Origin of the sequence: Microbacterium sp. Leaf320 (assembly GCF_001423485.1) — a bacterium.
Lineage (GTDB): Bacteria > Actinomycetota > Actinomycetes > Actinomycetales > Microbacteriaceae > Microbacterium.
Genome location: NZ_LMOD01000004.1, coordinates 221,567 through 277,745, shown reverse-complemented (window position 1 = coordinate 277,745; position 56,179 = coordinate 221,567). Strand labels below are relative to the sequence as shown.

Annotated in this window: 56 protein-coding genes (2 of these 56 cut by a window edge); 28 read left to right on the top strand and 28 right to left on the bottom strand. The window is 68.6% G+C overall.

Translation table 11 applies throughout. The annotated features are described in order from the left end of the window. Positions 1–778 carry the 5' portion of a siderophore ABC transporter substrate-binding protein gene (locus ASF63_RS14920; RefSeq protein ID WP_056515725.1) on the bottom strand. 215 nt of this gene lie to the left of the window's left edge, so only the first 778 of its 993 coding nucleotides appear in the window; its start codon is at positions 776–778; the stop codon falls past the left edge of the window. Positions 779–881: 103 nt separating this feature from the next. Between ASF63_RS14920 and ASF63_RS14915 the strand changes: the two genes are divergently transcribed. The 3 genes from ASF63_RS14915 (at position 882) to ASF63_RS14905 (ending at position 2,453) form a co-directional block, all read left to right on the top strand. Beyond that, the gene (locus ASF63_RS14915; RefSeq protein ID WP_056515723.1) at positions 882–1,649 is read left to right on the top strand and encodes a siderophore-interacting protein; all 768 of its coding nucleotides are present in this window, start codon (positions 882–884) and stop codon (positions 1,647–1,649) included. Positions 1,650–1,690: 41 nt separating this feature from the next. Continuing rightward, positions 1,691–2,095: a VOC family protein gene (locus ASF63_RS14910; protein ID WP_056515720.1), complete on the top strand. Its 405-nt coding sequence runs from the start codon at positions 1,691–1,693 to the stop codon at positions 2,093–2,095. A 136-nt stretch (positions 2,096–2,231) separates the two neighbouring features. Next, positions 2,232–2,453, top strand: coding sequence for a hypothetical protein (locus ASF63_RS14905; protein ID WP_056516305.1), 222 nt, complete (start codon positions 2,232–2,234; stop codon positions 2,451–2,453). A gap of 59 nt (positions 2,454–2,512) precedes the next feature. Here the strand turns inward: ASF63_RS14905 and ASF63_RS14900 are convergent, their stop codons facing one another. Both ASF63_RS14900 and ASF63_RS14895 read right to left on the bottom strand, forming a co-directional pair. Then, positions 2,513–3,967 (bottom strand): MFS transporter, encoded by a 1,455-nt coding sequence (locus tag ASF63_RS14900; RefSeq protein ID WP_056515717.1) that lies wholly within the window; start codon positions 3,965–3,967, stop codon positions 2,513–2,515. Between the two features lie 58 nt (positions 3,968–4,025). After that, a complete protein-coding gene (locus tag ASF63_RS14895) occupies positions 4,026–5,369 on the bottom strand; it encodes a M20/M25/M40 family metallo-hydrolase (protein WP_056515715.1) in 1,344 nt (447 codons plus the stop codon). A 140-nt stretch (positions 5,370–5,509) separates the two neighbouring features. On the opposite strand from ASF63_RS14895, the gene ASF63_RS14890 reads away from it, so the two are divergent. From ASF63_RS14890 to ASF63_RS14875, 4 genes are all read left to right on the top strand, one after another. Further along, positions 5,510–6,520, top strand: coding sequence for an FUSC family protein (locus tag ASF63_RS14890; protein ID WP_056515712.1), 1,011 nt, complete (start codon positions 5,510–5,512; stop codon positions 6,518–6,520). A 38-nt stretch (positions 6,521–6,558) separates the two neighbouring features. Then, entirely contained in the window at positions 6,559–6,957 is a 399-nt protein-coding gene (locus ASF63_RS14885) for a DUF1801 domain-containing protein (protein WP_056515710.1), read from the top strand. A gap of 63 nt (positions 6,958–7,020) precedes the next feature. Beyond that, positions 7,021–7,287, top strand: coding sequence for a thioredoxin family protein (locus ASF63_RS14880; RefSeq protein ID WP_157534388.1), 267 nt, complete (start codon positions 7,021–7,023; stop codon positions 7,285–7,287). Between the two features lie 81 nt (positions 7,288–7,368). After that, on the top strand, positions 7,369–7,797 hold the full coding sequence (locus ASF63_RS14875) for a VOC family protein (RefSeq protein ID WP_056515705.1): 429 nt from the start codon (positions 7,369–7,371) through the stop codon (positions 7,795–7,797). 161 nt (positions 7,798–7,958) lie between these two features. Here the strand turns inward: ASF63_RS14875 and thrC are convergent, their stop codons facing one another. Both thrC and ASF63_RS14865 read right to left on the bottom strand, forming a co-directional pair. Continuing rightward, positions 7,959–9,362, bottom strand: coding sequence for a threonine synthase (thrC, locus tag ASF63_RS14870; RefSeq protein WP_056516302.1), 1,404 nt, complete (start codon positions 9,360–9,362; stop codon positions 7,959–7,961). 87 nt (positions 9,363–9,449) lie between these two features. After that, a complete protein-coding gene (locus ASF63_RS14865; protein ID WP_056515701.1) occupies positions 9,450–9,944 on the bottom strand; it encodes a methylated-DNA--[protein]-cysteine S-methyltransferase in 495 nt (164 codons plus the stop codon). Positions 9,945–10,071: 127 nt separating this feature from the next. Here ASF63_RS14865 and ASF63_RS14860 point away from each other — a divergent pair, with 127 nt between their 5' ends. From ASF63_RS14860 to treZ, 4 genes are read left to right on the top strand one after another with little or no spacing between them, the layout of a single operon-like run. Continuing rightward, positions 10,072–10,356, top strand: coding sequence for a hypothetical protein (locus ASF63_RS14860; RefSeq protein WP_056515698.1), 285 nt, complete (start codon positions 10,072–10,074; stop codon positions 10,354–10,356). Continuing rightward, positions 10,353–12,563, top strand: a complete 2,211-nt coding sequence (glgX, locus tag ASF63_RS14855; protein WP_056515695.1) for a glycogen debranching protein GlgX — start codon at positions 10,353–10,355, stop codon at positions 12,561–12,563. Before ASF63_RS14860 ends, glgX begins: the two co-directional genes overlap by 4 nt. After that, positions 12,560–14,908: a malto-oligosyltrehalose synthase gene (gene treY / locus ASF63_RS14850; RefSeq protein WP_056515694.1), complete on the top strand. Its 2,349-nt coding sequence runs from the start codon at positions 12,560–12,562 to the stop codon at positions 14,906–14,908. Before glgX ends, treY begins: the two co-directional genes overlap by 4 nt. Then, on the top strand, positions 14,905–16,662 hold the full coding sequence (gene treZ, locus ASF63_RS14845) for a malto-oligosyltrehalose trehalohydrolase (RefSeq protein ID WP_056515691.1): 1,758 nt from the start codon (positions 14,905–14,907) through the stop codon (positions 16,660–16,662). Before treY ends, treZ begins: the two co-directional genes overlap by 4 nt. Positions 16,663–16,668: 6 nt before the next feature. On the opposite strand, the gene ASF63_RS14840 is transcribed toward treZ, so the two are convergent. Continuing rightward, entirely contained in the window at positions 16,669–17,151 is a 483-nt protein-coding gene (locus tag ASF63_RS14840) for a GNAT family N-acetyltransferase (RefSeq protein ID WP_056515688.1), read from the bottom strand. Positions 17,152–17,277: 126 nt separating this feature from the next. Here ASF63_RS14840 and ASF63_RS14835 point away from each other — a divergent pair, with 126 nt between their 5' ends. Both ASF63_RS14835 and ASF63_RS14830 read left to right on the top strand, forming a co-directional pair. After that, complete coding sequence (locus ASF63_RS14835) at positions 17,278–17,610, top strand: ArsR/SmtB family transcription factor (RefSeq protein ID WP_200934033.1); 333 nt, start codon at positions 17,278–17,280, stop codon at positions 17,608–17,610. Further along, a complete protein-coding gene (locus ASF63_RS14830) occupies positions 17,610–18,290 on the top strand; it encodes a cation transporter (RefSeq protein ID WP_056515681.1) in 681 nt (226 codons plus the stop codon). The genes ASF63_RS14835 and ASF63_RS14830 overlap by 1 nt, the downstream gene beginning before the upstream one ends. A 217-nt stretch (positions 18,291–18,507) precedes the next feature. On the opposite strand, the gene ASF63_RS14825 is transcribed toward ASF63_RS14830, so the two are convergent. Then, positions 18,508–19,110 (bottom strand): response regulator transcription factor, encoded by a 603-nt coding sequence (locus ASF63_RS14825; RefSeq protein WP_056309526.1) that lies wholly within the window; start codon positions 19,108–19,110, stop codon positions 18,508–18,510. Further along, complete coding sequence (locus ASF63_RS14820) at positions 19,107–20,330, bottom strand: sensor histidine kinase (RefSeq protein WP_056515677.1); 1,224 nt, start codon at positions 20,328–20,330, stop codon at positions 19,107–19,109. Before ASF63_RS14820 ends, ASF63_RS14825 begins: the two co-directional genes overlap by 4 nt. A 154-nt stretch (positions 20,331–20,484) precedes the next feature. Here ASF63_RS14820 and ASF63_RS14815 point away from each other — a divergent pair, with 154 nt between their 5' ends. Continuing rightward, positions 20,485–21,024 (top strand): hypothetical protein, encoded by a 540-nt coding sequence (locus ASF63_RS14815; protein ID WP_056515674.1) that lies wholly within the window; start codon positions 20,485–20,487, stop codon positions 21,022–21,024. 97 nt (positions 21,025–21,121) lie between these two features. On the opposite strand, the gene ASF63_RS14810 is transcribed toward ASF63_RS14815, so the two are convergent. From ASF63_RS14810 to ASF63_RS14795, 4 genes are all read right to left on the bottom strand, one after another. Continuing rightward, entirely contained in the window at positions 21,122–22,717 is a 1,596-nt protein-coding gene (locus ASF63_RS14810; RefSeq protein WP_157534387.1) for an Ig-like domain-containing protein, read from the bottom strand. A gap of 146 nt (positions 22,718–22,863) precedes the next feature. Then, positions 22,864–23,682 (bottom strand): carbohydrate ABC transporter permease, encoded by an 819-nt coding sequence (locus ASF63_RS14805; protein ID WP_056515668.1) that lies wholly within the window; start codon positions 23,680–23,682, stop codon positions 22,864–22,866. Further along, complete coding sequence (locus ASF63_RS14800) at positions 23,675–24,601, bottom strand: carbohydrate ABC transporter permease (protein WP_235560809.1); 927 nt, start codon at positions 24,599–24,601, stop codon at positions 23,675–23,677. The genes ASF63_RS14805 and ASF63_RS14800 overlap by 8 nt, the downstream gene beginning before the upstream one ends. Next, on the bottom strand, positions 24,594–25,934 hold the full coding sequence (locus tag ASF63_RS14795; protein WP_056515665.1) for an ABC transporter substrate-binding protein: 1,341 nt from the start codon (positions 25,932–25,934) through the stop codon (positions 24,594–24,596). Before ASF63_RS14795 ends, ASF63_RS14800 begins: the two co-directional genes overlap by 8 nt. A gap of 181 nt (positions 25,935–26,115) precedes the next feature. On the opposite strand from ASF63_RS14795, the gene ASF63_RS14790 reads away from it, so the two are divergent. The 4 genes from ASF63_RS14790 (at position 26,116) to ASF63_RS14775 (ending at position 30,900) form a co-directional block, all read left to right on the top strand. Next, positions 26,116–27,612, top strand: coding sequence for an LLM class flavin-dependent oxidoreductase (locus ASF63_RS14790; protein ID WP_157534386.1), 1,497 nt, complete (start codon positions 26,116–26,118; stop codon positions 27,610–27,612). After that, positions 27,609–28,835 (top strand): acyl-CoA dehydrogenase family protein, encoded by a 1,227-nt coding sequence (locus tag ASF63_RS14785; RefSeq protein WP_056515662.1) that lies wholly within the window; start codon positions 27,609–27,611, stop codon positions 28,833–28,835. The genes ASF63_RS14790 and ASF63_RS14785 overlap by 4 nt, the downstream gene beginning before the upstream one ends. Then, on the top strand, positions 28,835–30,058 hold the full coding sequence (locus ASF63_RS14780; RefSeq protein WP_056515658.1) for an acyl-CoA dehydrogenase family protein: 1,224 nt from the start codon (positions 28,835–28,837) through the stop codon (positions 30,056–30,058). Before ASF63_RS14785 ends, ASF63_RS14780 begins: the two co-directional genes overlap by 1 nt. Before the next feature lie 152 nt (positions 30,059–30,210). Beyond that, positions 30,211–30,900 carry a GntR family transcriptional regulator gene (locus tag ASF63_RS14775; protein WP_235560808.1) on the top strand — a complete coding sequence of 230 codons (690 nt, stop codon included), beginning with the start codon at positions 30,211–30,213 and terminating at the stop codon, positions 30,898–30,900. Positions 30,901–31,013: 113 nt separating this feature from the next. Here the strand turns inward: ASF63_RS14775 and ASF63_RS14770 are convergent, their stop codons facing one another. Further along, positions 31,014–32,150 carry a zinc-binding alcohol dehydrogenase family protein gene (locus tag ASF63_RS14770; protein ID WP_056516294.1) on the bottom strand — a complete coding sequence of 379 codons (1,137 nt, stop codon included), beginning with the start codon at positions 32,148–32,150 and terminating at the stop codon, positions 31,014–31,016. A gap of 78 nt (positions 32,151–32,228) precedes the next feature. Here ASF63_RS14770 and ASF63_RS14765 point away from each other — a divergent pair, with 78 nt between their 5' ends. The 4 genes from ASF63_RS14765 to hrpB all read left to right on the top strand — a co-directional run bounded on the left by ASF63_RS14765 (position 32,229) and on the right by hrpB (position 37,908). After that, entirely contained in the window at positions 32,229–32,792 is a 564-nt protein-coding gene (locus ASF63_RS14765) for a TetR/AcrR family transcriptional regulator (protein ID WP_056515653.1), read from the top strand. 205 nt (positions 32,793–32,997) lie between these two features. Next, positions 32,998–33,426, top strand: a complete 429-nt coding sequence (locus ASF63_RS14760; RefSeq protein ID WP_056515650.1) for a MarR family winged helix-turn-helix transcriptional regulator — start codon at positions 32,998–33,000, stop codon at positions 33,424–33,426. A 125-nt stretch (positions 33,427–33,551) separates the two neighbouring features. Next, positions 33,552–35,156 carry an SPFH domain-containing protein gene (locus ASF63_RS14755; protein ID WP_056515648.1) on the top strand — a complete coding sequence of 535 codons (1,605 nt, stop codon included), beginning with the start codon at positions 33,552–33,554 and terminating at the stop codon, positions 35,154–35,156. A gap of 190 nt (positions 35,157–35,346) precedes the next feature. After that, positions 35,347–37,908 carry an ATP-dependent helicase HrpB gene (gene hrpB / locus ASF63_RS14750; protein ID WP_056515645.1) on the top strand — a complete coding sequence of 854 codons (2,562 nt, stop codon included), beginning with the start codon at positions 35,347–35,349 and terminating at the stop codon, positions 37,906–37,908. On the opposite strand, the gene ASF63_RS14745 is transcribed toward hrpB, so the two are convergent. Both ASF63_RS14745 and ASF63_RS14740 read right to left on the bottom strand, forming a co-directional pair. Further along, the gene (locus tag ASF63_RS14745) at positions 37,905–38,657 is read right to left on the bottom strand and encodes an AAA family ATPase (protein WP_056515640.1); all 753 of its coding nucleotides are present in this window, start codon (positions 38,655–38,657) and stop codon (positions 37,905–37,907) included. The genes hrpB and ASF63_RS14745 overlap by 4 nt on opposite strands. 59 nt (positions 38,658–38,716) lie before the next feature. Beyond that, the gene (locus ASF63_RS14740; RefSeq protein ID WP_056516293.1) at positions 38,717–40,213 is read right to left on the bottom strand and encodes an L-serine ammonia-lyase, iron-sulfur-dependent, subunit alpha; all 1,497 of its coding nucleotides are present in this window, start codon (positions 40,211–40,213) and stop codon (positions 38,717–38,719) included. A gap of 117 nt (positions 40,214–40,330) precedes the next feature. Here ASF63_RS14740 and ASF63_RS14735 point away from each other — a divergent pair, with 117 nt between their 5' ends. After that, positions 40,331–40,648, top strand: coding sequence for a hypothetical protein (locus tag ASF63_RS14735; RefSeq protein ID WP_056515637.1), 318 nt, complete (start codon positions 40,331–40,333; stop codon positions 40,646–40,648). A 73-nt stretch (positions 40,649–40,721) separates the two neighbouring features. Here the strand turns inward: ASF63_RS14735 and ASF63_RS14730 are convergent, their stop codons facing one another. After that, positions 40,722–42,452: an L-aspartate oxidase gene (locus ASF63_RS14730; RefSeq protein WP_056515634.1), complete on the bottom strand. Its 1,731-nt coding sequence runs from the start codon at positions 42,450–42,452 to the stop codon at positions 40,722–40,724. Between the two features lie 71 nt (positions 42,453–42,523). On the opposite strand from ASF63_RS14730, the gene ASF63_RS14725 reads away from it, so the two are divergent. Next, entirely contained in the window at positions 42,524–43,456 is a 933-nt protein-coding gene (locus ASF63_RS14725; protein WP_056515631.1) for a LysR family transcriptional regulator, read from the top strand. A gap of 7 nt (positions 43,457–43,463) precedes the next feature. Here the strand turns inward: ASF63_RS14725 and ASF63_RS14720 are convergent, their stop codons facing one another. Continuing rightward, positions 43,464–44,312, bottom strand: coding sequence for a family 43 glycosylhydrolase (locus ASF63_RS14720; protein WP_235560806.1), 849 nt, complete (start codon positions 44,310–44,312; stop codon positions 43,464–43,466). Between ASF63_RS14720 and ASF63_RS19485 the strand changes: the two genes are divergently transcribed. The 4 genes from ASF63_RS19485 to ASF63_RS14700 all read left to right on the top strand — a co-directional run bounded on the left by ASF63_RS19485 (position 44,296) and on the right by ASF63_RS14700 (position 46,393). Beyond that, positions 44,296–44,571, top strand: a complete 276-nt coding sequence (locus ASF63_RS19485) for a substrate-binding domain-containing protein (protein WP_056515625.1) — start codon at positions 44,296–44,298, stop codon at positions 44,569–44,571. The two genes, ASF63_RS14720 and ASF63_RS19485, sit on opposite strands and share 17 nt — an antisense overlap. A gap of 278 nt (positions 44,572–44,849) precedes the next feature. Then, positions 44,850–45,155 (top strand): hypothetical protein, encoded by a 306-nt coding sequence (locus ASF63_RS14710; RefSeq protein WP_056515620.1) that lies wholly within the window; start codon positions 44,850–44,852, stop codon positions 45,153–45,155. After that, positions 45,155–45,412: a hypothetical protein gene (locus tag ASF63_RS14705; RefSeq protein WP_056515617.1), complete on the top strand. Its 258-nt coding sequence runs from the start codon at positions 45,155–45,157 to the stop codon at positions 45,410–45,412. The genes ASF63_RS14710 and ASF63_RS14705 overlap by 1 nt, the downstream gene beginning before the upstream one ends. 117 nt (positions 45,413–45,529) lie before the next feature. Beyond that, the gene (locus ASF63_RS14700) at positions 45,530–46,393 is read left to right on the top strand and encodes a tyrosine-type recombinase/integrase (protein ID WP_056515614.1); all 864 of its coding nucleotides are present in this window, start codon (positions 45,530–45,532) and stop codon (positions 46,391–46,393) included. Between the two features lie 146 nt (positions 46,394–46,539). On the opposite strand, the gene ASF63_RS14695 is transcribed toward ASF63_RS14700, so the two are convergent. The 11 genes in view from ASF63_RS14695 to ASF63_RS14645 are tightly spaced (at most 15 nt apart) and all read right to left on the bottom strand, a layout consistent with a single transcriptional unit that may run on beyond the window. Continuing rightward, the gene (locus ASF63_RS14695) at positions 46,540–46,764 is read right to left on the bottom strand and encodes a hypothetical protein (RefSeq protein WP_056515611.1); all 225 of its coding nucleotides are present in this window, start codon (positions 46,762–46,764) and stop codon (positions 46,540–46,542) included. A gap of 15 nt (positions 46,765–46,779) precedes the next feature. Continuing rightward, entirely contained in the window at positions 46,780–46,992 is a 213-nt protein-coding gene (locus ASF63_RS14690; RefSeq protein WP_056515608.1) for a hypothetical protein, read from the bottom strand. Continuing rightward, positions 46,989–47,747 (bottom strand): M23 family metallopeptidase, encoded by a 759-nt coding sequence (locus ASF63_RS14685; protein ID WP_056515606.1) that lies wholly within the window; start codon positions 47,745–47,747, stop codon positions 46,989–46,991. Before ASF63_RS14685 ends, ASF63_RS14690 begins: the two co-directional genes overlap by 4 nt. Before the next feature lie 11 nt (positions 47,748–47,758). Next, positions 47,759–50,635: a hypothetical protein gene (locus ASF63_RS19235; protein ID WP_056515604.1), complete on the bottom strand. Its 2,877-nt coding sequence runs from the start codon at positions 50,633–50,635 to the stop codon at positions 47,759–47,761. Then, on the bottom strand, positions 50,632–50,991 hold the full coding sequence (locus ASF63_RS14675) for a hypothetical protein (RefSeq protein ID WP_056515601.1): 360 nt from the start codon (positions 50,989–50,991) through the stop codon (positions 50,632–50,634). The genes ASF63_RS19235 and ASF63_RS14675 overlap by 4 nt, the downstream gene beginning before the upstream one ends. Further along, entirely contained in the window at positions 50,988–52,661 is a 1,674-nt protein-coding gene (locus ASF63_RS14670) for a hypothetical protein (protein WP_056515597.1), read from the bottom strand. The genes ASF63_RS14675 and ASF63_RS14670 overlap by 4 nt, the downstream gene beginning before the upstream one ends. A gap of 5 nt (positions 52,662–52,666) precedes the next feature. After that, entirely contained in the window at positions 52,667–53,170 is a 504-nt protein-coding gene (locus ASF63_RS14665; RefSeq protein ID WP_056515594.1) for a hypothetical protein, read from the bottom strand. 3 nt (positions 53,171–53,173) lie between these two features. Continuing rightward, positions 53,174–53,551, bottom strand: coding sequence for a hypothetical protein (locus tag ASF63_RS14660; protein WP_056515590.1), 378 nt, complete (start codon positions 53,549–53,551; stop codon positions 53,174–53,176). Positions 53,552–53,556: 5 nt separating this feature from the next. Then, positions 53,557–54,012 carry a hypothetical protein gene (locus tag ASF63_RS14655; protein WP_056515586.1) on the bottom strand — a complete coding sequence of 152 codons (456 nt, stop codon included), beginning with the start codon at positions 54,010–54,012 and terminating at the stop codon, positions 53,557–53,559. Next, a complete protein-coding gene (locus ASF63_RS14650; RefSeq protein ID WP_056515583.1) occupies positions 54,002–54,427 on the bottom strand; it encodes a hypothetical protein in 426 nt (141 codons plus the stop codon). Before ASF63_RS14650 ends, ASF63_RS14655 begins: the two co-directional genes overlap by 11 nt. Positions 54,428–54,429: 2 nt before the next feature. Continuing rightward, positions 54,430–56,179, bottom strand: partial view of a hypothetical protein gene (locus ASF63_RS14645; protein ID WP_056515579.1) — the 3' portion only. The gene runs 134 nt beyond the window's last position; 1,750 of the gene's 1,884 nt are visible here — the last part of the coding sequence; its start codon lies off the right edge, out of view; it ends in the stop codon at positions 54,430–54,432.

Below are 56,179 nucleotides of genomic sequence, written 5' to 3'. Positions count from 1 at the left end.
CGAGCATCCAGTCGGGTTTCGACGAGGCGATCGCCTCGACAGAGATGTCGTCGCCCTGGTGGTCGTCGCTGGCGTCGTCGACCTCGAGTGCCGGCGTGAGGCCGAGGATGTCGTAGATCGGGCCGAGCGAACGGCCGACGGTCGGTGCGAGGTATCCGATCTCACCGCCCGAGGTGTTCACGGCCATGACGGTGTCGGAGTCGTCGTAGGCGGCCTTGGCGCGCTCGACCGCGGCGTCGAAGTCGTCGACGAGTGCCTGCGCCTCGTCCTCCTTGTCGAAGATCTCGCCGAGCACCGTGACCTGCCGCTTGAGCTCCTCGTCGAAGGGCTCGCCCTCGCGGGGTTCCAGGTCGATGATCGTGGCATCGGGAACGAGCTCGGCGATCGCCTCGTTGTGCTGAGTGAAGCGCTGACCGCTGATGATCAGATCGGGCTCGACGGCGACGATGGCCTCGAGGTCGGGTTCGCTGTGCAGGCCGATGTCGACGATCGCGTCGTCCTCGAGGTACGACACCGTGTCGGGCATGAGCGAGACCGCGCCGGCGGAGAGCTCGACCCCCCAGTCGGACAGCGTCTGGAAGGTGCGGTTGTCGAGTGCGACCACCGACGTCGGCGGAGTCGCGATCTCATGCGTGCCCGTGTTGTCCTCGATAGCGACGGATGCGGCCGCCGCCTCGGCCTCCTCCGGTTCTGATTCGCCGCCGGAGGCGCACCCTGCGAGGGCGAGGAGTCCGACGAGACCGATGCTCGTGGCGGTGAGGATTCTGGGCATGGACATGGAGAGACTCCTGTTCTGCGGTGTGGAAACGCGCACGAGTGGCGCAGGATGATCGGCTTAGGCTTACCTAACTCCGACCTGAAAGATAGGTTAGCCTTACTTTATGAGCGATACGAAATCCGCCTTCTCGATCGAGCGTCGCGGCCTCGACCTGCGGTTCCGCACGGCGACTTTGAGCGCCAGGGAATGGCTCGCCCCCGACTTCGTCCGTGTACGCCTGACCGGCGGCGATCTCGAGGGATTCGACTCCCCGGGATCGGATGATCACATGCGCCTGTTCTTCCCCACGGGCCCTGTGACCTCGGTCGAGGAGATGCGGTCGGCGCCGAGTCGCGAGTACACGCCCCTCGCCTGGGGGTCGGACTGGCTCGACGTCGAGTTCGCGGTGCACGGCGACGCCGGCGTCGCGGCGCTCTGGGCCGCCACCGCTCCTCTAGGGTCATCGATCGGCGTCGGCGGGCCGCGCGGATCGGCGGTGCTCACAGGCGCTCCCGGGTCCTGGCTCCTGGTCGGAGATGAGACCGCGATCCCCGCGATCCGGCGCTTCGCGGCGCTCATGCCCGCAGATGTCTCCGCACGGATCGTGCTCGAGACGGTATCGGCCGGTCGCGAGATCGACATCGACGCGCCCGTCGACGTCGAGTGGCTGCATCGGGCCGATGCGCCCTCAGGCTCCGCTCTCATCGCTTTCCTCGACGGACTGATGGCAGAGGATTCGATCGGCGACGACCCGTTCGTGTTCATCGCCGCGGAGCAGTCGATCGTCAAGCCCGGGCGTGCACTGCTCGACCGGTGGGGCGTCGACCCCACGAGCGCCGTGGTGAAGGGCTACTGGAAGCGCGGCGAAGCCGAGTATCACGCACCGCACTGACTCCTCGGAGGCGCCGGAGGCCGGCCTGCGAGACTGGGCACATGGCACTTGTCGATCACCTGGGCATCACCGTCCGCGACCTCGAGCAGGGGCGGGCGCAGTTCGACCCGATACTGACGGCGCTCGGGTACGAGTTCGGGAGCGAAGCCGAGGACGGGATCTCCTGGCATCACGGCGACGAGACCGAGATCATCATCTTCGCCCCACGCGGCGAGGACACCGGCCCGCACGTGCACGGACGCGCCGGATGGCAGCATCTCGCGTTCGCGGTCGACTCCCGCGGCGACGTCGACCGCCTGCACGCGGTCGCCGTCGCCGCAGGATGGACCGTGGTGCGCGAACCCAAGATCTACGAACGGTTCAGCGAGCACTACTACGCCTCGTTCGTCGAGGACGCGAGTGGCGTGCGCGTCGAGTTCATGCACAACCCGCCTCGCGCCTCCTGATGGTTCCCCTGCCGAATGCCTTCTGCACAAAAAGGCGCATACCGCGATTTCTCCCCGCGCCATGGGATGACGGTATACAGCGACGTCGATCTCGATGCGTCGTCTGGAACGATGCGAGGATGACACGGTGCACCTCATGAACGACGCTCAGATCTGGACGATGATCGACTCGTTCACTGCGCTCATGCTCAGCATGATGACCGTCGTCTCGACGCTCTTCATCCGCGTCGTCCGTGCCGAGATCGGTGGACTCCGCGGGGAGATCGGCGGACTCCGCGGGGAGATGAACGCTCAGATCGGCGGACTCCGCAACGAGATGAACGCCCGCTTCGACACCGTGAACACCCGCATCGACTGACTCGACCGCGACATGCAGGCCGTCGTCAAGCGCTCCTTCGGCCTCGACCGAGACTGACGTCAGACCACGGGGGCGGTGACTGCATCGGCATTCGCCCGGTCGGTGAACGCCTCTTTCGGGACGAACACGAGGATCGCGGCCGCCACGAGCGCGGTGACACCGCAGACGACCCAGACGGTGATGTAGCCGGCGAAGGATCCGGCGGTGCCCTCGACCGCGCCGCTCACGCCGTTCAGCAGTGCGATGCCGAAGATGCACGATGCGATCGCCCCGCCCACGGTCTTGACCGAGTTCGTCAGTCCCGTCGCGACACCCGTCTGCGTGGCCGGAGCCGCCGACGCCGCGGCTGCCGGAAGCGCAGCGACGAGCGCCCCGGACCCGAGTCCGACGACGACCATGTTCGTCACGACCTGCAGGTACGAATCATGGAACGGAAGGAACAGCAGGAATCCGACGCCGACGAGCAGCGATGCCCCCATCAGCGTGACGCGCGGGGTGAGGAGTCGGGCGATCACCGGGAACAACAGGGCACCGGCGATCATCGCGATCAGATACAGGCCGATGATCAAGGAGGTCGCGAAGCCGGTGGTTCCGAGTCCGTAGCCGTACACGCCGGGGTCGGTGCGAGCGAAGGTCGACAGCGGCGCCTGGGCACCCAAGACGCTCACACCGAAAAGTCCGGCTGTCAGGAACACCGGGCCGAGCGCCGGGGAGCGGAACATGCGCACATCGATGAGCGGGTCGTCGCAGCGGAGCTCCCAGAGCACGAACGGGATCACGAGCAGGATCCCGACTACCACGACTGCCCACGACCACGGGTTGACCAGCCCGCCCTCGAGACGCAGCAGGCTGAGTCCGCCGGTGAAGCAGATGAGCGCCATCGAGATCAGCACGACGCCGACCGTGTCGAACACGCCGCCGGTCGGGTCGGGAGACTCCTTCACCCCGAACAGGATCACGAAGAAGCAGACGACGATGAGCACGGCGGGGATGAGGAGCACGACCGTCAGCGGCAACGCATCGATGAGTGCGCCGCCGACGAGCGCACCGATGATCGCGCCGCCCTCGAGCGCAGCCACCAGAAGCCCCGCGGCCTTCGCCGTGATCGACGAGCGCCCCTCCATGCGACGGGAGCGCGACCAGATCAGGGCGATCTCGAGCGGCAGCCACACGACGTAGAAACCCATCAGCGTCCAGCCGATGAGGAAGACCGGGAAGGAGTCGGTGAACGGCAGGACGAGCGCCGCCGCGGCCGTCAGCGCGGTCGAGATCAACAGCATCCGCTTGTGGCCGACCATGTCGCCGAGCTTCGCGAATGCCGGCACGACGAGCGCCGAGAGCATGAGCTGCGTGCCCTCGAGCCAGTTGACATCCGCGTCGTGGATGCCGAGGTGCCGCGCGATGTCGGTGAGCATGGGCGTGTAGTAGCCCTGCAGGACACCGCTGGTGAATTCGACGAAGGCCAGGAAGCCCACGACGGTGGCGAGGGTTCCCAGAGTCCGACTGCGCGTCATCGCGGCTCCTCGAGAAGAAGGCTGATCCGAGCGTTCAGGCGCCCGGAGGAGGGTGAGATCACACTAGCCGCTCGATGAGAGCGCGATGGAACCGCTCCCCCCGCTCGAGGGCTGCGATCTCGACGTTCTCGTCCACGCCATGGATCGACGCCCGCTGCGCGTTCGACATGTCGAGCGGTGCGAAGCGGTAGACGGCGGGCGCGAACCGGTGGAAATGACGCGAATCCGTCGCCGCCATCATCACGTAAGGCACGGCCGGAACGCCCGGATGAGACACCGAGAGAGCGTCGGCCAGCAGTGCGAACTGGGCGTTGTCGGTCGCGGACTCGGGCGAGGGCTCGCTCGCCTCCTCGACCTTCACCACCACCAGCGGATCGCGGATGCGCCGACGCACCCGGAGCACGGCCTGCTGCGTCGTCTCGCCCAGCGCGATCCGCAGGTTCACGGTCGCGGAGGCCTTCGAGGGCAGGACGTTCGCGGCCGTTCCACCCGACTGCATCGTGGGCGCCACCGTCGTGCGCACGAGGGCGGCCGGCTCACCGCCGAGCGCCGCGAAGAGCTGGCCTGTGAGCAACGGCGCGGATCCGAGCAGACGGAGAAGATGCCGAGCTGGCCCCGGCGTCTGGGCGCCGAGCTGTGTCAGCATCCGTCCGATGGCCTTCGAGGGCCGAGGGCGGAACGTGGTGGGGCCGAGGCGGTCGACGGCCCGCGCCACTCGACGCACGGCGGTGAGCGCCGGGGGCGCCGAGGCGTGGCCTCCTTCGCCGCGCGCCGACAGGGTGAGCGTCATGACTCCCTTCTCCCCCACGCCGATCATGGCCGCGCGTCCGGGCACGAACGGCAGTGGAGCGTCGACCACCGCGCCTCCCTCATCGACGACCAGCCACGGGACGATGCCGCGCTCGCGGAGCACACGTGCGATCTCCTCCGCCGCCCGACCGTAGGTCTCCTCGTTTCCGCCGAACGAGAGGTAGACGTCGCGGGCGGGAACGAAACCGTCGGCGAGCAGGTTCTCCACGGCTTCGAGCACGACGATCAGCGGACCCTTGTCGTCGAGGGCTCCGCGTCCGTAGACGATGCCGTCGGCGATGACACCGGCGAACGGCGGATGCGTCCAGGCATCGCTCTCATCGACCGGCACCACGTCGTAGTGCGCCATCAGTACGACCGGCTCCTCGGAGAAATGTCCAGTGCCCGCCCAGTGGAAGAGCAGTCCGAAGTCGGTGTGCCGCTCGAGCGTCAGCCTCTCGTGGACGCGCGGGTAGAGGTCGGCGATCAGCGTGACGAAGTCCTCGAACGGCCCGGACCCGCGCTCCTCGAGCTCGGCCGAGACTGTCGGCAACTGGATCATCTGCGCGAGGCGTTCGGCGATACCTGGGCGAGGTGCGGTCACGTCGGCCATCGTATAGCCGGGCCTCCCTGTCTCCGTCTGCACTCCGGTCGCACTTCGTGCGGTCCGGAGCCCGGTCGCGCAGCACGAACTGCGACCGGAGCGAGTTCGCCGTGTCCGGCGGAACGCTCGGGACGCGAGACAATTGACGGATGAGTCTGTTCGCCCTGACCCCCAAGCGCGGTCCGCGCTGGCACCTGGCGACGCAGGCGGCTCTCGGAATCGCCGTCCCGATCGCCGTCATGACCCTTCTGGGCGAACCGTCGCTCGGCTACATCGCGGCATCCGGAGCCTTCACCGTCCTGTTCGCCGGCACCGCGCCGGTCATCGACCGGGCGAGGATCCTGCCCTTCGTCGCCGCGGGTCTGATCGTCAGCGCAGCCCTCGGTGTGATCGTCTCGGCGAACGCCTGGCTCGTGAGCATCGGCGTCGTCGTCGTCGCGATCGTCAGCGCGGCTCTGTCTTTCGGATTCCGCCTCGGTCCTCCAGGGCCCCTGTTCTTCGTGCTGGTCTTCGGGCTCTCCGCCCACGTCATCGCCAGTTCGCCGATCGCACCGCTCGTCTACATCGCAGCGCTCGCGGCCGGTTGCCTGTTCTCCTATCTGGTCGCGATGGCTCCCCTGCTCCTCCCCCGGTCGCGCGCGATCACGACGCGACCCCTGCGAGAGCTGCTGCCCGGGCCGGCCTTCACGCCCGATTCGCGCATGCTCCTCGTGCGGGTCGCCATCGTCGCCGTGATCGGAGTGCTGCTGGGCCTGGTGATCGATCCGACGCGCACGTACTGGATCGTCGGTTCCGCCGTCGCCGTGATCGGTGTCGCGGCAGCGCGTCGTGCCGCCGTGCAGCGCGGACTTCACCGCATGCTCGGCACCGTCGTCGGCGCCGGCGTCTACGCACTGCTCGCGCTGCTGCATCCGTCCGGCCTCTGGCTGGCGCTGCTGCTGGGCGCGCTGCAGTTCACGATCGAGCTCGTCGTGGTGCGTCACTACGCCCTGGCGCTCGTCTTCATCACTCCGCTGGTCCTTCTGCTGACCGGCGCAGCGACCGGGGACATCGGATCGATGGACGTCGCCTTCGAGCGCATCGTGGACACCGTCGTCGGGGCGGCCCTCGGCGCCGCATCCGGGCTGCTCCACCCGCGGGCCGCCGCGAAGACCGACTGACTCTCGACGCCGGTCTGCGCGCAGGCCATACTCGCACCATGAGCCGCGCACCCGAGATCGACGAGTACCACCGCAGCCTCACTCCGGAGGACCGCGAGATCTGCGACCTTCTCGTCACCGAGATCGAGCGCGGACTCCCCGAAGCTGCGGGCAAGGTGTGGCACGCGCATCCGGTCTGGTTCCTCGACGGCAATCCGATCGTCGGCTACCACCGTCTGAAGGATGCCGTGCGCCTGATGTTCTGGAGCGGCCAGTCGTTCGCGGGCGGCGGCCTCACCGCGTCCGGGACGTTCCAGGCGGCCGAGGCGAGGTATCTCGATGCCGCCGATGTGGACACCACTGCCCTCGCCGGCTGGCTCGCCGAATCGCGCCTGATCCAGTGGGACTACGAGCACATCCGCACGAATCGCGGCTTGGTGAAGCGCACCGATTTCTGAACAGGCACGGGGAACATCCCGAGCACTCCGCCGGTTGCACCCGGAGGAGTGAAAGGGAGCCCGATGGAACTGACGCTCGTCACATCCGCTTTCTGCGGAGCCTGCTCGCGCACCCGCTCGGTTCTGACCGATGCCGCACGATTCCTGCCCGATGCCACGATCACCGAGATCGATGTCGCGCGCGAGCCTGACGCCGCCGAAGCGCTCGACATCCGCTTCACGCCGACAGTGATCATCCGCGACGAGTCGGGCACCGAGGTGTTCCGCGCCGAAGGCGTGCCGACCGTGCCCCAGGTGCTGACAGCCGCAGTGAAGGCGCTTCCGTCCTGAGCCTCCGGGCACGCTCTTGCGAATGTCGGACCCCCGGCGAAGAATGAGCGTGCAGCGAGGTCGACGTCGACTCCGCATCACATGACTGGGGGCAGCACCGTGGCGAATCTCAACCCGTATCTCTCGTTCCGCACCGAGGCGCGGCAGGCGATGGAGTTCTATCAGAGCGTGCTCGGCGGTGACCTCGACATCAACGTCTTCGGCGAGTTCCCCGACATGGTCCAGAACCCCGAGCAGAAGGACCTCGTGATGCACGCGCAGCTCACGACGTCCGACGGGCTCGTGCTCATGGCGTCCGACACACCGGACGGCATCCCGTTCGAGCCACCGCAGGGCTTCTCGGTGTCGCTCAGCGGCAACACGCAGGAGCGCACTCAGGCCGTCTGGGACGCGCTGGCCGACGGCGCGGCCATCACGATGCCGCTCGACACCCCTCCGTGGGGTGGCACGTTCGGGATGCTCGTCGACCGCTTCGGCGTGCCGTGGATGCTGCACGGCGACCCGGAATGACCCTGCACCTCAGAGTCGTCCGACCCGCTGCCGACCGGATCCCGACCCGGTGACGGCGAGGCCCCTCCTGCCGTGATCGGCAGGAGGGGCCTCGGCGGTCGCTGTTCGGGTCTCGGATCAGCGCGGTTCGGGTCTCGGATCAGCGCGGTTCGGGTCTCGGATCAGCGCAGCGCCTTGGCCTCGATGAAGGCGCGGAGCTCGTGCTCGTCGTCGGCCATCTCGGTCGTGCGCTGCGGGGCATCGAGCATCGTGCGCAGCTCGGACGAGTACTCGAGCTCCACGCCGATCGCCTCACGGATCGTCTCGGCGAACTTCTGCGGCTTCGCGGTCTCGAGCACGAGCATCGGCACGCCGGGCTCGAGGTACTCGCGGGCGACCTTGACGCCGTCTGCCGTGTGCGGATCGATGATGTCGCCCGAGGCGTCGTACACCGCCTTGATGGTCGCGAGCCGGTCGTCATGGGTGGAGGTTCCACTGACGATGCCGAACTCCTCGACGAAACGCTCGAGATCTGCGGTGAAGTCGAAGTACCCCTGCGTGTCGAGTTCCTGCCACGCGGTCACGACGCGAGCGGCATCACGGCCGACGAGCTCGAAGATGAAGCGCTCGAGGTTCGACGCCTTCGAGATGTCCATCGACGGGCTCGACGTGGCGAGGGTCTGGGCTGCGCTGCGCGGACGGTAGACGCCCGTGCGGAAGAACTCGTCGAGGACGTTGTTCTCGTTGGCGGCGAGCACCAGGCGACGGATCGGAAGACCCATCTGCTTCGCGAAGAACCCCGAGAGGATGTTGCCGAAGTTGCCGGACGGCACCGTGAACGACACCTCGGTCCAGCCGCCGGCGTCGGTCGCACGCAGCCATGCCCAGAAGTAGTACACGACCTGGGCGGTGATGCGGGCGAGGTTGATCGAGTTGACCGCGCCGAGGTGCTGCGCGCGCTTGAAGTCCAGATCGCCCGCGAGCTTCTTGACGAGGTTCTGGCAGTCGTCGAAGACGCCGTCGACGACGATGTTGTGGATGTTCTCGTCATCGAGCGAGAACATCTGCGCCCGCTGGAACGCGCTCATGCGTCCCTTCGGGGAGAGCATGAAGACCGAGATGCGGTCTTTGCCGCGCAGCGCGTGCTCAGCGGCGGACCCGGTGTCACCCGACGTCGCGCCGAGGATGTTCAGAACCGAGCCCTTGCGCTCGAGCGCATACTCGACGACCTGGCCGAGAAACTGCATGGCCATGTCCTTGAACGCCAGCGTCGGGCCCTCGGACAGCCCCACGAGCGTGAGGTCGTCGCCGATCGAGCGCAGCGGGACGACCTCTTCGGGGAACGGCTCGTATGCGGCGGCCGTCATGCGCGCGAGATCGACACGGGGGATGTCGGTGGCGAAGAGCGCCAGCACTTCCGTCGCCAGCTGCGGGTAAGTCAGTGCACGCCAGCGCTCCAGCGTCTCGCCGTCGACCGTGGGCATGGTCTCGGGAACGGCCAGCCCGCCGTCTGGGGCGAGTCCTTCGAGCAGGGTCTCGCAGTACGGCAGCGGCTGCATGCCGCCTCGGGTGGAGATGTACTGCACGGGTGCTCCTCGGATCGGAATCGGCACGGGACTTCCATTGTCGCAGGTGGCCGGGAGGTGATTTCGCGATCGTCCCGAGCCCCGCGATCAGAACAGGGATGCGGGAAGCGCGCCCTCGTGCTCGAGCAGCCACCGCTTGGTCGCGAGCCCCTGACCCGGGGCACCACCGGAATACCCTCCCAGGCCGTCTCCCGCAACGACACGATGACACGGCACGATGATCGGCACGGGGTTGGCACCCATGATCGCGCCGATCCCTCTCGCGGGCACCGCGGTGCCGCTGCGCAGGGCGAGACCGCCGTAGGTCAGCGTCTCGCCATGTCCGACCGTCTCGTAGAGCGTCGTCAGCACCGCACGAGTGGTGTCGGTCTGTTTACCGAAGTCGACGGGCAGGTCGAACTCGCGCAGCGCTCCGTCGAAGTACGCAGTCAGCTGCGCGAGCGCTTCTGTGAGCAGCGCGTCCGGCCCGGCATCCGTCTCCGCCGGTGGATCCGAGCGCCAGGTGACCCTCCGGATCGCCGTCCCGTCGCTGACGATGCCGATCTCGCCGATGGGCGAGAGCAGGGTTCCGAACGAGGGCATGGCGAGAGGCTACCGCGACTCGGGGCAGCGGCCTGGACCTAGCGCCTTTGAAGTGTGGAGGCAATGGTATTCCGCTTCCGGTTCTCACCTCTTAGCGTGGAGCCCATCAACAGAATCAGGAGCCCTCATGACTGCGAAGACCCATACCGCGCATGACCACCAGCCCGTAGAAGGCCAGGCTCCCGCGAAAGCGACCACGCCTGTCGAGCCCCTGTACGAGCGCGTCGACCTCGACCGCTACGTCGTGCTCCACGAGGGGCCCGTCGGCTACGTCGAACACGTGCATCCGGTGTTCGTCTGCTATGTCGGACACCCGTATCACCAGGCTGACGAGGTCGCGCAGGTGCATGACTTCCATGACGCCGTGAAGACCGTCCTGCACCGCGCCGTCGCGACTCGGCGCGCTCTGTGAGTCACGACGTCTGGCCCGGTTCGCCGTACCCCCTCGGGGCGACCTTCGACGGACAGGGCACGAACTTCGCGCTGTTCAGCGAAGGAGCCGAGAAGGTCGAGCTGTGCCTCTTCGACGACGACGGCAGCGAGGAGCGCGTGCTCCTGGAAGAGGTCGACGCGTTCGTGTGGCACGGCTACCTGCCTTCGGTGCAGCCGGGACAGCTCTACGGGTACCGCGTGCACGGCGAGTACGAGCCCGCACAGGGGCAGCGGTTCAACCCCAACAAGCTCCTCCTCGACCCGTACGCCAAGTCGGTGGCCGGGCGCATCGACTGGGGTCAGCCCCTCTTCGGATACGACTTCGGCGATCCCGACTCGCGCAATGACGAGGACTCGGCTTCCACGATGGTCAAGGGCGTCGTCATCAACCCGTTCTTCGAGTGGGCCGGCGACCGCCTTCCGAAGACGCCCTACGCGCAGACCGTCATCTACGAAGCGCACGTCAAGGGCCTCACAGAGCTGCACCCCGATGTCCCGGAGGAGCTGCGCGGCACGTATGCGGCGATCGCGCACCCGTCGGTCATCGAGCACCTCGTGCATCTGGGGATCACCGCGATCGAGCTGATGCCGGTCCACCAGTTCGTGTACGACTCCACCCTGCTGGAGAAGGGCCTGACGAACTACTGGGGCTACAACACCCTGGCGTTCTTCGCGCCTCACAACGACTACTCGTCCAGCGGACAGAACGGTCAGCAGGTGCAGGAGTTCAAGGCGATGGTGCGCGCTCTGCATGCCGCGGGCATCGAGGTCATCCTCGATGTCGTCTACAACCACACCGCAGAGGGCAACCACATGGGCCCGATGCTGTCGATGCGAGGCATCGACAACGAGGCGTACTACCGCCTCGAAGAAGACCGCCGGTACTACACCGACTACACGGGCACGGGGAACAGTCTCAACGCCGGCAACCCGCATGCGCTGCAGCTGATCATGGACTCGCTGCGCTACTGGGTCACCGAGATGCATGTCGACGGCTTCCGCTTCGATCTCGCGTCGACTCTGGCGCGCGAGTTCTACGACGTCGATCGCCTCGCGGCGTTCTTCGAGCTCGTGCAGCAGGATCCGATCGTCTCCCAGGTGAAGCTCATCGCCGAGCCGTGGGATGTCGGGCCCGGCGGATACCAGGTGGGCAACTTCCCTCCGCAGTGGACCGAGTGGAACGGCAAATACCGCGACACCGTGCGCGACTTCTGGAGAGGGGAGCCCCAGGCTCTCGGCGAGTTCGCCTCGCGCCTCACGGGCTCCGCCGACCTCTACGAGCACTCCGGCAGGCGTCCGGTGGCATCCATCAACTTCGTCACGGCTCATGACGGCTTCACGCTGCGAGATCTGGTCTCGTACAACGAGAAGCACAACGACGCGAACGGCGAGGACAACAACGACGGGGAATCGCACAACCGCTCCGAGAACAACGGAGTGGAGGGGCCGACCGACGACGAGGCCGTGAACCGCATCCGCGCCAGGCAGCAGCGCAACTTCCTGGCGACTCTGCTGCTGTCGCAGGGCGTGCCGATGATCGCGCACGGCGACGAGCTCGGCCGCACCCAGGACGGCAACAACAACGGCTACGCCCAGGACAACGAGCTGACCTGGGTCGACTGGGATGCTGCTGACCGACCGCTGATCGAGTTCACCGCTGCCGTCGCCAGGCTGCGCCGCGCGCATCCGACCTTCCGGCGCAGCCGCTTCTTCGACGGGCGACCGGTGCGCTCGGAAGACGGCGAGCGCGTGCCCGACGTGGTCTGGCTCCGCCCCGACGGACGGCGGATGCAACCGGAGGACTGGGACTCGGGCTTCGGCCTCGCGATCGGCATGTTCCTCAACGGTCAGGGCATCCGCGAGAAGGACCGCCGTGGCCGACCGGTCGCGGATCAGAACTTCCTGATCTACTTCCACAGCGGGGCGGACGCGATCGACGCCGTGCTTCCGGACGACCGGCACGGACTCGCCTGGGAGGTGGCGATCGACACCGCCTCAGACCGGGCGGGCGGCACGCCTCTCGACGCGGGAGCTCCCGTGACGCTCGAGGCCCACTCCCTGCTGGTGCTGCGCGAGGTCGACCAGACCGAGGTGCCGACGGACGACTCCGTCGAGGCATCCCTGCGCATCCAGACCGAGCGCGCCGAGACGCCCTCGCCCGCACCGAGCCCGGAGCTGCCTCGATGACCCGACGCCCTCTCTCGACGTATCGACTGCAGATCAGGGCGGGCTTCACGCTCGACGACGCCGCGGCGGTCACGGCCTACCTGGCCGACCTCGGCGTCTCCTGGGCGTATCTGTCGCCACTGCTGGCAGCCGTGCCCGGATCCGACCACGGATACGACGTCGTCGATCACTCCCGGGTCGACGACGCCCGCGGTGGCCCCGAGGGCCTGGCCCGATTCGCCGCCGCCGCTCGCGCGGCAGACCTCGGCATCCTCGTCGACATCGTCCCGAACCATGTCGGTGTGGCGCTCCCCCGCGCCAACCCCTGGTGGTGGGACATGCTGCGGCTCGGTCGCGCATCACGGCACGCGGTGGCCTTCGACGTCGACAAGCGGGTGTCGGAGGGTCGGGTGCGACTGCCGATCCTGGGGTCCTCGCCCGCCGAGGCCCTCGCCGCCGGGGAGATCGTCATCGACACGACCCCGGCGGACGATGCTCCCGACGGGACCCTGAGCTACTTCGATCATGTGCTGCCGCTGGCTCCCGGAACCGGAGCTCTGGCAGAGGATCTGCCTTCTCTGCTCGACGCTCAGCACTACGAGCTGCGGTTCTGGGAAGACCAGAACACCGACCTCGACTACCGCCGCTTCTTCGCCGTCTCCGAGCTCGCGGGCATCCGTGTCGAGCTTCCGGACGTGTTCGACGAGTCGCACCGGGAGATCGCCCGGTGGATCACCGACGGACTCGCCGACGGACTGCGCGTCGACCACCCGGACGGGCTGGCCCACCCCGGCGACTATCTGGAACATCTCGCCGACGCGACCGGCGCCGCCTACACCCTGGTCGAGAAGATCCTGGAGCCCGGCGAGGAGCTGCCCTCCTGGTGGCGCACCGACGGCACGACCGGCTACGACGCGCTGGTCGAGATCGACCGAGTCCTGATCGACCAATCGGGCGTCGACGAACTCGACGCCCTCGACGCCCGGTTGCGCACCGAGACCGGTCTGCCGGTCGCGCAGTCGTGGCACGATCTGATCCTCACCACGAAGCGGAAGGTCGCCGACGAGCTGCTGCGATCCGAGGTGCGCCGACTGGTGCGGGCGCTGCCGTTCGGCGTGGTCGGAGCCGAGGATGCTCTGACCGAGATCATCGCGAGCTTCCCCGTCTACCGGGCGTATCTGCCGGCGGGACGCGAGCATCTGCAGCACGCGCTCGATGACGCCGCCCGCCGACGGCCCGATCTCGCCGAGTCGATCGCCGAGCTCGCGCCGCTGCTCTTCGACACGACGCTCGAGGTGGCGGAGCGGTTCCCGCAGGTCACCGGAGCGGTGATGGCGAAGGGCGTGGAGGACACCGCGTTCTACCGATTCACCCGGCTGGGCACGCTGACCGAGGTCGGTGGCGACCCGTCGATCGGGTCGCTCTCGGTCGAGTCGTTCCATGATGCCCAGCGGTCGAGACTCGCCTCATGGCCGCACTCGATGACCACGCTGTCGACGCACGACACGAAGCGCTCCGAAGATGTCCGTGCCCGACTGTCGGTGCTCGCCGAGGTCCCCGAGCGCTGGTCCGAGACGCTGACGGAACTCCGCGCCGTCGCCTCGACCGGACACGGTCCTCTCGACGCGCTCCTGTGGCAGGCCGTCGTGGGAGCGTGGCCCATCTCGACCGAGCGATTGACCGCCTACGGCCTGAAAGCCGCTCGCGAGGCCGCCGAGGGCACGGGATGGCAGCACCCGGACGCCGAGTTCGAGAAGGGCGTCACGGCGATCGCCGAGGCCGCCAACGGCTCCGCGCGCGACATCGTCGAACGGTTCGTGAGCGAGATCGTCGCCCCCGGCCGCGTCAACTCGCTGTCAGCGAAGCTGCTCCAGCTCGCGGCACCCGGCGTTCCCGACGTCTACCAGGGCACCGAACTGTGGGACCACTCGCTGGTCGACCCCGACAACCGTCGACCGGTCGATTTCGCCGAGCGGTCCGCACTGCTGCGCCTCCTCGACGAGGACGCCGCCCACGGCATCCTTCCTCCGATCGACGACTCCGGGCTCGCGAAGATGCTCATCACGTCGAGGGCCCTGCGCCTGCGCCGCGACCATGCCGACCTCTTCCACGGCTATCGACCCTGTGCGGTCGCAGGGCAGGCCGCCGACCACGCCATCGCCTTCGATCGCGGCGGAGTGCTCGCGGTGGCCACCCGCCTGCCGGTCGGTCTGGCGCGCCGGGGCGGATGGGGAGACACCGTGCTGATGCGGCCCGATCTCGCCGCCGTCGACATGCTGACGGGCCGACGGGTCGACGGAGGTCCGGTCCTGCTGAAGGACCTGCTCGACACCTATCCGGTCGCCCTCCTGGTGGAGGAGCGATGATCTCGGTCTGGGCGCCGCGCGCGAACACCGTGCGGCTGCGGCGCCTGACCCCCGCGTGCGTGCTGATCTCGGAGCACGACATGACGCCGAACTCGGCGGAACCGGGATGGTGGAGCAGCGATGTCCCGATGTCCGAAGGCGAGCGCTACGGCTTCCTGCTCGACGGGAGCGATGAGCTTCGGCCCGACCCCCGGTCTCGGCGACAGCCTCGCGGTGTGCATGGACCGTCCGCCCTGTTCGACGCCGCGCGTTTCGAGTGGACCGACACGAGCTGGACGGGTCGGCCGCTCGCCGGCGGAGTGATCTACGAGCTGCATGTGGGCACGTTCACGCCGGAGGGAACCCTCGACGCGCTGATCGGCCGCCTCGACCACCTCGTCGGGCTCGGGATCACCCACATCGAGCTGCTCCCGGTCAACGCGTTCAGCGGCACGTGGAACTGGGGCTACGACGGAGTGCTCTGGTACGCCGTGCACGAGGCATACGGTGGCCCTGCCGGATACCAGAGGCTCGTGGATGCGGCGCACGCCCGCGGCCTCGCGGTGATCCAGGATGTGGTCTACAACCACCTGGGCCCTAGCGGCAACTACCTGCCCGAGTTCGGACCGTACCTGCGCGACGGCGAGCACACCTCCTGGGGCGAATCGGTGAACCTCGACGAGCCGGCGGTGCGCGAGTACATCATCGAGAACGCCCTGATGTGGCTGCGCGACTTCCACGTCGACGGGCTGCGTCTCGACGCGGTGCACGCGCTCCACGACGCCCGCACTCCGCACATCCTGCATGAGCTCGCCGAACGCGTCGACGCACTCTCCGCTCAGGTCGAGCGACCGCTCAGCCTGATCGCGGAGTCCGACCTGAACGATCCGACGCTCATCCTGCCCCGCGAAGCCGGCGGATACGGGCTCACAGCGCAGTGGTCGGACGACTGGCACCACGCGGTGCATGTGGCCCTCACCGGTGAGACCGACGGCTACTACGCGGACTTCGCCGCACCGGATGCCGTGGCCAAGGTGTCGGAGGGCGGCTTCTTCCACGACGGCACGTACTCCTCTTTCCGCGGTCGCCCGCACGGTGCTCCTCTGCCCGAGAGCGTGCCCGCCTGGCGCCTCGTCACCTTCGCACAGGACCACGACCAGATCGGCAATCGGGCCGCCGGCGACCGCCTCGCGGCTTCGCTGTCGCCCGGGCGCCTCGCCGTCGCCGCGGTGCTCACGCTGACCGCCCCGGGAACGCCCATGCTTTTCATGGGCGAGGAATGGGCCGCATCGACACCTTGGCAGTTCTTCACCTCGCACAAGGAGCCCGAGCTCGCCCGGGCTACCGCCGAAGGCCGCATCGCCGAGTTCGCGCGCATGGGCTGGGATCCGACTCAGGTGCCCGATCCGCAGGATCCGGCGACGTTCGAACGCTCGCACCTCGACTGGAACGAGCTCGGCGACGAGCCGCACGCCGAGCTGCTCGACCTCTACCGCCGCTTGATCTCACTGCGGCAGGAGCGCGCCGAGCTCACCGACCCCGACATGGCGCAGACGACCGTCACGGTCTCGCATCGGGATGCGGCTCCGGATGCCCGCGCGTACCGCATCGACCGCGGACACCTCTCGGTGCTCGTCAACCTGACTGCGAACGAGGTCGAGTTCGGCCTGGAACCGGATGCCCGAGTGCTGCTGGAGACGGCGCCCGGCCGGATCATGGCCAGGACGATCTTCGTGCGACCGGAGTCGGCGGTGATCGTCGGTCCGCCCGACTGATCGGCGTCACCCCGCGGCGAGAGCCTTCGCGAAGCACAGCGAGAGATCGCTCCCCACGTAGTTGCCGTAGAGCGGGATCGGCGCGTACCCCTCGCGCTCGTAGAAGCGCACCGCATCGGGCTGCGCCGTGCCGGTCTCGAGCACCAGACGCCGGATGCCGAGATCGTCTGCGGCCCGCTCGAGAGCGCTGAGCAGCGCGGTGGCCGCTCCCGTGCCGCGCGCCTGTGGAGCGGCGTACATCCGCTTGATCTCCGCGACGCCTTCTCCCAGCACATCGTCATCGAGCACCCGCAGTCCTCCGCACACGATCGCTTCTCCGTGCGCGTCGCGCGCGATCAGGAAGACCGGCACGTCGTCGGCTGAGGGTACGACGCCGGGCTCGTGGTCGTCGCTGCCGTATCGAGCGTCGAGCTCGACCCGTTGCGCGGCGCGCAGCCGCTCGGCATCCGGGTGCGTCCAGGCCACGCGCTCGATCGTCACACTCGTCATCAGTCGTTCTCCCTCGATCCTGCGTCCACCCGGCTCTGCGCCACGGTACAGAGCCAGGATTTCGGCGATGTTGCCGACCTTTGATTCAGGTTTCGCTGAGTTCAGTGTTTTCTGTACTGTAGTGGTGTGACTCTCACGGCCTCCCCCACCCACACCGCGGCGGTCGCCCGGCTGGGACACGCACTGTCGGACTCGACACGCGCATCGATCCTGCTCGCGCTCCGCGAAGAGCCCGCGTATCCCTCCGACCTCGCCGAGCATCTCGGCGTGAGTCGACAGCTGCTGTCGAACCATCTCGCGTGTCTGCGCGGGTGCGGTCTCGTCGAGAGCATCCAGGACGGCCGGCGCAGCCGCTATCAGCTCGCGGATCCGCACCTCGTCCCGGCACTCGACGCACTGCTGCAGGTCGTGCTGATCGTCGAGCCCGACTGCTGCGACGGCGAAGGATGCACCTGCTGATGGCCGCGGTCACCCCGACCCCTGCCCGTCGGGCGACGCTGCACCGTCGCATCCGACTCATCGTGGCATTCACGATCGTCTACAACGTGATCGAGGCGATCGTCGCGATCACGGCCGGGTCCGTCGCGTCCTCCGCCGCGCTCATCGGCTTCGGCCTCGACTCGAGCATCGAGGTGCTGTCCGCTGCGGCCGTCGCCTGGCAGTTCACCCGCCGCGACCCCGAGCGGTGGGAGAAGCCGACGCTGCGAGTGATCGCCGTCGCCTTCTTCGGCCTCGCGATCTACGTCGTCGCATCCTCCGCGCTCTCGCTGATCGGCGGCGACCGCCCCGCACACAGCACGGTCGGCCTCGTCCTCACCGCGCTGAGCGTCGTCATCATGCCCCTCGTCTCCCTCGCGGAGCGTCGCGCAGGGCACGAGGTCGGCTCGGCCACAGCGGTCGCCGATTCGAAGCAGACGCTGATCTGCACCTATCTGTCGGCCGCCGTGCTGATCGGTCTCGCGCTCAACAGCCTGTTCGGCTGGTGGTGGGCGGATGCCGTCGCCGGACTCGTCATCGCGATCTTCGCCGTGCGCGAAGGACTGGAGGCGTGGAAGGGCGACGCGTGCGCGACCTCGGTGGGCATGATCCTCGAGGACGACCGCGACCACGACCGTCACGACGCACACGATCACCGCTGACGTCGCGATTCGCGGAGACTTTCGACAGCCGCGTCACGATCCCGCCATCCTCGGGTCTTGCTTGTTGAGACCTGAAGTGAGCCTGGGGGACATGTGCTCGCGTCACGTCTCGGGTCGCACTCTCCCCTTTGAGCGGCTCGCGGGTGGGGCACCTCCCACGGCCCCACCCGCACTCCCCCGCTGACGCGATGCGATCCGACTTCGACAGTCGAGAGGTTCAGATCCAGCCGCGCTCCTCGGCGAGGAGCACAGCCTGCTGCCGCGTGCCGACCGACAGCTTCGCGAGCACGGCCGAGATGTGATTGCGCACCGTTCCGGGGGCGAGCGACAGCGCCTTCGCGATCTGACCTGTCGTCTGGCCGCGGCGGCCTGCGCGCAGCACGTCGAGCTCGCGGTCGGTGAGCGGGGATCGTTCGTCGCTCAGCGCGTCGGCCGCGATCTCCGGGTCGACGTATCGCGCACCGGCTGCGACCCTGCGGATCACGTCGGCGACCTGATCGGCGCCGCGGGACTTCGGAAGGAAGCCCGAGACCCCGGATGCGAGCGCCCGCCGCAGCACGCCCGGGCGGGCATGCCGGGTCACCACGACGCACCGGGTGGCGATCGCCCTGTTCAGCCTCTCGGCCACTTCGACGCCGTCGAGGCCCGGCATCTCGAGATCGAGCAGGCACACGTCCGGCGTCAACCTCAGAGCCTCGGCGAGCGCCTGCTCTCCGTCTTCGCACTCTGCGACGACCTCGATGTCGCCCTCGAGTCGCAGCAGGGCCGCGAGCGCGGAACGGATCATCCCCTCGTCGTCGGCGAGAAGCACCCGGATCATCGCGCTCCTCCTCGGTCAGCGGACACACCCTCGTTCGCGGGCACCGTGACCACCACCGCGAAGTCACCGCCCTCGTCATGGATCTCCAGCGTGCCGCCCGCCTCGGCGATGCGACGCCTGACTCCGTCGAGCCCCGAGCCGACCGGCTCCCCCGCGGCATCGGCATCCACGTCGTTCGCGACTTCGTAGCGCCATCCCTCCGGCACCCTCTCGAGTCTGAGCCGCGCGTGACGTCCGGCACCGTGTCGCAGGACGTTGGTGGTGGTCTCGCGGATCACGGGCCCGAGGGCGGATGCCGGTGCGTCGTCGGCGTCCGCCGCGATCTCCGCCTCCACCACGAGGCCCGCGGCGCTGAGGAGGTCGCGCGCGTTCGCCACCTCGTCACCCAACGGCACCGAGCGGAAGCGGGTGGCGAGATCGCGCGTTCCCTGCCGTGCCTCGTCGACGCTCACCCTGGCAGCCTGCAGCTGCTCGAGAGCCGCATCGGCATCACGACCCATGAGTCGCTCAGCCAGCTCGAGCTGCAGCGCGATCACCTGCAGGTGGTGCCCCTGGAGGTCGTGCACGTCGGTCGCGACGCGAAGCCGCTCCTGGGTCGCGGCGAGCCTCGACTCGGAGGCGCGCGCCCGGTCGAGCGTGACCAGGACGTCCCACCACCACAGCGAGCTCACCGACATCGCCGGGATCAGGATCGCGTAGAGCGCGGGAAGCCACCCCGGCGCACCGGGCTCCATGGCGCCGCGGGCTCCGTCGATGAACGCCAGGCAGAAGAGCAGCACGGTCGTCAGGACCACGATCCGCAGCCGCACGCCCTTCGGCCAGTTGAGCAGCACGACCGACTGCGCGATCGGCATGACCGCGAGCAGCCAGCTGTCGGTCACGAGGCCCGCCGCGGCGCCGTAGGCGGCGGCGATCAGCAGCGGAAGAGCGATGCGCGTCCACGGGATCCCCGGGTCGGCGTCGACGCGGTGCCGATATGCCCACAGCAGGATGGCGGTCGACAGCCACCAGACGATGCCCCCGGCGCCGACGACCACCGGCGCTGTCGCGTCGCCCGGCGAGGCGAACGCCTCGAGTGTCCACACCAGCACCAGGAAGAGCTCGAGGAACACGACGGCCGAGAACGTGTACCACCAGGTCGCGGTGATGCCACGAGCCAGCTGGCGGGCTCCGAGCGACGGGTCGCCAGGTGGCTCGATCAGCGGGGATGTGCTCTGCATGCCCCCACGATACGGGCGTGACACATGTCACGGATGCCGCGGGTGAAGCACCCGGAAACGAGTGACGGCCCGACACTGCCGCCGGGAGCGGAGGAGCGGTGGACTGGATACATCGCGGCGGAGACACCGGCGCTCAGACCATAGGAGCAATCCAATGAACCTCATCGAGACCTTCCAGGGCTTCGTCGCCCAGGTTCCCGAACTCGTCCAGCCGCTCATCGTCGCCCTCGCGGGCGCCATCCCGTTCATCGAGGGCGAGGGCGCCGTCTCGATCGGCATCATCGGCGGCATCCACCCCGTCGTCGCAGCGATCGCGGCGATGGTGGGCAACTTCCTCTGCGTCGCCGTGCTCGTGATCGCGAGTTCGGGAGCCCGCACGGCGATCGTCAACCGCAGTCGCAGCCGTGAGGGCGTGCTGGCCGGAACGAACGGCGGCGCGGTCGAGGCGGCTCCCGCGGAGTCCGAGCGCGGCGGAGCACGCAAGGAGAAGTTCCAGCGGGCGTTCGAGCGCTACGGCGTTCCCGGCGTGAGCCTCCTGGGTCCGCTGCTGCTGCCGACCCAGTTCACCGCCACGATGCTCGCCGCAGCAGGTGTGGGCAAGGTCCGCATCCTGATCTGGCAGGCCGTCGCCATCGTCGGCTGGACCACAATCGTCGCCGTGATCGTCGGCAGCGCCGTCTACGCGATCCGCTGATCGCGGGACTCACAGCGGAGCAGACGCACTCGGCGTCTGGAACACAGCAGCGGGTGGTCACCGACCGGTGACCACCCGCTTTTCGTGCGTGCCGTGATCAGCGACGTGCGACGCTCGACCGGCGCTTCACCGAGACTGCGGTCGCGATCGAACCGGAGACGATCAGCGCGGCCGCGAGGGCGAGGAAACCCGACCCGTCGCCGCCGCCGGTCAGCGCCAGCTCGCCAGGTGTCGTGGCTGACGCAGGCGTGCGGGTCGGAGTCGGCGTGGAAGACGGCGTGGGGGTCGGGGTCGGCTCTACGACCGGAACCGGGTTCGCGACATTGGTGAGGGTGAGCGCCACACCGGCTGCCGCCCCGGGGGTCACCTCGTAGGTGCCGTTCCCGGCGTCGACGACCCCGTCACCGGAGATGGTCCACGCTCCCCAGGTCACTCCCTCGACGACGGGAAGATCGATCTCCTCGATCACGAAGGTCGATCCGAGGGGCGCACGCTCACTGACGACCGGCTGTCCGACGGGCACGACCATCGTCTTGGCCGGGACGTCGGACCCCTTGACCGAGTAGCGCACGGTGTACGTCGCCGCTTGGGCCGCAGCAGCCTGAGGTCCGGTCAGCGCCTTCGAGATCGAGAAGCTCGTGTACGTCACACCGGAGCCGTCGCCGCCGCCCGACTCGGTGACCGTATGGGTCGCGGACGTCTCGAACGTGCCGACGATCGCATGGTTGCCGAAGACGTCGCCCTGCACCACCGGACCGTCTGCCTGCGTGTAGTAGAGCAGCTCGTATGCGAAGCCGCCTGCCGGAAGACCGGTCGCTGCGAACTCGAACGACTGCCCGTCTGCCGCGAAGCGCACTTGATAGCTCGCAGGGTCGACGACGCTCCAGTCTCCGACCAGCGCCCCGTTCTCGACCGCGCGCTGGCTCAGTCGCACCTCGCCCGTGTAGCGGTGACCGTCCAGTCCGGCGTCAAGGGTGTCCCTGATCGTGAATGCCCCGTCGGCGACGTACCCGCTCGGGATCCCCACGACCCACTTGAGCAGCCCGTCGGTCTCGGTCTCGCCACCGTACTTGTAGGGCTCCTCCGCTTCCGCCGGGTCCTCCGGAACGACGCCTCCATCGCCAGGAAGATCGACGATCTCGACCGTGTCGCCGAGGTCGAACTCGACCGTCTCGCTTGCCGTCGTCTGCGACGCACGAGCCTGCATCCAGAAGGTCCCGCGGACGTCTTCCTTGCCCGTGACGGCATCCGTCAGTGTGCACACCATCTCAGGGCCCTGACCTGCGGCGACCAGGCAATTCGCCATGATCTCGCCGGTCACGGGGTCGGCGATCGTGAACTCTCCCGCCGCCTGGCGGCTGAACTCCGCCGGCAGCGTCATGCCGAACGTCTCGCCCGCCTGCGCTCCGGCCGGGACGGCCCATTCGCCCGAGATCCGCACGGTCTGCCACTGCACGAGCGGCCCACCGCCGTTCTCCGCCTCGAGCGACAGGTTGCCGATCGCGCCCGGATAGGTCACAGTCGGTGCCGCCGCGGCCGGCAGAGCGGCCCCCAGCATCCCGACCACGCCGATGACCATCCCCACGATCATCGCGACGACTCCCCGGCCTCGCAGCTTCTTCTCCCCGTCGATCGGCTTTCCTCGGCCGATCGTCCTTCCGTACGCGCGCACGGCGGTGTTCTCCCCAGTCATCGTCATCCCCAGTCCGATTTCGAGCCGCTCCCAGTCGCGACTCATCTAAGAGATCAGAAAATGACGATCTGATTACGCCGTTACCGGAATACAGCACCGATATACCGGCACAGCAGGTGACTGCAGACGGGCGGATCCCCGGTCTCTCAGCGCACCGCGCCCGTCGTCAGCCCACCGACGAGCCAACGCTGGAAGAACACGGCGGCGGCGAAGACCGGGATCACGCCGATGAACGACGCCGCCGCGATCTTGCCGAAGTGCGGCGTGCGGTCGCCGTAGAAGAGCGACAGCGCCACGGGGAACGTCTGCGCGTCCACGCTCTGCGTGAGGAAGGTCGCGAGCAGGAACTCGTTGTAGTTGAGAATCGCGACGATGATCCCGATCGCGACGAGGCTCGGCAGCAGCAGAGGGACGACGACGGACCACAGCATCCGCAGCGTCCCCGCGCCGTCGATGCGCGCCGCCTCCTCGATCTCCACCGGCAGACGACGGATGAACCCCTCGAGCAGCCAGACCGCCACCGGCACGTTGACGAGCGCGTACACGAGCGTGAGGCCGAGAAGCGTGTTGTTGAGCCCCATCGATCGAAGAAGAGTGAGCAGCGGGACCACGGCGACGATCGGCGGGAGCAGCCACGGGCTCATCAGGGTCGCTCCCAGCGTGCGCCCGCCGGCGTTGTGGCGGACGATCGCCCAGGCACCGGGGATGGCGATGACCAGCGAGACGACGGCGCCGCCGATCGCGGCGCCCAGGGAGTTCAGGATCGAACGCGGGATGTCGGTCGACAGCACGTCGCCCCAGTTCTCCCAGTGCGGGGCGGCGCTCCACAGGACTCCCGAGACCGTCTCGTCGCGCCCCATCAGCGACACCGAGAACAGGTAGGCCAACGGGACGAGGGTCACGGCGAGCGCCACGAAGAGCACGGTGCTCGCGACGGGCCGCAGCCGGGTGCGTCGCTCAGTCATGTCGGGCCTTTCGTGCGAAGACCGCCACCACGAGGGTCACCGCGGTGACGATGACCGCGAACACGAGGGTGATCGCGGAGGCGCGGCCGATGTCGAACTCCTTGAGAGCGACCTGCTGGATCAGGTAGGTCGTCACGGTCGAGGCCTGACCGGGTCCGCCCGAGGTCATCACGAACACGAGATCGAAGACCTTCAACGCGATGACGAGACGGATGAAGAGCGCGGCGATCACCGTGCCCGCGATCGCCGGCCAGGTGATGTGCCGGAACAGACCGGCTCCATGAGCCCCGTCGAGCGATGCGGCCTCCCGCACCGAATGGTCCTGCGTGAGCAGCGCGGCGTACACGAGGATCACGATCAACGGCGTCCACTGCCACACATCGGCCAGCCCGATCGCGGGGAGCGCCCACGCCGTCGTCGACAGCGGTGCGAGCGACAGACCGGGCAGCACGGTCGCGAGCAGTCCACCGCCGGGGTTGAACACGAGCTTCCACAGGGTGCCGACCACCACCGGTGGGGTGATCAGCGGCAATAGGAGCAGCGTGCGCACGACGGCGCCCGCTCGGGTCGCACGCTCCAGTGCGACGGCGATCGCAACGCCCAGCACGACGCTGACGACCGCCACCACGACGGCATACGCGACCGTCCGCGCGAACGACGCGACGACGTCGGCATCCGCGAGGATCGTCTCGAGATTCGCGGTGCCCACCCACTCCTGGAACGGTCGCCCGAGTGTCGAATCGGTGAAGGCCGCGGCGAGGATGAAGACGAGCGGATACGCACCGAGCACGACGATCGACAGGACCGTCGGCACGGTCAGGAGACGCGCTGCGCCCGGCCGCGCCGGACCGCCCGCCCGTCGCGGCACTCGGCCGGACGCGCGGGCGGTGCGCACGCGGATCGCGGAGGCGTCAGCCAAGGATCTCTTCCCACTCGGCCTGGACGCGGTCGAGGGTCTCCTGTGCGGTACCCCCGTCGCCCGCGATGAGCTTCGCCAGCTCGTCGGTGAGGATCTGCGCGGCCTGCGAGGCGTTCTCGCCCGTGGGCCAGGCGAGCGATCCGCTCAGCGTCGTGCGGTTGACCCGCTGCAGGTCGGGGTACGTCTCGCCGTAGGCCTCGCTCTCGAGCGACGACTCGCGGTTCGGGTCGATGCCGGTCTGCGGGTCGGCGACGATCAGCTCGGAGTTGACCTCGCTGGACGCGGCGTACTCGATGAACGCCTTCGCGAGATCGGTCTTCTCGGTGTTCGCCGCGATCACCCAGGTGAATCCGGCCACCAGCGACGCGCGCGCCTCGGTGTTGTCCCCGCCGACGGGAAGCGTCGTCACGCCCCACTTGCCCGCGACCTTCGAGTCGGGGTTCGTCTCCGAACCCACCCCGAGGTCGGTCCAGTTCTCGATGAAGCCGACCTTGCCGTCGTACCAGGCGCCGTTGCCGACTCCGAAGTCGGTCTCGGCAGCCGTCGGGAACGCGTAGGGCACGGCATCCACCAGCGCCTCCGCGGCGGCGACAGCCTCCGGGGAGTTGATCGTGGGCTTGCCGTCTTCATCGACGAACTCGCCGCCGAAGCCCGCCAGGCGGTTCGCGTAGGCGGCGCCGAGGATCAGCGGCGACTTCTGACCGAAGATCGCGGAACCGTAGACGCCCTCGTCACCCTCGTTCTCGGTGATCGTCTTCACGTCGGCCAGGTATTCGTCCCAGGTCGCCGGCGGCTCGGTGATGCCGTTCCGCTCGAGGATCTCCTTGTTGTAGAACAGCACGTGGGTGTCGCCGTCGAAGGGCAGACCGTAGCGGCGGTCGCCGACCAGCGTGTACGGGTCGTTGATCGAGGGGATGAAGTCGTCCTCCTCGAGCGAGGGGGTGTCGGCGATCCAGTCCGTGAGGTCCTGGATCGAGCCGCCCTCGGCGAGGTCGCCGATCGAGACGTACCAGGGAGCCGCGACGTCGAAGGTGTTGGCGCCCGACTGCTGGTCGAGGGCGAGCGTCGAGCCGATCTCGTCATAGGGCACGATCGTGAGGTTGACCTCGGCGCCGGTCTCCTCTTCGAAATGCTCCTTGAGCCAGTTGCCCGCGCCCTCGTGCGACGTGATGAGCAGCGCGTTCAGAGTCTGGCCGGAGAAATCGCCGTCTGCGCCGGATGCATCGGACTCGGGGGCCTGCGCCGCGCAACCGGCGATCACGAACGTCGCAGCCGTCAGGGCGGCGGCACCGAGAAGGAGGCGGCGTCGGCCGCTGCTCGGAAGGAAGGACATGGGGGGGCTCCTCAGGCGTCGGGTCGGGGAAGCGATCGGCGCTCAGGCTAGGAGGCCCGCGCCGCCCCCCGCATCGCAGGCGTAACAGTTCGTCGTCGTGCGACGCGCGAAGTCATCCGGCGCAACATCGCGCGGCTCGAATGGTTATGGTCGCGAGGTCCCTACCCTCCAGAGGAGCACCGTGCCCAGTCGCATCATCCTGAACGCCTTCGACATGACGTGCGTGACGCACCAGGCCCCTGGGCTCTGGCGGCACCCCGACAACCAGGCCGATCGCTATCACGATCTCGACTACTGGGTCGATGTCGCGAAGACGCTGGAGCGCGGCAGATTCGACGCGATCTTCATCGCCGACGTGCTCGGCACCTACGACGTCTACCGCGACTCGGCGGCCACGGCGCTCGGCGATGCGACGCAGGTCCCCCTCGGCGACCCGGTCGTGCAGATCTCCGCGATGGCCCACGCGACCGAGCACCTCGGATTCGGTGTGACGGTCGCCACGACCTACGAGCAGCCGTACGCGCTCGCCCGCCGCTTCTCGACGCTCGACCATTTCACCCGGGGCCGCGTGGGATGGAACGTCGTCACCAGCTACCTCGACTCCGCGGCCCGCAACCTCGGGCTCGACGCGCTCATCGCCCACGATGACCGCTATGAGATCGCCGAGGAGTTCCTCGACGTGACGTACAAGCTGTGGGAGGGGTCGTGGGAAGACGGGGCGGTGCTGCGCGACCGGGAGGCTGGCGTCTTCGCGGATGCGGCCCGGGTGCATCCGATCGGCCATGAGGGCCGGCACTACCGTGTTCCCGGCATCCACCTCGCCGAGCCCAGCCCGCAGCGCACCCCCGTGATGTTCCAGGCGGGCGCATCGCCCCGCGGGCGCCAGTTCGCCGCGAAGCACGGCGAGGCGATCTTCATCAACGGCCTGCGCCCCGAGGCGACGCGTCCTGTGACGGATGACATCCGCGACCGCGCCGAGGCGCTCGGCCGCCCGCGCGACTCGGTCAAGATCCTCACGCTCGTGACGGTCGTGGTCGCCGCGACCGACGAGGAGGCCCAGGCGAAGCTCGAGGACTACCGCGGTTACGTCTCCGTCGAGGGCGCGCTGGCGCTCTACGCCGGGTGGACGGGACTCGACCTCTCGCAGTACGACCCCGACGTTCCCCTGGAGTACGTCGACACGGACGCAGGGAGATCCGCCCTGTCGGTGTTCACCAAGGCCGACCCTGATCGCAAGTGGACGCCCCGGGACATCGCGCACTACGTCGGCATCGGTGGCATCGGCCCTGTGATCGTCGGGGGTCCGCAGACGGTCGCCGACGAGCTGGAGCGCTGGGTCGATGTCGGTGGCGTCGACGGCTTCAACATCGCCTACGTGGTGACCCCCGGATCGTTCGAGGACATCGTCGAACACCTCGTGCCCGAGCTGCGCCATCGCGGACGCACCTGGGACGACTACCCCGAGGGAACGCTGCGAGGACGGCTCTCGGGCGACGGCTCCCCCGTCGTGCCCGAATGGCACCCCGCGCACTCGTATCGCGGCGCCTACGTCGGCGGAGCGTCCGCTCTCGACGGCACGGTCGGCGGCCCGCTGGTGGATGCCGCGGCCGCGACCCCCGGCGACGGCGCCGATCTCGACCACCTGACCGCAATCACCGAGAAGGAGGACGCCCGATGAGCGTCATCGCAGAGACCACGAACCGCAGCCGGTGGACAGGCACGGCCGATGCCGCGGAGCGCGCGCACTGGCGCGGAGTCGCCGAGCGCGTCGCCGCAGAGCTCGCCACCGACGCCCTGCAGCGCGACCGGGCCAACGACGACCCCACGGTCGAACTCGACCTGCTGCGCGATGCGGGCCTTGTGACGCTGTTGCAGCCGGCCGAGTTCGGTGGCGGCGGAGCGCACTGGGAGACGGCGTTCCTCGTCATCCGCATCCTGTCGCGTGCCGACGCCTCGGTCGCCCAGGTGCTCGCGTACCACTACATCAACTCGGGCAACATCGGCTTCGCGGCCGACCCGTCGGTGCAGGAGGCCTGGCACCGCAAGACCACCGAGGGGCGCTGGGTGTGGGGTGACTCCGTGAATCCGACGGATCCCGATCTCGAGCTGACCGCAGACGGCGACGGATATCGACTGAACGGCCTCAAGCGCTTCTCGACCGGCGCGTCGGCCGGAGACGTGGTGCTGGCTGCGGCGCTGGTGCGCGGCGGCGAGCGCGACGGTCAGGTGCTGTTCGTGGTGCTCGACCACGACCGCGACGGCATCCGCTATCTCGGCGATTGGGATGCGCTCGGGCAGCGCCTGTCGGCGAGCGGATCGGTGCACTTCGAAGACGTGCGCGTGTCCGCTGAAGACGTGCTCGGCGAGCTCGGCGACGAGCCGTTCTCGACGCTGATCACCCCCGGCATCCAGCTCGCCTTCGGCAACCTGTATCTCGGCATCGCCGAGGGGGCGCTCGCCCGCGGACTCGACCTCGTGCGGGCGCGTCCGCGCGCCTGGTTCCTCAGCCAGGCCGATTCGTACCGCGACGACCCGTTCGTACAGCGCGTCGTCGGCGAGTTCGCCTCTCGCATCGCGGCCGTCGAGGCGCTGGCGGACCGCGCCGGCCGCCTGTTCGACGAGGTCGTCGATGAAGGAGATGCCGTCACGGCCGAGCGCCGCGGCGAGCTGGCGATCGAGGTCGCCAAGGTCAAGGTCGTCTCGACCGAGGTCGGCATCGAGGTCGCGAACCGGATCTTCGAGATCACCGGGTCCAGCTCCGCTCGGGCCGACGTGGGACTCGACCTGTTCTGGAGAAACGTCCGCACGCACTCGCTGCATGATCCGATCGACTACAAGAAGCTCGAGGTCGGCGCCTGGACGCTGAACGGCGAGCTGCAGCCGATCTCGCTGTACACCTGATGGTCGCGCAGACGCAGCGGCTCCAGGCCGCACTGGTTCGCTTCCGCCCGCTGTTCGACGAGATCGCGGCAGGCACGGTCACCCGAGAGCAGCGCCACGAGTTGCCGTTCGTCGAGGTCGAGAAGCTGCGGGACGCCGGCTTCGGCAGGCTTCGAGTGCCGGTCGAGGACGGCGGCTTCGGACTCGACTGGCCGTCGTTCGCCGAGGTGCTCATCGAGCTCGCCACGGCCGACTCGAATCTTCCGCAGATCTTCCGGGGTCACATCGCCTACGTGGAGCACATCCTGGCCGCGTCACCGAGTGAGCGACGCTCACGGTGGATCGACCGACTGGTCGGCGGCGAGCTCGTCGGCAATGCGTGGTCGGAGAACGGGGCGGCTGCGGTCGGCACGAATGCGACGCGGGTGGCCAGACGACCGGACGGCACGTGGCGAGTGGACGGTCGCAAGTTCTACACGACCGGCAGCATCTTCTCGGAGTGGATCGACGCGACCGTCGACTTCGACGGCGAGACCGTCACGGCCCTCATCCGGCGACACCAGGAGGGCGTCGAGATCTCGGACGACTGGGACGGCTTCGGCCAGCCTCTGACGGGAACGGGCACGGCAGTCTTCACCGACGCGAGCGTCGACGACGACGACGTCGAGCCGTTCACGTCACGGTTCCCGTATCAGACGGCCGTGTATCAGCTCACCCTGCTGTCGGTGCTCGCCGGGATCGCGGCGGCGATCGAGCGCGACACCGTCGCGCAGGTGCGTGCGCGCACCCGCACCTACAGTCACGGGAGTGCGAACCGCGTGTCCGATGACCCGCAGGTGCTCCAGATCGTCGGCGAGCTGACGGCGACGAGGGCGACGGCCAGAGCGCTCGTGCTCGACGTCGCCCGGGCCGTGCAGCATGCGGCCGACGTGCTCGGCACGCCGGAGACGGAGGATGCGGTCGTCGCGGCGGAGCTCGGGTCCGCCCAGGCGCAGATCGTGCTCACCGACCTGGTACCGCGTGCGGCCTCGCGGCTGTTCGACACGCTCGGCGCCTCCGCCGTGCGGTCGGGCACCGCACTCGACCGGCACTGGCGCAACGCCCGCACGGTGTCGTCGCACAACCCGTGGATCTTCAAGGCGCGCCAGCTCGGCGACCACGCCGTGAACGGTCGGACCCCGGTTTTCGTCTGGGCTGTCGGAGAGTCGAAGGTGCCGGCGGGGAGCGCGTCGCTGCAGAGCTGAGTCGATTCGCGGGTGGCCCGGGATGATCCTGATACGCGCAGGATTAATACTCTAGAATGGATGTCGTTCACACTCGATCCGGCGCTGGAGCCCGATCAGAGCCATGCGCATCGCCGAGAAAGCGCTGCGCACACCGCATGCGGAGGTCCTCAGTGCCGGTTCCCATTTCGTCGAAGCCCGAGCTCAAGCGTCGGTTGTTGAAGGATGAGGCGTACGACGCCATCAGGGATGCGATCATGGACGGCTCCTTCCAGCCGGGCGAGCACCTCGACGACGTCGCCCTGCAGGAGTGGCTGGGGATCTCGCGCACACCCATCCGCGATGCGCTGATGAACCTGCAGCGAGACGGGCTCGTCGAGATCGTCCCGCAGGCGCACACGAAGGTCGTCGACGCTCACCCCGAGGTGGTCGAGGCGAACATCCAGACGCTCGGCGTCGTGCTCGGCGGTGTCGTGCGCGTCACTGTGCCGACCCTCGATCCGGCGGCGAACCCCGCGCTGCGCGCAGTGATCGAGGCGGCCCGCGACGCGGTCACCGCACACGATCGACGCGGGCACATGAACGCGGCGCTCGAGGTGTACCGCGCGATCATCGGACTGTGCCCGAACACCGTGCTCAAAGGGGTGGCCATCGAGACCGTCGCACGACTGACGTTCCAGGTGCAGCTCACGATCGACTCGCGTGAGCCGAACTGGGACCTCCTCGGCGACTGCTGGCAGCGGTTCGACGCCGCGATCACCGCCCAGGACCCGATCGCAGCCGAGCTGGCCTTCGAGGAGATGCACCGCCTGCCGCTCCCCTACGACACGCAGTGGGCTCCGGCCACCTGGGCGACGAAGTAGCCGCCGGCCCCGTCGGCGTCGGCGTCGGCGTCGGTCTCATTCGTTCTGCCCGTCGACCACCGCGCATTCGCGGGCCTCTTCACCGCCCGACCTGGACGTGAGGCGACACCGGGTCAGTTCCTCAGCGACGGCTCAAGGGTGACGACGAGCTTCTGCGCGGACACCCCGACGCGAAGCGCGTCGACCGCCCCCTGAATCGCGGGAAGCCCCTCCCCCACGATGCGGGCCTTCGGATAGGCACGATGACGGCCCGATTCGAGGGCTGCGCCGAGGTAGTCCACCCAGACGGCGGGGCCCACGGGAGACGTCGCGATAGCGCTCCCCCAGACGAACGAGGCTCGGATTCCTCGGGTACGGCTGCGCAGTTGCAGAAGCGCCGTTCGCATTCCGAGGCGCAGGAACAGGCGCATCCGAGCCAGGGAGAGGCCGCGTCGACGGGGCTGTTCGTAGAAGGACACCGGAGGGCTCGCCATCGCGATCCGCGTGGCGCCGGTCGCACGCGCGATACGCAGGCAGGGTTCTGCCGACCCGACTGCGACCGCGAGGATGCCTGCGACAACGGATCCGTTCACCGCCTCGACGATCCGGTCGACCGCCTCGGGGTCGTGGTAGTCGAATGCGGCCTCTGCGCCGAGTCGGCTCATTCGGTCGTGATTCCGGACGGATGCCGTCGTGATGACGCGGTAGCCGGCAGCTCGAGCAAGTTGGATCGCGTTGCCGCCGACAGCGGTCGCACCGCCCCACACCACGACGACCTCATCGCGTGGCTCGGGGTTCCCGAGGCCCGAGTAGCTCAGATCGAGCTGCTCGCTCTCGAAGAGACCGGCAGCCGCCGTGGACACCGCCAGGGGCAGCACGACAGCATCCGCGAAGGCCATGGCGTCCGGCAGAATGGCGGCGAGGCCCGCATCGACAGCGACGTAGGCCTGGAACCCGCTCTCGGCGATCGCATCCCTGCCCTTCTCCAAGCCGATCGCATAACCGACGACGCGATCACCGACCGCGAAGTTCGTCACCTCGGCGCCGACCCCGACAACGGTGCCCGCGACATCCTCTCCGAGGATCACCGGGTAGTGCAGCCAGCCGTACATGACGGCGCCGTTGGACTGGATGATCGCATCGAGAGGGTTCACCGCGACCGCGCGCACCTCGACGAGCAGCTGACCGGGACCGATCCTGGGCATCGGCGCGTCTCGGACCACCAGGTCGGCGTAGGGGGAATCGATCCATGCCGCGGTGTTGCCGTTCATACTCGTCCGTTCTTCGCGTTCGATGACATCTCGTGTCATCACTGTACAGGTGACGACACGTCATGACATCATGGTCAGATGCCACGATGGTCACCGGATGCTGCACTGCGGCTCGAAGCTGCGGCGATACTCCTCTTCGAAGGGCAGGGGTTCTCTGCGACGACGGTGCCGCAGATCGCCGAAGCGGCCGGCCTGACCACTCGGACGTTCTTCCGGCACTTCGCGGACAAGCGCGATGTCCTGTTCCTCCGCGATCGCGAGTTTCCGCACGCGGTCAGCGATTTCATGGCGTCGACCCCTCCCGAGAGCCCGGCGCCGGCAACGGTGCGCGCCGGGCTCGCCGCGGCGGCTCGTGGCATCCAGGACTGGCGGCAGCCGATCGCACGTCGGCACAAGGTCGTCCACAGCGAGCCTGCGTTGCACGAGCGTGAGCTTCTCCAACGCCATCACCTCGCCCGCGCGATCGAGGAATCCCTGATTCAGCGCGGCACCGAACCTCGGCAATCGCACACGCTGGCAGCTGTGGCCGTGACGTGCTTCGACCTGGCGATGGAACGGTGGCTCGAAGGGCCGCCAGATCTTCTGTTCGAAGAGTGCATGGAGTCCGCATGGAACGACATCCGCGACTGCATCGACGGATGATCCGAGGGGCGGCTGATCACAGACCCCGAACATTTTCGTGACCAAACCGTTGCATTCGTTATCTCGCCGTTATAGAGTGATCGCACGGTGAATGTTTGCTGTGGCATACACCGCATGTGATTGCAGGACACTCTTGGTGCAAGGGACAAGGGCCGGTCGGGAGCCTCTCCGACCGGCCCTTTACTGTTGCCAGTACGCTGTTCCCATGACCGATCGCAAGCTCGCCCTCGAGGCATGGGAGAGCCTGTTCCGCGCGCAGCACGAGCTGTTCACCGAGATGAACGCCGACTTCGAGGACACCGATCTCGGCCAGGCAGAGTACGACGTGCTGCTCACCGTCACTCGCTCCCCCGGCATGTCCGCGCGCCTGCGCGACGTGACGGCGAACATGCTCATCAGCCAGCCGAGCGTCTCGCGACTGATCGACCGGATGGTCTCCCGCGACCTGGTCTCGAAGTGCCCCGACCCCGAAGACGGACGCGGCGCACTGATCAGGGTGACCGATGCCGGCGCCAAGGCGTTCCGCAGCATCGCGACCGTGCACGGACGATCCATCGCCGAGCGGATGTCGCGCCTCGACGACGCCGAGCTGAAGACGCTCCGCGACCTGGCCGAGAAGCTCCGGGCTCGCTGACCCTCGCCCTCCGGTCTGCAGCCCCGACGGCCCCTGCGCTTTTCTGGCAGGGTGGAGCGTGAACGCCCGCGCGGCCGCGCCGGCATCCAAGACCGCCCCCTCGGGGGGAACCAGGGAGGTCATCCATGGAGATCGCCGGAATCGTCGGCATCCTGATCATCGTCGGGATCGGCATAGCCATCGCTATCGTCGTCCTTCTCATCCTGCTGCTGTTCGCACGCAGCTGGATCAAGGTCGCGCGCGCCGATGAGGCGCTCGTCATCTCGGGACGCAAGCAGAAGGTGGCCCGCGCGGTCATCGGAGCGGACGGCTCGACCAGAGACGAGATGTCGGAGTCGCCCGTCACGGTCATCGTGAACGGCAAGTCGCTGGTGAACCCCATCACCCAGCGCCACGAGATCATCTCGCTGCGCTCACGCCAGGTCTCGCTCAACGCCGAGGCCCAGTCGCTCGACAGCGTCACACTCAACGTCGACGGCGTCGCGATCGTGAAAATCGGCTCCGACCCCATCCTCGTGCGCCGCGCCGCCGAGCGTTTCGCCTCACAGGACAAGGCCATCGAGCAGTTCACCACCGAGCAGCTCGAAGGTGCGCTCCGCGGCATCGTCGCGACGCTCTCGGTCGTCGAGCTCATGCGCGAGCGCAAGAAGTTCTCCGACCAGATCGCGGCCGACGTCTCGCAGGAGCTCGCCGAGCAGGGTCTGATCCTGGACTCGTTCCAGATCAAGGGCATCACCGACAAGGTCGGCTACATCCAGTCGCTCGGTGCTCCCGAGATCCAGGCGAAGCGTCAGTCGGCGGAGATCTCGCAGACCAACGCCGACCGTGCGATCAACCAGAAGAACATCGCCAACCAGGAAGCCAACCTGGTCGAGCAGACCGCTCTCGACACCAACACCGCCAACGCCAACGCCGGTATCGGCCGTGCGCGCGCCGAGGCTGAGCAGGCCGAGAACCTCGCCCGCGAGCAGGCTCAGCAGGCCGTTCTGCAGCAGCAGGCCGAGAACCGTCAGGCTCAGCTCGACGCCGACGTCAAGCGCGTCGCCGACGCCCAGCGGTACGAGGCCGAGACCCGCGCACAGGCCGAGCTCTACACGCGTGAGCGTGCGGCCGAGGCCGGCGCGATCGAGCAGGTCAAGCAGGCCGAGGCCCGCACCCGCATCGCCGAGCAGCAGGCACAGGCCGACAAGGCCAAGGCCGACGGTGAGGCCGCAGCCGCGATCGCCCGTGCGACCGGTGAGGCCGACGCGCTGCGCGCCCAGGCCGAGGCCGAGTCCGAGGCCCGCCGTCTGCGGGCGAACGCCGAGGCAGACGCCATCCGTGCCGAGGGTGAAGCGCGAGCCGCAGCCGTCGAGGCAGAGGCGAAGGCCATCGCCTCCAACCAGGACGCATTCCTGTCGCAGCGCGTGCTCGATGTGCTGCCGTCGATCATGGCCGAGTTCTCGAAGGGCTACGCCGCGATCGGGAACGTCTCGATCATCGGCGGCTCGAGCGAAGACGGGGCATCGAACGTCGTCGGCGCCGACAGCGCGAAAGCGCTGAAGTCGGTGTTCGACAGCGTCAGCGCAGCCACCGGGCTCGACCTCGCATCGATCATCCAGGGTCAGGCCGTCGGCCGTGGCATCGGCGAGGGCGTGGCCGCGGCATCCGCCCCGACCGCCGCGCCTCAGCGTCAGTCGGCCCCGACCACCCCGCCGCCGCCGGCACCGCCGGCTCCCGCAGCGGAGTAGTCAGCACACAGCACACAGCGGATGCCGCGGCCGAATCGGTCGCGGCATCCGTCGTCTGCATCTCGGGTGTGCGCCGTTCACTATTCAGCAAGGATCACGACGTCCGTGATCCGGGATCGTTTTCTCGGACCCACCGAGGATCGCCGTGCTGAATTGTGAACGCCACACTTCGTCGCGGCAGACTGGACGGATGACGCCCGCCGCCTTCGACCTCCCCGCCATCGGCGCCGGGCTCTCGTTCGCGGCCGCCGTCGATGACCTCTCCGCAGCGCTCGACGCCAGTGCGTCCGTGGTGGTGAGCGCACCGCCTGGCACGGGCAAGACCACACTCGTGCCGCCGCTCGTCGCATCGAGGACGACCGGGCGAGTGATCGTCACCCAGCCCCGCCGCGTCGCCGCTCGCGCGGCCGCCCGGCGACTCGCCCACCTCGACGGCACGCCCCTCGGCACCCGCGTGGGCTTCACCGTCCGCGGCGAACGCTCCGCCGGACCCGAGACGCTGGTCGAGTTCGTCACGGCCGGCGTGCTGCTGCGGCGGATGCTCGACGACCCAGGACTCGACGGCGTGAGCGCTGTGATCATCGACGAGGTGCATGAGCGGGCACTCGAGACCGATCTGCTGATCGGCCTGCTCTCTGAGGTGCGTGAGCTGCGCGATGACCTGACGGTCATCGCCATGTCCGCCACCCTCGATGCTCCTCGCATCTCGGCCGTCCTCGGCACCGACGACCATCCCGCACCGATCGTCGACCACGATGTCCCCGCCTTCCCTCTCACCGAGCGCTGGGCGCCGAGCCCCGTGCCTCGACTCGATGAGCGCGGTGTCACCTGGGGGTTCCTCAATCACGTCGCCGCGACCACGGCACACGCTGCCAGGGAGCTCACCCAAGACGCCCCTCGGGCCGACGTGCTGGTCTTCGCTCCGGGCGCGCGCGAGGTCTCCGAGATCGCCCGGCGCCTCCGCACCGCGAGCGACGCGTTCGATGTGCGCGAGCTGCACGGTCAGATCCCCGCGGCAGAGCAGGATGCCGTGATCCGCGGCCGCGCGCCCGACGCCGCTCCGCGCATCATCGTCACGACATCGCTCGCAGAGTCATCGCTCACCGTGCCGGGTGTGCGCCTGGTCGTGGACAGCTGCCTCGCTCGACACCCGCAGCGCGACGCCGCGCGCGGCATGACGGGTCTGGTGACCACCGCCGCCTCCCGCTCGTCATGCGTGCAGCGCGCGGGGCGCGCCACCCGCCAGGGCCCCGGCACCGTGATCCGCTGCGTCGACGAGCGCACCTACGCGGCCGCTCCTGTGCGTCCGGCCCCCGAGATCGCGGTGACAGATCTCGCGGATGCCGCTCTGCTGCTCGCCTGCTGGGGCGCGCCCGGCGGCGCCGGCCTGCGGATGATCGACCCGCTGCCCGCCCCGAACCTGGCCGATGCGCTCGCCGTGCTCGAGGGTCTCGGCGCGATCGACGACGAGGGTCGAGCGACCACGGAGGGCCGCATCCTGGCGCGCATCCCGACCGATCCGCGGCTCGCCCGCGCTCTCCGCGACGGGAGCCCGGCGGTCGGGGCGCGACTCGCGGCCGAGGTCGTCGCACTCTTGGGTGGTGATCTGCGCATCGCCGAGGCCGACGTCGCCCAGGCGATCATCGCCCTTCGTGGCGGTCGGGCACCGGATGCCCGAAGGTGGCGCAGCGACGCCGATCGCCTCGAGCGTATGGTCCGCCCGACTCCGGGCGTCCGTTCGGACCTCGACGGAGTCGGCCTCGTGATCGCTCTCGCCTTCCCCGAGCGGATCGCCCACCGCGTCGAGCGCACCGCCGAGGGTGCGACATTCGTGCTGGCATCCGGAACCCGTGCAGGCGTGCGCGGTCCGCTGGCAGCGGTCGAGTGGCTCGCCGTCGCCGACGTCGCGCGTGCCTCGGCCCGTGCGGCAGCGGGCTCCGGTGCGATCATCTGGTCCGCGGCCGTGCTCACCGAGGCGCAGATCGAGAGCGCCGCGAGTCACCTCATGACCGACCGCATCGAGGCGGAGTTCGTCGGTGGCCGCGTCCAGGCTCGTCGCGAGCGCCGCATCGGTGCGATCCTGCGCTCCTCGGCACCGGTGCGCGCATCGGCCCAGGAGGGACGGGATGCCGTGCGCCGGGCGATCCGGCGAGACGGGCTCGGCATGTTGTCATGGTCCGAGGGTGCAGACGCCCTGCGCCGCCGTCTGGCTCTGCTGCGACGAGAGATCGGCGACCCCTGGCCCGATGTGTCGGATGCCGGACTGACCGCGACGCTCGATGCCTGGCTGGCGCCTGAGCTCGACGCCCTCGCGGGTGGCGCGCCCGCGAGCCGTCTGGATCTGGCGTCGGCTCTTCGCCGACTGCTCCCCTGGCCCGAGGCTGCACGGCTCGATGACCTCGTCCCTGACCGGCTGGAGGTGCCCACCGGTTCCCGCATCCGCATCGACTACCCGCCGCACGATGATGCGACCGCGCGCCCTGTCGTCGCCGTGAAGCTGCAGGAGTGCTTCGGTTGGGCCGAGACGCCGCGGCTGGTCGACGGACGGGTGCCGGTGCTGTTCCATCTGCTGTCCCCCGCACAGCGTCCGCTCGCAGTCACCGACGACCTCGCCTCGTTCTGGTCGGGCCCGTACTCCCAGGTGCGCGCCGAGATGCGCGGGCGCTACCCGAAGCATCCGTGGCCCGAGGACCCCTGGGCCGCGGTGCCGACCAGGCACACCAAGAATCGCTCCGCGCGGGGCACGCCCTAGTCGAGCAGATGCCGCAGGTAGCGCGGCGGGTCCTGCAGGAAAGAGCGCCAGTGGTTCACGATCTCGAGATCACCCCATTCGGCGGGACGGATGCCCCAGTCGCCCACCTCGAGGATCCGAGCCCCCGGGAGCGCGGCGAGCACCGGCGAGTGGGTGGCGCAGAGCACCTGACCGCCCTCGTCGACGATGCGCTGCAGCACGGCGATGAGGGTGAGCGTCGACTGGAACGACAGTGCTGCTTCGGGTTCGTCGAGACAGTAGAAGCCCGGTTCGTCGAATCGGCTCTCGAGGAGGGCGAGGAACGACTCGCCGTGACTCATCTCGTGGAACGGCACATCTCCCCGCGGCGAGGGGTTCTCTTCGAGGTAGGTGTAGAACGAGTGCATCGTCTCGGCCCGCAGGAAGAATCCCCAGCGGTTGGCTCCGACGCCTCGTTGCAGCTGCAGCCACTCCGACAGCGGCGACTCGGTGGGCCGTGTGCTGTGCCTCGCGAACTTCGAACCGCCCTCGGGCGACAGACCGTAGGCGATCGCGATGCCCTCGACGATCGTGGACTTGCCGCTGCCGTTCTCGCCGACGAGGAAGGTCACCCCGGGAGAGAGATCGATCCCCTCTTTCAGCACCTGCGCCACGGCGGGGATGCTCGTCGGCCAGACCCGACCGGGCTCGGGGGCGTCGTCGCTCGCTCGCACGGCGACGACCGGCTGCTCACGTCGACGACGGCTGCCGGGTGCCCAGATCGATTCCATGGGTTCCTCCTCTGAAGGAGGCTAGTCGCAGCCACCGACGCGGCGGCCGGGCAGGCGGCTCAGCACTCGATGACGTTGACCGCGAGTCCGCCCTCGCTGGTCTCCTTGTACTTCGTCGACATGTCGATGCCGGTCTGCCGCATCGTCTCGACGACCGCATCCAGCGAGACGTAGTGGCTCCCGTCGCCGCGAAGGGCGAGGCGTGTGGCCGTCACCGCGGTCGAGGCGGCGATCGCGTTGCGCTCGATGCACGGGATCTGCACGAGGCCGCCGATCGGGTCGCAGGTGAGTCCGAGGTGGTGCTCCATGGCGATCTCGGCAGCGTTCTCGATCTGCCGGTTCGTGCCGCCCATCACGGCGGTGAGGCCGCCGGCGGCCATCGCGCACGCCGAGCCGACCTCGGCCTGGCATCCGCCCTCGGCCCCCGAGATCGAGGCGTTGGCCTTGAACAGCGATCCGAGAGCAGTGGCGGTCAGCAGGAAGCGCCGAATGCCGCGGCGACGGTTCGCCTCGGCGACCGCGTCGGGGTCGTCGATCGCTCCGACGGCGACGAGCGACGCCTCCGCGCCGAAGCCGAGCAGTGCGCTGCCGACGAGCTCTCCGTAAGGAGTGACCGCGTTGCCGGCACCGAGGCCGGAGTCGGCCAGGAACCGCCACCAGTACATAGCGACGGCGGGCAGGATGCCGGCCGCGCCGTTCGTCGGCGCCGTGACCACCCGACCGCCCGCCGCGTTCTCCTCGTTGACGGCGAGAGCGAAGGCACCCAGCCACTCGCCCGGAAGCTCGCGGTGCCCATCGGCCTCAGCCTCTTCGAGCTGCCCGCGGATCGCGCTCGCGCGGCGCTTGACCTTGAGCATGCCCGGAAGCACCCCGTCGGAGTGCAGGCCGTTGTCGACGCAGGCGGACATCGCATCCCAGATCGCGTCGAGGCCGGCTGCGACGTCCTCCTCCGAGCGCTGCGCCGTCTCGTTCAGGCGGGCGACTTCAGCGATCGACAGCCCGTGCTCGTCGCACAGTGCGAGCAGCGACGCGGCGTCCGCATACGAGTACGGCAGCGGAGCCGCGGAGATCTTCGCCTCCTCGCCGTCCCGACGGATGAACCCGCCGCCCACGGAGTAATACGTCTCCTCCGACACGATCTGCCCGTCGGCGTCCCACGCGGTGATCGTCATGGCGTTCGGGTGGCCGGGCAGACGGGTGCGCGGTTCGAACGCGATGTCCGTCTTCGAGAAGGGGATCTCGTGCGTGCCGTCGATCCGCACAGTCGCACCCTCGCGAAGGTCCGTCCAGGCGGCGCGCACCTCCGACGGATCGCAGGTCTCGGGGGCGAGACCGCGCAGGCCTGCGACGACGGCATCGGGCGTGCCGTGTCCGATGCCGGTGGCGCCCAGAGAGCCGTACAGCGTGCACCCGACGCGTGCGACGCGGTCGAGCGCCCCGGTCGAGCGCAATCGGTGGGCGAACTCGAGTGCCGCCCGCATCGGCCCGACCGTGTGGGAACTCGAGGGGCCCACTCCGATGGAGAAGAGATCGAAGGCCGAGACGTACGCTGTCACCTCCCCAGCGTACGTCGTGATCAGCGACACGGGCGATCCGGAGGCCGCCGTCAAGCCCCTTCGTCCCCGCACACCGAGACTCCATCCTGGTCAGGCACTCGATGCGAAAGGACGATCATGACGAACAGCACACCCGAACAGGACCCGACCTCGGGCCTCGCCCCTGAGGCTCAGACCCCGACCCCCACGCCGTCATCCGGCGACGCCGGGGAGTTCAAGACCCCTGGAGAGAGCACGGAGGCACCCACAGAGGCGGAGTCCCCGGAGGATGCCGATCCGTCGGAGATCCCCGACAACGACGAGCTCGAGGAGCCGAGCACTGAGAAGGAACCGTCGGAGGAGCCCAAGGCCCCGACGCGCAACGACCCCGAGCCCGACCATGAGGCGGTCGGGATCGGGGTCATCGACGGTCCGGAGACCGACGAGGGCGACTGAGCGACTCCTACCTCGCTCAGGCCCTCCGCTCCCGTCGCGATGCACCCTGCGACGGGAACGAGTTCGAACGGGGCTACTCGACGAGCTTGCCCTCGGTGTCGACTTCGCGCATGAGCTCCGCGATCTCTGCGGGGATCTCGGGGATCGGCTCGTGCGTCACGCCGCCCGTGGGCGACCAGACGAGGTTGACCTGCAGTGTGGGGTCGGTGTCGGGATAGTCGCTGCGGTTGTGGCATCCGCGCGTCTCGCGACGTTCGAGTGCGGCCTCGATCGTGGCGCGGGCGGCGAGCGCCGACGCCTTGAGGTCGAAGGCATGCGCGAGATCCTGGAAGCCCGCGATGTCGGGATGGATGCCGATGTCCTCCATGCGTCCCTCGATCATGTCGAGGTCGGCGAGGCCGGCTCGCAGTCCCTCTTCAGAGCGCACGACACCGGCGTGCTCCGTCATGGTGTTGCGGATCGCGCGCTGCAGGGCTCGCACGTTCTCCCGGCCGTCCGCCGCGAGCAGGTCGTCGATCTCGGCGCGGGCCTGAGCCACGGCATCCGCTGACCGGCGCTGCGCGTCGAGGCCCGCCGCGTGCGCCATGGCGGCCTGACCGACGATGCGGCCGTAGACGAGCAGCTCGATCAGCGAGTTGCCGCCGAGGCGGTTGGCGCCGTGCAGACCGCTCGATGCCTCGCCGATCGCGTAGAGACCGTCGACATCGGTCTGGTGGTCGTCGGGACGCACCCACACGCCACCCATCGAATAGTGCGCGGTCGGCGCGATCTCGATCGGCTCGGTGGTGATGTCGAGCATCTGCAGCTCCATCATCGTCTGGTAGACGCGGGGCAGGCGGGTCATGATCGTCTCGCGCGGCAGGTGCGACACGTCGAGCCATACCCCGCCGTTCTCGGTGCCCCGACCTTCGGCGATCTCGGTGTACGCGGCGAGCGCCACGCGGTCGCGGGTCGAGAGCTCCATGCGCTCGGGGTCGTACTTCGACATGAACCGCTCGCCGAGGGCGTTGCGCAGGATGCCGCCCTCACCGCGCGCGGCCTCGGAGATGAGGGTGCCGGCGGCGTTCTCGGGCTCGATGATCCCTGACGGGTGGAACTGCACGAGCTCGGGGTCACGGAGTCGGGCCCCTGCCTCGACCGCGAGGCGGAACGAGTCGCCGGTGTTCTCGTCGCGGCGAGACGACGTGCGACGCCAGATGCGGTTGTGACCGCCGGCGGCCAGGATCACGGCATCCGCGTGGATCAGGTAGCGCGTGCCGTCGGACTGGTCGAAGCCGTAGGCGCCGAACACGACGTTGTCGCGCACGAGCAGCCGCGTGATGTAGACGTGGTCGAGGATCGGCACCTCGAGCTGCTCGGCCTTCGCGACGAGGGTGCGCTGGATCTCGAGGCCGGTGTAGTCGCCCGCGAAGGCGGTGCGGCGGAAGGTGTGCGCGCCGAAGAACCGCTGCGAGATGCGTCCGTCGTCTTCTCGGGCGAAGTCCATGCCCCAGCGCTCGAGGTCGCGGATGCCGCGCTCGGCCCCCTGCGTCACGATCTCGACCGTGTGGGGGTTGGCGAGCAGGTAGCTCTCCTTGATGGTGTCGGCGGCGTGCTGCTGCCAGCTGTCGCCTTCGTCCATGGTTCCGAGAGCGGCGTTGATGCCGCCGGCGGCGAGGGAGGTGTGGGCATCCTGTCGGGGGCGTTTGCCGACGGCGAGGACGTCGATGCCGTGTTCGGCGACCTCGATCGCCGCGCGCAGCCCGGATCCGCCGGTCCCGATGACCAGGACCGTGGTGGAGATCTGACGTTCGCGAGTACTCATGCCTTCGACGCTAGTTAGGGCGACCTAATAACTCCAATGCATTGTTCTACTGGTATCGATAGACTGCAGGCATGAACCTCGAGCAGCTCCGCGGGTTCGTCGAGGTCGCCCGCCTCGGCCACTTCACCCGCGCCTCCGAGCACCTGCATCTCGCCCAGCCGTCATTGAGTCGACAGATCTCGACGCTCGAACGCGAGCTCGGGGCCGAGCTCTTCCACCGGGCTCGCGGCCACATCGCGCTCACCTCAGCCGGCGAGGCGCTCCTCCCCCGCGCACAGCGGATGCTCGCCGAATCCGACGCCATCCGTGAGGAGATGGGAGAGCTCGCCGGACTCCGCCGTGGGCGTGTGCGTCTCGGCGCCCCGCCCACCCTCTGCATCAGCCTCGTCGCGGAGGCGATCAGCACGTTCCATGCCGCGCACCCCGGCGTCGACCTGCACCTCACCGAGAGCGGCTCACGACTGCTGGTCGACCAGCTCGCCGTCGGCGCGGTCGACATCGCACTCATCACCGAGTCGGAGGGGCCTCCGCCGTCGGGGTTCAGCCTGTCGCGGATGCCGCTGCTCACCGAGGAGCTCGTCGTGGTCTCCGCGGCATCCGAGCCCCCGGTGTCGTCGTCCTCATCGATGAGCCTCGATCATCTCGCCACCCTCCCCCTGATCGCCCTCGACGAGACCTATGAGCTGCGGGCGACGACCGACGCGGCGTTCCGCTCGGCCGGGTTGACCCCGAACTTCGTTCTCGAAGGAGCGGAGATGGATGCTCTGCTGCGTTTCGTCGAACGAGGAGTAGGCGTTGCGGTGGTTCCGGCGATGGTGCTCCTCGACCAGCCGGCACTGCGGTCGGTGCGACTCACACATCCGATGATGAGGCGCACCGTGAGCCTGGCCCACCGCGCCGACGTGACCCCGGCGATCGCCGTCGCGGCGATGCGTCATGCGATCGTCGCGACGGCCGCTGAGGTCGCCAGACGCGACCCCGCGATCACGAGCCTGCTCGAGTGAGGGCGCCTCAGGCGTCCTCGTACTCGTCGGGCGACCACTCCTCCCGCCACTCGATGACCGGGCGGTCCCCCTCGAAGCGGATCGGCAGCCAGACGTAATCGGCGATCGAGGTGTCGACGTAGGCGAACTCCTCCATCGGCTCGTCGCCGTCCTTGCCGGGCGCGAAGTGCTCGATGAAGGCCTGGCGCGCACGGTCACCGTGTTCGAGGTATCGCGGAAGCCAGCGGTCCGCGATCGCGATGTAGAGATCCTTCTTGCCCGGGTGCCGGAAGACGGATGAGATCTGCGAGTGGAACGACGTGCGCGACTCGTCGCTCGGATGCAGATCGCCCAGCACCTCGAACGGGCCGTGATAGCTGCGCGCGACCGCCGACTCAGACGGGTTCGGGTAGTACCCGGTGGTGCCCGACGTCAGCAGGTAGTGCAGTCCGCCGCGCTGGAGGTGGGCCGGCGCCTCGCGCACGAAAGGAGGCTGCGGCTGGGGGAAGTGCGTCGAATAGTACCCGGTGACGTCGGTGTAGTCGCTGGTGAGATCGGCGCAGATCATCTCGGAGTGCACGCGCTCGAAGTAGTAGTACCCCTTGCCGTCGTGCGGGTCGACGACCAGATCGAAGTCGCCGGCGCTCATGTCGAGGGGTCGCAGCCAGGTGCGCTGGATCTCGTACGGACCGAGGATGCTGTCGGCGGTGAGCACCGTCGAGCGCTGCACCGACCCCTTCGTCATCACCTTCACCCAGCAGACGAACTTTCCGGTCTCGGCGTTGAAGATGATGTGCGGACGATCGAGGCCCTGCGCCGGATGCAGCACGTATGACGCCATCGTCGCCGCATCCGACCTCGTGGCGATCGGGCTCATCCAGATCCTCAACGAGGTGCCCGGATTCTCGGTACCGGGCGACATCGCCATCACGGGCTACGACAACAACCACTTCGCGTCCGAGAGCGCGATCCCGATCAGCACGGTGAGCCAGCCGGGCGAGGAGATGGGCGCTGTCGCGGCAGACCTGCTGCTGGAGCGCATCGCCAACCCGGGCGCACCGGCGCGCAACGTCACGCTCGAGCCCCGCCTGCTCCCCCGCACGTCCACGCTCGGCGAGATGTGGCGCAGGGACTGAGACTCGCTGGGCCCGCCCCGACCGTTGCGAAGGAGATCTCGCGCATCGAAGGACCGAGAACGGGATCTGATCCTTCGCAGCGCGAGTTCTCCTTCACAGGACGTGTGGAGAACGCGACCGCAGACAACGCAAAACCCCCGCCGCTTTCGCGACGGGGGTTTCACCTCATCTGTGCGCCCGAAGGGACTCGAACCCCTAACCTTCTGGTTGGTAGTCGAGGAGGGCCTCGGACTCGATGACGAGTGGGCGCTCTGGAGCATGGCCGAGGCGGTCGACGCGTGAGCGACGTGAGCGACATCGTCGTGTGGAGTGTCGACCGATCATGGGGCAACGTGAGGGCCGACGCCGACGGCAACATGTTCCCCAGCGATAACCGGAAGTACCATGCCGACCGGGGCGACAGCACGGCGAAGTGCAATCCGTACCTGCCCCTCAATTGCCTGTCTCATCCGATCTACGGTCAGGATCTCGGAGTCATGGCGTCCGAGGTTGACAGGGCTGACCTGTGCCGTCGCTGCGTGCCCATCCAGCCGTGTCAGGAATCTCCTGACACTGAAATCGCGACCTCTCCCGAGGTGGAGTGATGGGCGCTCGGGAGGTCGAAACGTCCTCGTACATCGAGTTCGCGCGTCGCATCATCCGGCGCGCTGGTGAGCGCGTGGCCGAGGCGGATGACTGGGAGCTAGCCGAACTCGTGTCCCTCGTCGACGACGTCGACAGGGCCGTCCGCCGGGCCGTGGCAGGGCAGCGCGAGGCGGGCCGGTCGTGGCAGTACATCGGGGATGCGCTCGGGATCAAGAGGCAGAGCGCGCAGGAACGTTACGGGAAGGATGCGGGATGAACACTTCGTGTCGATCCAGCCGAATAGACTTGTCGCGAACGATGCCGCTGGGGGGCATGCGTCGTATCGAGAGGACTCCCGCCGTGCCGTCTGCCAACCCGACGACCCTGTAAGCGCGTGGCACTCCCACTCTCGGCCTCCTGGACGGAGGCCCTCGACGACTACGCCCTAAATCTCCGAGGCGCGAGCCGGACCCCGGCAACGATCCGCGCCCGACGTGAGCAACTCCAGCACCTCGCCCGCCGCATCGGCGTCGGCCCGTGGGAGGTCACGTCCGACGCCCTCCTCCGCTTCGTCGGCACTCAGGAGTGGATGCCCGAGACCCGCCGGAACCGCTACGCGTGCTTCCGTGAGTTCTGGCGATGGGCGAAGCGCACCGGCCGGATCGCGAAGAACCCGACCAAGGCCCTACCGAACGTCAAGGCTTCCGCGCCGAACCCCGATCCGGTCCCGGAGCACGTCTACGCGGACTCGATGCGGAAGGCCGATGAGCGGACCATGCTCATCATGCGCCTGGCCCACGACGCCGGTCTACGGCGAGGTGAGATCGCTCAGATTCACTCGGACGACCTCCGGCCCGATCTGCTCGGCTGGTCGCTCCTCGTGCACGGCAAGGGTCGCAAGCTCCGTATCGTCCCGCTGACGCCTCGCCTCGCCCTCGACCTCCGGGCGCTCCCCGAGGGCTTCGCGTTCCCCGGCGCGATCGACGGGCACCTATCCCCGAGGCGGGTCTATGAACTCGTCGACGAGGTGATACCTCGCCCGTGGTCCCTCCACAACCTCCGCCACTCATTCGCCACGAACGCGCACGAGGCGTCCAACGGTGACGTCCTGACGCTCCGGGAGATCATGGGTCACGCCTCGGCCGACACGACGGGACGGTACGTCCGCCTGTCGGACGCCCGGAGCCGAAGCGTGGTCTACGCGGCCGCCGGACTCGCCGCCCCCGAGAGACCGCCCGCCCGCCTCCGCGCGGTCTGAACAGATGTGACGATGCCCCGCCTCCGGAGTCTGGAGGCGGGGCATCTGGCGTCCGGGCGACATTCGAACATACCTAATGGTTTCGGCCCGCCGGCTACTGGGCCCAGCTGCGAGCTCGGCCCTAAACCGTGGGTTATGTTCGAATGTCAGGTTCGGGGCGTTCCGGTCTCGTCGACGTAGAACACGGCCATGAGCAGAGGGGCGATGACGGGTGCGGCGGCGGGCGGGAGCCAACCGGCGAACACGGCGACGCCGACCCCGGCGGCCGCGACGCCGTAGGCCCAGCGTCGGAACGCGGGCCGGAGCACGGTCTCGGACTTGGACCGCGCGGCGGCCCTCCGCTCGGCTCGGGTCTTGTAGTTGGTGGTCATGTGTGCTTGGTCCTTTCAATCGAACAGATCGGTGGGCGGTTGAGGTGCGGGCGGTCCGAGACCGCGATAGATGTGGTCGACGAGTTGGCGATTCCAAAACCAGAGGCGCTGGTTCTGCGCGTACCACTTCGTCAGCTGGACCGCGAGAGTGATGCCTCCTGCGACCAGGGCGGCGACGACGACCCCGGCGAAGGCGAGGATCGCCAGGACGACGGCGTCGGCGGTCATTCCTGCTTGGCCATCGAGAGGCGGCGGGCAGTCTCGTCGACGACGCGCCTGGTGAGATCGTCGACGTCGACGCCGCCGGTCGCGACCCCGGCGGCGCGGAGTTCCCGAAGGGTGGCGACGACGTGCGACTGGACGATGTCTGCGAAGGCCCAGCCGTTCGAGTCGCGGGCGACGTACATGGCGTGGATCGCCGCGACCTGCGCATCGGCCTTCTCCATCGCCGCAGCCATGTCGGCGGTGCGATTGTTGATGTCGATGACGGCGTTGTGGATCGTTTCCTCTTGGTACTTGTTCAGGAACATGAAGAGTCCTTCCGGTGTGGTGGTTGCCCCTCCGCTGGTCGCGGCGAGGTGGTTGGTGATGAACGGGACGGGGTCGATCTGGACGCCGTTGACGACGATCTCTAGGTGGTGGTGAACGCCGGACACGTTGCCCGTTCTCCCCATGCCGCCGAGGTCGTGGCCCGCGTCGACGTCCTGGCCGACGCGGACGGTGGGCGAGCCGGTGACCATGTGCATGGACCGGCTGAGGAAGCCGTCGTGTTGAATCCAGACCTGTACGCCGCCTCCGGCCCAGCCCTTCGGCGTGCCGACGGCGACGACCCGACCGGCGGCGATGGCGTGGATGCGCGTGTAGCCGGTGAAGTCGGTTCCACGGTGGAAGGTGGATGCGCCCTCGACCGGGGCGGTGCGCGGCCCGAAGCCGCTGGAGATCGGCGGGCGGTCAGTAGTGCCGTTGGGCCAGAGAATATCCATGTCGGTTCCTGTCAGGTGGTGGTGAGGGCGGTGGGTTCGATCTGCATGAGGCCGTCCGTGAGGTCCCAGGTGACGGCTCCGATCTCGCCGGTGGAGGTGATGCCGTCGCGGCCTGTGAGCGTGAGCGGCTGGTCCGGGGTTGCCCGGTAGTCGGATGCGACGGTGACGGGTCGCTCGGTGCCGCGTCCCTGGAGCCTGGCGAGGTAGGCGGCGGCGGTGCCCTCGCCGGGGTACGGCTCGGGGATTTCGAGGGTGGTGATCTTGCCCTCGGTTCCGGCGGATTCGATGCGGCTCCGCTTGACGCCGTTGGTGTCGGTCCATGTCCAGGTGATGACGACGGCGTCGGCGTAGTCACCGCGCTCCCCGTCGACCCGAGCGAGGCTTTCCACAGTCGTGGCCGGGGTGATGGTGAGAGCGCCGGGGGCGGTGTAGTTGGCGGGGTCGGTGAGATGCCAGACGCGCGCCTCGTCGCACCAGAGCCGGAGACCGTTGCTGTTGACGAGGGGCATGAGGAAGTCCATGGCGGACTGGCCCGCGTCCCAGATGAGCGCGTCCGGGGTCGCCGCGTCGATCTTGACCTTGCGGGTAGAGATCGAGGCGTGCGGGACGGCGGCCCATTCGTAGTCGTATTGGGTGGTGTCGGGGTAGTCGCCGTCGAAGTAGAGGCCATCGGCGGCGAGGTCGCCGGTGTACTCGGTGAGCCGCCACCGGGTGACGTTGATGTACTCGCTTCCGCCGACCTGGAGGGCGCGGACGCGGCATCGAATCTTGGCGGTGTTCGTGTACGGCTCGAATGGCGCGGTGACGACTCGTTGCCACACGCCGGTCGCGGGCATGATCTTGGTGATGGCCGGGATGTATCCGAGGATGTTGCCGGACGCGTCGAAGCACACCGCATCGAGGATCAGCGCTCGACCGCCGACGCCACCCATGTCCACGGAGAGGACGTGCTGTTTCGAGCCGGAGAGGGAGACCACGTTCTCGTCGATGTAGATCTCGGGGTTGTTTGTGAACACGCCCGAGTTGGACAGGTAAGCGACGTAGGTGGTGTTGTCCGGCCCGCCCGATGCCTGCCGGAGCGGCGTGAGTCCCCCGGCGGTGGCCGTGGAGCGCCAGTCGGTGATGTTGGTTCCGGCGCGCGGGTTGCGGATCAGGTTGGACGAGTTCGCCAGGGCGGGCACGGGCACGTCGGGGCTGGGTGCGAGGGTCGCGCCGGGAATGACCTTGTCGAGCACGTACCGGATGAGGGCGCGGAGCGACCACTGGTAGGTGAGCGGGGTCGCGTCGACGACGGCCCGCGCGAACCGCTGGAGGAGGTACTCGTCACTGGCGAGGGTGAGGCGCATGCGGCCCGCTACGGCGTCGACGACGCGCTCCGCGACCGCAAGGTCGAAGGTGCGCTGATCGACGTCCTGGAGGACGGGAGCGGCGTCCTGGCGGCGCTCCTCGACGATGGTGTTATCTGCCTTCCGGTATCGGAGGTAGTTCGCCATCGAGCCGGAGACCCCGATCGCGTCGCTGATGACCGGCGACGCGGCGACGTCGGTAGGCGCGATCCCGAAAGCCTCGGTCTTGATGCGAGCCTTTACGCCGACTGTCGTGCCGGGCGTGGTCCAGGTGGTCGCGGCGCGGTTGATGATGTAGACCTCGACGCGGATGCCACCGGGTCCGGCCGGTGTGTTGAGCGTGACCTCGTTGATGACGAGTTGGGTGAGGCCGTTCGCCGTCATGTCCTGAGTGCGGGCGAGGAGCGTGGTCGATCCCTGGATGACGCGCACGCCAACCGTCATCGTCGAGGGCACCGCGCCACCGCCGGTGAAGGTGTCGATCTCGACGGCGAGGTAGATGCGGGCGACGGTCGAGCCGTTCGCGGGCGGGTTGGTTGTCATGCTCAGCCCGTAGGACGCTCCGGCGGGCAGGGTCTTGACGTTGATCTCCTGCGCAATGCGGCCGGTGTCCTGGAGGAGGAACCGGTTGGGCTTGTCGGTGGTGCCGGTGTTACTCCCCGTCATCTGCTCGTAGCAGGACATGAGGATACCGCCGCCGATGGCGCGTGAGGTTCCGGTGTGGCCGGGGTCGGGGTGAATGTTGCGGCGCGTCACGGTCCAGGGCGTGTACTGCGCGACGAGCTCGCGAACACTGGACGCGACGACGCGGACGCGGGAACCGTCGTTCGGGTCGAGCGCGGCCGCGACGGCGGCGGACGATTCCGGGACCGCGATGTCAGCCTGGATGAACGGCGCCCATGAGGCGTCCGCCGTGATGCGGCCCTCGTAGACGGTCAGCGGCACCTGGTCGTCGACGACGGGCGGGATCGTCTGGGTGTAGGCGAGGCCGGTGACGGAGAGGTCATTCACCGCGAGGCGCACGGTGGCCTGTGCGGTCGTCGTGGCGGGGTTGTCCTCGACCTCGACGATGAGGTCCTCCTCCTCGCGGGTCGCGGTGAAGGTGACCGTCTGGAGCGTCATAGCCGTGGAGGTGACCCACGCGCCCGACTGGCCGCCCATGCGGATGCGGGCACGCGTGCCATTGTTCGCATCCGGAGACACCCGCGCCGCGAACCGGTACTGACGTCCGACGATGAGGCCGCGCACGGTGCGATAGATCGTGAGCCAGGGCGTGGGGTTGACGGGGTTGAGGCCGCCCGTGAGGGACGCGCGGACGGCGATCTCGGACCCGGCGAACCGCTGGCCCGCGAGCACGTCGACACGGGTCGATCCGGACCCCCGTGCGTCGTAGGTGTGCTCCCAACCCTCCGCCCCCTCGGGCGTCCCGTCGATGCGGAGGATGACCTGTTGAGGCCAGTCGACAGTTCGGCCGGGTTCGATGATCACCGGGGCGTCGGTGGTGGTCGTCGCGGTCGCCTTGGGGAACCGTGAGAAGCTCACGCGGGCACCTCCTGGTAGGGCACGTCGACGTACCAGACGTCGGTGTTGTCGCCGTCCTGTTCGATGCGGAGGGTGCCCTTGACGGCGAACGTCATTCCGAGGGCGGCGATATCGCCGGAGTACTGGAAGGGGCACGCGCGGCCGAGGAGGGTGTACGCGGCCCAGGCGTCGGCGCGGACGTCGTAGGCGAGGGTGAGGGTGCCGGTGCGAGGCGCGGCGACGCGGTAGGCGACGCCGACGCCGCCGTCCAGGGTGTCGTGCACGGCGGTGCGGGCGGCCTTGTCAGCGACGTACCCGGCGACGGCGAGAGGGATCGTGATGCCCCCGCCGTCGTTGGCCTGGATCAGGTGACTCATACGAGTTGCGTCCTCCCGTTGCGGGCGTTCACGGTGATCGTGATCGGCGTTGATTCCTGGTTGCGTCGCCAGGCGGCGACGGTGGCGGACGCGGAGGACATGTCGGCCTTGACGTCGATGGTCGCCTGGCGCTTCTTGGCGAGGTCGTCGAGGTCGGCCTTGGCATCGGCCTTGCCTGTCGTCTTGACCTCGATCTCAGCGGTGCGCTTCTTGGAGACGTCGCGGAGCGCGGTCTCCGCATCGTCGGTGTCGACGTCGATCGACACGTCAGCCTCGGGCGAGAACGCGTCCTCGAAGCTCAGCGATGCGCCCTGGCCGGCGTTTCCGGCGATGCCGTCGAGAGCGTCGACGAACGGCGCGCGCGCCTCCTCGGGGAGAGCGGCGACCTGCGCGACCCACTGGGTACGGGATTCCTCCGGCATGGCCATGAGCGCATCCCAGTCCGCCGGGGTCATCTGCAGGAGCTGCAGGTTGGCCTGGTAGGACGCGACCGCGCCCGCGTGCTCCTGGACGTAGGTGAGCCATCGGTTGATGTCGAGCGCGCCATCTTCGGCGGTGGCGTACTCGGTCGCATCCTGGACCATGCCCGAGTATGCGGCGTCGACGCTGGACGCGACCGCCTCGGTCGCGCTCGCGATAGCCTCGGCGGCCTCCTCCTCCGCTTCCATGCGTGCCCGCGCGGAGTCCACGCCCGCGTCGCGCTGGCGGTCGGAGGACGACGTCGCCTCGTCGCGGACGGTCACCTCCTGTTTCAGCATGTCCAGGAGGTCTTGCCCCGCCTCGTACTCGTCGACGAGTCCCTGAGTCTTCGCGACGGCGGCCGCGTCGCTGATGTCGACGGACTCGCGGCGGAGCTGAATCTCGTCGTAGAGCGCGTCCTGACTCTTCTCGACGGATCGGATGTAGTCGTCTTGCGCGCCCTTGCCGGACCGGAGGAACCCCTCGACCTCGTCAAGGCCTCGACCGGTGCCGCCCAGCGCGTCAGTCCACTTCTGGAGCTGGGTGGGGTCCTTCTCCCAGAACCAACGCCAGTCCGTGGACTTCAGTTGCTCGAGTTCCTGGATGCGGTTGACGATCTGCTCCGCGCCGGTGAGCCATGCCTCGGTCGACTGTCCCGCGTTGACCGCCTCGACGGCGAACTCTCGCGCCCGCTCTCGAAGCTCCTCGGCGTGCTCCTCCCCCTCGACGAGGCCGTTTACGACGAGTCCGATCCCGGCGGCCGCGATGCCGAGGGCGATGCCGAGAGGGCCGCTGATGCCGGAGGCGAGCCCGCCCAGTGTGCCCTGTGCGAGGTCGAGGATCGAGTCCATAGACCCATCGAAAGATGAGGTGACTTCGGAGAAGTTCTGCGCGGCTTCGTTCTTGAATTCCTCGACGTTCTCGGAGGCTGAGGAGAATGCCCGCTTGCTGTCGTCGCCCACGTCGCGCGCGGCGAACCCGAGCCGCTTGAGCGACTCGCGGGTGTCGTCGAGTTCGTCGTCGAGCTTGTCGGTGGCCTTCTGCGCCTTGGTGAGTTCCTTGTCCAGGTCGGCACTCCGGGCGGCTTTCTCCAGGTCCTCGAAGGCCTCGGCGGCGTCCTCTAGCGGGTCGACGAGGCCGTTAACGATGGACTTTTCCACCCCGTCGGTGTCCATTGCGACACCGATCTCGTACTGGTTCTTACGTGCCATGGCGGCTATCTCACCTTCTCTCCTGCTTCGTGGAGCGTGCGTAGGGTGGTCTGAATTTGGAGGGACGCGAACCGGCGGATCGAGTCCCGCGCGGCGGGAAAGACGACCTTGCCGCGCCGGTTGCGATCCCCGAACAGGGACCCGGTCGTGCGGGTGTAGGGCTTGCTGTTCGGCTTCTTGGAGCGGGACTTGATGGGCGCGGCCGCCGGTCGACCGAACTCGGCGGCGGACTGGAGTGCGGCGATTGCCGTCCCAGATTTGAGGGTCCCGTTGCCTCCGGCCCGGAGGAAGACGTTGCGGTTAGTCACGCCAACCTTCGCCGTGTCGACGAGGGTCCGATGCTGAATCTTGGTGACCGCCCGCTCGGCGGTCTCCGCCTTCCAGATCGGTTGTGCCGCCGCCTTGACCGCCTTGTTGTTCTGGCGTCGCACCTCGGCCGGGACTGTCCGATAGGCGATTGCGAGGTCGCGGAGGGGCGAGTCAACCAGGAGGCTGATCCGCCCCTCCACGGCTCAGCCCGCCGGGGTTTCGGCGGGCACGGGGCGGGTCGACCCGAACACGACCGGCGAGATGCCGACCTGCTTGGTCGCCCCGCCGATCTTGGGAGCGACGAGGGTGATCGTCGACGTCCACGTGATCGGGCCGTCCACGATGGTGATCTCTGCCGTCTTGCCCTCGTCGTCGAAGCACTTGCGCGCAAACCCGGAGGCGGCGAAGTTCTGGAAGACGTTGAGTGTCAGGTTGTAGCCCGACTCGCCCGCGAGCTTGTGGACCTTCCCGGATACGTCGGTGACCTCGACGATGGCGGACGTGGGGTCGTAGGAGAAGTCCTGGATCTCCTCGGTGTAGTCGACGGTGCCGACCTTGATAGTTGCGGTGATGAGACGCATGTCGTTTATGCCTCCTCAGGCATCGTGTCCGGCATGGTGTCCGGCTCGGGGTTGGTGGTGCGGTTGGTGAAGCGGGAGAGGCTCACGACCTCCAGCCGGTAGATGGTCTCGCCGGTCGCGAAGATGCCTTTCGTGGCGGAGTCCCAGTAGACGGAGTCGAGGCCGTCGAGGGCGACGAGGAGCGGGATGACAGCATCGGTGGCGGTGACGATGCCCTTGACCGGCTCCAGCTCGGGAGCGGCGATGGTGAGGGTGAACTCGACGCCGACGTGTCCGGGTGGCACGGGGCCGCCGTTGATGCTCGTCACGATGTCGCCCTGCTCGTAGAGGAGGACCGTGGCGAGCGACTCTGTCATGCCTTCCTCGGCGGGCTGGATGCGCCATTCCGTGGGGAGTGCAGCGGTGAGTGCGGCGACGAGATCGGCGGCGAGTGTGCCGAGCGCGGGGGCGTCAGAATCCACCGGACACCTCCGCGTTGGTCGGACGGATGATCGATCGGACGGTCTTGTCCAGCGGGCGCGGGACGAAAGAGAATCCCTCCGACCCGATGTCACCCTGTTCGTCGGCACGCCCAGCCGCCCACAGGTTCTTGATCTGCTGGAGCTGCGCGTACACGAGGTTGAATGCGGGCTCTCCCTCGACGAGGTCGAGGAGGGCGAGGACCTCCTCCAGCCGGTCGGTCAGACCGAACCGGAGGAGGACCTCAGCGATAGCCGCCTCAGCCGTGGTGGCCTCGGGCGCGAACTCGACCACCTGGAGCCGTGCCGTGTCGACGAGGAACCCGAGGAGTTCCTCGTTCTCGATGGGTGCACCCTTCCACGCCGCCCGGAGGCGAGCCTGTGCGGCCCCGTCGATGGCGCTGTACCAGGTGGCCATGCTCAGATCAGTCGCTTCCAGATGACGCCGGTCTCGGCGTTTCCGTCGACGACGGTCGCGCCCACGGCCGGTGCCTCGGGGACGGACCCTCCGGCCTTGCCCGCGCGGACGGCCTGATAGACGACGGCGGCCGCCTTGGCGAGGTCTCCGACCTGGTAGTCGGTCGCGTTCGCGCGAGCGTCCGCGACGCCAATGTGGACGACGGCATCGGCGCGGACGATGAACACCTGGAGGTAGCCGTGGATCGCGCGATCCACACCGCCCTTGGCGAGGTCGAGTGCGTCGATCTTGAGCGGCCCACCGGGGAGTTCGTCGAACTCCACGGCCTTGCCGGAGCCGACGATGACGGACGGCGTCGAGGTGATGCCGGTGTCACCGACGACGAGGACCAGGCCGTCGCCGGAGCCCTGCCAGTCGGTCGAGGCGGTGAAGTTGACGAACTCGGGGATGAGGTCCTTGGGCGTGTAGATCAGCTCCTCGTACGCCAGCTCGTTCGCGATGATGAACGTGGGCGTGTCGCGGCGGCCGTCCGACTTCTTGGCCTTGACGGCGAGAATGCCCTGGATGACCATGCCGAGCGCGGAGCCGTAGTCGTGGCCGTCGACGCCGGGGTAGTTCTTGGCGGCGATGGGGAGACCGGCGACGGTGCGCCACGTCTCCAGGGCCTTGGTGTCGGACCAGATGAGGTGGTCCTCCAGCACGAGACGGAAGAACGCCTCGATGGCTTCCTCAGCCCCGGGGAGGTCGAAGAACTCGCGGGCGATGTCGGCACCGAACGCCCACTTGAGGAGGCTGGACACCTGACCCTTGGTGAAGCCGACGCCGGAGGAGATGGGCGTCTTGTTGCCCGCCCACTCTTCTCCGAGGTGGTTGACCGGCGTCTCGGCCGTGCCACGGTGCAGGGTGTAGCCCTGCTTGCCGCCGAGGGTGATGGCGGTGCCGAGCGTGCCGAGCGTGATGTACTCACGCTCGTACGGGACGCCCTGGTAGAGCTGGCCGAGCCAGTTGGGTCGGGCGACTTCTCCCCCGGCAGCGAGGTCGGTGGTGATGTCCGCGAGCGCGGCGAGCACGCCCTCGGCGTCGTCGATGGAGTTGCCGGTGAGGTGCGGGAAGCGGACGGCTGCGAAGGCGGCCATCACCTCCACGGTGGTGGGGCCGTCTGTCGCGGCGGTCGCGGCCGGGGCCTTGGGTGCTCCCGCGCGCTGGGTGGCGGGGATGGTGGCGGATGCAGTCACTTCGGATTCCTCCTGGTCGGGTGCCGCCTCGGCGGCGGGTTCGGTGATGGGTGTAACGGTGGTCTGGGATTCGTAGACGCGGCGGTACTTCTGGCCGTCCTCGTCGGTGTAGACGCCGACCGAGCGGTCGGAGCTGATGACCTCGCCACCCTCGTCGGCGGGATCGGTGACGACCTTCTCGGCGTCCTCCTCCTCGTCGTCGGGGGTGTCGGCGGCGAGGACCATGGCGGACGGGAACGCACCGCGTGCGACGAGGGCACCGCCGGAGACGGGGACTCGTGTGGCCTTGCCGTTCTTGATGCCGCCGCGCCATTCGCCGGAGAGGCGGCGGCGCTTGCCGTGGGGGTTGCGAGCGTCAGCGAGGGCCTTGTCACCGGCCGGGGTCTTGGCGATGGCGAAGGACGCCATGACTCCGGCAGCCTCGATCCACAGGCGGGTCGCTCGGCCGACCGGTGCGTAGCGGTCGTGATCCGTGTTGAGGCCGACGACGGACGGGTCGGCGGGCAGTTCTACGACG

Bases quoted from the DNA above. Each gene is read 5' to 3' on its own strand.
- ASF63_RS14915 (WP_056515723.1), top strand. From the start codon at position 882: ATGAGCGATACGAAATCCGCCTTCTCGATCGAGCGTCGCGGCCTCGAC.
- ASF63_RS14910 (WP_056515720.1), top strand. From the start codon at position 1,691: ATGGCACTTGTCGATCACCTGGGCATCACCGTCCGCGACCTCGAGCAG.
- ASF63_RS14905 (WP_056516305.1), top strand. From the start codon at position 2,232: ATGAACGACGCTCAGATCTGGACGATGATCGACTCGTTCACTGCGCTC.
- ASF63_RS14900 (WP_056515717.1), bottom strand. From the start codon at position 3,967: ATGACGCGCAGTCGGACTCTGGGAACCCTCGCCACCGTCGTGGGCTTC.
- ASF63_RS14895 (WP_056515715.1), bottom strand. From the start codon at position 5,369: ATGGCCGACGTGACCGCACCTCGCCCAGGTATCGCCGAACGCCTCGCG.
- ASF63_RS14890 (WP_056515712.1), top strand. From the start codon at position 5,510: ATGAGTCTGTTCGCCCTGACCCCCAAGCGCGGTCCGCGCTGGCACCTG.
- ASF63_RS14885 (WP_056515710.1), top strand. From the start codon at position 6,559: ATGAGCCGCGCACCCGAGATCGACGAGTACCACCGCAGCCTCACTCCG.
- ASF63_RS14880 (WP_157534388.1), top strand. From the start codon at position 7,021: ATGGAACTGACGCTCGTCACATCCGCTTTCTGCGGAGCCTGCTCGCGC.
- ASF63_RS14875 (WP_056515705.1), top strand. From the start codon at position 7,369: ATGACTGGGGGCAGCACCGTGGCGAATCTCAACCCGTATCTCTCGTTC.
- ASF63_RS14865 (WP_056515701.1), bottom strand. From the start codon at position 9,944: ATGCCCTCGTTCGGAACCCTGCTCTCGCCCATCGGCGAGATCGGCATC.
- ASF63_RS14860 (WP_056515698.1), top strand. From the start codon at position 10,072: ATGACTGCGAAGACCCATACCGCGCATGACCACCAGCCCGTAGAAGGC.
- treY (WP_056515694.1), top strand. From the start codon at position 12,560: ATGACCCGACGCCCTCTCTCGACGTATCGACTGCAGATCAGGGCGGGC.
- treZ (WP_056515691.1), top strand. From the start codon at position 14,905: ATGATCTCGGTCTGGGCGCCGCGCGCGAACACCGTGCGGCTGCGGCGC.
- ASF63_RS14840 (WP_056515688.1), bottom strand. From the start codon at position 17,151: ATGACGAGTGTGACGATCGAGCGCGTGGCCTGGACGCACCCGGATGCC.
- ASF63_RS14830 (WP_056515681.1), top strand. From the start codon at position 17,610: ATGGCCGCGGTCACCCCGACCCCTGCCCGTCGGGCGACGCTGCACCGT.
- ASF63_RS14825 (WP_056309526.1), bottom strand. From the start codon at position 19,110: ATGATCCGGGTGCTTCTCGCCGACGACGAGGGGATGATCCGTTCCGCG.
- ASF63_RS14820 (WP_056515677.1), bottom strand. From the start codon at position 20,330: ATGCAGAGCACATCCCCGCTGATCGAGCCACCTGGCGACCCGTCGCTC.
- ASF63_RS14815 (WP_056515674.1), top strand. From the start codon at position 20,485: ATGAACCTCATCGAGACCTTCCAGGGCTTCGTCGCCCAGGTTCCCGAA.
- ASF63_RS14810 (WP_157534387.1), bottom strand. From the start codon at position 22,717: ATGACTGGGGAGAACACCGCCGTGCGCGCGTACGGAAGGACGATCGGC.
- ASF63_RS14805 (WP_056515668.1), bottom strand. From the start codon at position 23,682: ATGACTGAGCGACGCACCCGGCTGCGGCCCGTCGCGAGCACCGTGCTC.
- ASF63_RS14795 (WP_056515665.1), bottom strand. From the start codon at position 25,934: ATGTCCTTCCTTCCGAGCAGCGGCCGACGCCGCCTCCTTCTCGGTGCC.
- ASF63_RS14785 (WP_056515662.1), top strand. From the start codon at position 27,609: ATGAGCGTCATCGCAGAGACCACGAACCGCAGCCGGTGGACAGGCACG.
- ASF63_RS14780 (WP_056515658.1), top strand. From the start codon at position 28,835: ATGGTCGCGCAGACGCAGCGGCTCCAGGCCGCACTGGTTCGCTTCCGC.
- ASF63_RS14770 (WP_056516294.1), bottom strand. From the start codon at position 32,150: ATGAACGGCAACACCGCGGCATGGATCGATTCCCCCTACGCCGACCTG.
- ASF63_RS14765 (WP_056515653.1), top strand. From the start codon at position 32,229: ATGCCACGATGGTCACCGGATGCTGCACTGCGGCTCGAAGCTGCGGCG.
- ASF63_RS14760 (WP_056515650.1), top strand. From the start codon at position 32,998: ATGACCGATCGCAAGCTCGCCCTCGAGGCATGGGAGAGCCTGTTCCGC.
- ASF63_RS14755 (WP_056515648.1), top strand. From the start codon at position 33,552: ATGGAGATCGCCGGAATCGTCGGCATCCTGATCATCGTCGGGATCGGC.
- hrpB (WP_056515645.1), top strand. From the start codon at position 35,347: ATGACGCCCGCCGCCTTCGACCTCCCCGCCATCGGCGCCGGGCTCTCG.
- ASF63_RS14745 (WP_056515640.1), bottom strand. From the start codon at position 38,657: ATGGAATCGATCTGGGCACCCGGCAGCCGTCGTCGACGTGAGCAGCCG.
- ASF63_RS14735 (WP_056515637.1), top strand. From the start codon at position 40,331: ATGACGAACAGCACACCCGAACAGGACCCGACCTCGGGCCTCGCCCCT.
- ASF63_RS14730 (WP_056515634.1), bottom strand. From the start codon at position 42,452: ATGAGTACTCGCGAACGTCAGATCTCCACCACGGTCCTGGTCATCGGG.
- ASF63_RS14725 (WP_056515631.1), top strand. From the start codon at position 42,524: ATGAACCTCGAGCAGCTCCGCGGGTTCGTCGAGGTCGCCCGCCTCGGC.
- ASF63_RS14720 (WP_235560806.1), bottom strand. From the start codon at position 44,312: ATGAGCCCGATCGCCACGAGGTCGGATGCGGCGACGATGGCGTCATAC.
- ASF63_RS14705 (WP_056515617.1), top strand. From the start codon at position 45,155: ATGGGCGCTCGGGAGGTCGAAACGTCCTCGTACATCGAGTTCGCGCGT.
- ASF63_RS14695 (WP_056515611.1), bottom strand. From the start codon at position 46,764: ATGACCACCAACTACAAGACCCGAGCCGAGCGGAGGGCCGCCGCGCGG.
- ASF63_RS14690 (WP_056515608.1), bottom strand. From the start codon at position 46,992: ATGACCGCCGACGCCGTCGTCCTGGCGATCCTCGCCTTCGCCGGGGTC.
- ASF63_RS14685 (WP_056515606.1), bottom strand. From the start codon at position 47,747: ATGGATATTCTCTGGCCCAACGGCACTACTGACCGCCCGCCGATCTCC.
- ASF63_RS14675 (WP_056515601.1), bottom strand. From the start codon at position 50,991: ATGAGTCACCTGATCCAGGCCAACGACGGCGGGGGCATCACGATCCCT.
- ASF63_RS14670 (WP_056515597.1), bottom strand. From the start codon at position 52,661: ATGGCACGTAAGAACCAGTACGAGATCGGTGTCGCAATGGACACCGAC.
- ASF63_RS14660 (WP_056515590.1), bottom strand. From the start codon at position 53,551: ATGCGTCTCATCACCGCAACTATCAAGGTCGGCACCGTCGACTACACC.
- ASF63_RS14650 (WP_056515583.1), bottom strand. From the start codon at position 54,427: ATGGCCACCTGGTACAGCGCCATCGACGGGGCCGCACAGGCTCGCCTC.